Origin of the sequence: Clavibacter sp. B3I6 (genome assembly GCF_030816895.1) — a bacterium.
In the GTDB taxonomy this organism is placed as follows: Bacteria; Actinomycetota; Actinomycetes; order Actinomycetales; family Microbacteriaceae; genus Clavibacter.
Window position 1 is genome coordinate 1755809 of record NZ_JAUSYL010000001.1, and the last position, 54578, is coordinate 1810386.

The 54578-nt window shown below is 74.8% G+C and carries 56 protein-coding genes and 3 pseudogenes (1 of these 59 cut by a window edge); 26 read left to right on the forward strand and 33 right to left on the reverse strand.

The genetic code is table 11. From position 1 onward, the window contains the following. Nucleotides 1-838: the 5' portion of an amidase domain-containing protein gene (locus QFZ62_RS08310; RefSeq protein WP_307504139.1), read on the reverse strand. 59 nt of this gene lie to the left of the window's left edge; the window shows 838 of its 897 coding nt (coding positions 1-838); its start codon is at nt 836-838; its stop codon lies off the left edge, out of view. Between the two features lie 105 nt (nt 839-943). On the opposite strand from QFZ62_RS08310, the gene QFZ62_RS08315 reads away from it, so the two are divergent. Further along, on the forward strand, nt 944-1228 hold the full coding sequence (locus QFZ62_RS08315) for a GNAT family N-acetyltransferase (RefSeq protein WP_307504141.1): 285 nt from the start codon (nt 944-946) through the stop codon (nt 1226-1228). Between the two features lie 36 nt (nt 1229-1264). Here the strand turns inward: QFZ62_RS08315 and QFZ62_RS08320 are convergent, their stop codons facing one another. Further along, the gene (locus QFZ62_RS08320) at nt 1265-2314 is read right to left on the reverse strand and encodes a biotin/lipoate A/B protein ligase family protein (protein WP_307504144.1); all 1050 of its coding nucleotides are present in this window, start codon (nt 2312-2314) and stop codon (nt 1265-1267) included. A 78-nt stretch (nt 2315-2392) separates the two neighbouring features. Here QFZ62_RS08320 and QFZ62_RS08325 point away from each other — a divergent pair, with 78 nt between their 5' ends. The 3 genes from QFZ62_RS08325 to QFZ62_RS08335 all read left to right on the forward strand — a co-directional run bounded on the left by QFZ62_RS08325 (nt 2393) and on the right by QFZ62_RS08335 (nt 5214). Continuing rightward, nucleotides 2393-3088, forward strand: a complete 696-nt coding sequence (locus QFZ62_RS08325) for a Pr6Pr family membrane protein (protein WP_307504147.1) — start codon at nt 2393-2395, stop codon at nt 3086-3088. A gap of 175 nt (nt 3089-3263) precedes the next feature. Continuing rightward, the gene (locus tag QFZ62_RS08330) at nt 3264-4475 is read left to right on the forward strand and encodes an alcohol dehydrogenase catalytic domain-containing protein (protein WP_307504150.1); all 1212 of its coding nucleotides are present in this window, start codon (nt 3264-3266) and stop codon (nt 4473-4475) included. A gap of 106 nt (nt 4476-4581) precedes the next feature. Then, nucleotides 4582-5214 (forward strand): alpha-ketoglutarate-dependent dioxygenase AlkB, encoded by a 633-nt coding sequence (locus QFZ62_RS08335; protein ID WP_307504152.1) that lies wholly within the window; start codon nt 4582-4584, stop codon nt 5212-5214. Nucleotides 5215-5262: 48 nt separating this feature from the next. Here QFZ62_RS08335 and QFZ62_RS08340 read toward each other — a convergent pair whose 3' ends face one another. The 9 genes and pseudogenes from QFZ62_RS08340 to QFZ62_RS08380 form a co-directional block, all read right to left on the reverse strand. Next, nucleotides 5263-5985, reverse strand: a complete 723-nt coding sequence (locus QFZ62_RS08340; protein ID WP_307504155.1) for a helix-turn-helix domain-containing protein — start codon at nt 5983-5985, stop codon at nt 5263-5265. A 137-nt stretch (nt 5986-6122) separates the two neighbouring features. Next, nucleotides 6123-6620, reverse strand: coding sequence for a GNAT family N-acetyltransferase (locus QFZ62_RS08345; protein ID WP_307504158.1), 498 nt, complete (start codon nt 6618-6620; stop codon nt 6123-6125). Then, nucleotides 6617-7504, reverse strand: a complete 888-nt coding sequence (locus QFZ62_RS08350) for an alpha/beta fold hydrolase (RefSeq protein WP_307504160.1) — start codon at nt 7502-7504, stop codon at nt 6617-6619. The genes QFZ62_RS08345 and QFZ62_RS08350 overlap by 4 nt, the downstream gene beginning before the upstream one ends. A gap of 37 nt (nt 7505-7541) precedes the next feature. Beyond that, the gene (locus tag QFZ62_RS08355) at nt 7542-8387 is read right to left on the reverse strand and encodes a transglutaminase family protein (RefSeq protein WP_307504163.1); all 846 of its coding nucleotides are present in this window, start codon (nt 8385-8387) and stop codon (nt 7542-7544) included. Beyond that, the gene (locus QFZ62_RS08360; RefSeq protein WP_307507729.1) at nt 8384-9313 is read right to left on the reverse strand and encodes an alpha-E domain-containing protein; all 930 of its coding nucleotides are present in this window, start codon (nt 9311-9313) and stop codon (nt 8384-8386) included. Before QFZ62_RS08360 ends, QFZ62_RS08355 begins: the two co-directional genes overlap by 4 nt. Nucleotides 9314-9318: 5 nt before the next feature. After that, nucleotides 9319-11047, reverse strand: a pseudogene (locus tag QFZ62_RS08365) (circularly permuted type 2 ATP-grasp protein). A gap of 86 nt (nt 11048-11133) precedes the next feature. Then, nucleotides 11134-11307 carry a hypothetical protein gene (locus tag QFZ62_RS08370; RefSeq protein WP_307504164.1) on the reverse strand — a complete coding sequence of 58 codons (174 nt, stop codon included), beginning with the start codon at nt 11305-11307 and terminating at the stop codon, nt 11134-11136. A 115-nt stretch (nt 11308-11422) separates the two neighbouring features. Further along, the gene (locus QFZ62_RS08375; protein ID WP_307504167.1) at nt 11423-12748 is read right to left on the reverse strand and encodes a nucleotide disphospho-sugar-binding domain-containing protein; all 1326 of its coding nucleotides are present in this window, start codon (nt 12746-12748) and stop codon (nt 11423-11425) included. Continuing rightward, nucleotides 12745-15009 (reverse strand): glycosyltransferase, encoded by a 2265-nt coding sequence (locus tag QFZ62_RS08380; RefSeq protein WP_307504170.1) that lies wholly within the window; start codon nt 15007-15009, stop codon nt 12745-12747. The genes QFZ62_RS08375 and QFZ62_RS08380 overlap by 4 nt, the downstream gene beginning before the upstream one ends. A gap of 179 nt (nt 15010-15188) precedes the next feature. Between QFZ62_RS08380 and QFZ62_RS08385 the strand changes: the two genes are divergently transcribed. Both QFZ62_RS08385 and QFZ62_RS08390 read left to right on the forward strand, forming a co-directional pair. Next, nucleotides 15189-16283, forward strand: coding sequence for a Gfo/Idh/MocA family protein (locus tag QFZ62_RS08385; RefSeq protein ID WP_307504172.1), 1095 nt, complete (start codon nt 15189-15191; stop codon nt 16281-16283). Nucleotides 16284-16321: 38 nt separating this feature from the next. Continuing rightward, on the forward strand, nt 16322-17116 hold the full coding sequence (locus QFZ62_RS08390) for an SDR family NAD(P)-dependent oxidoreductase (protein ID WP_307504175.1): 795 nt from the start codon (nt 16322-16324) through the stop codon (nt 17114-17116). Between the two features lie 83 nt (nt 17117-17199). Here the strand turns inward: QFZ62_RS08390 and QFZ62_RS08395 are convergent, their stop codons facing one another. From QFZ62_RS08395 to QFZ62_RS08405, 3 genes are all read right to left on the reverse strand, one after another. After that, on the reverse strand, nt 17200-18456 hold the full coding sequence (locus QFZ62_RS08395) for a kynureninase (protein WP_373425948.1): 1257 nt from the start codon (nt 18454-18456) through the stop codon (nt 17200-17202). 72 nt (nt 18457-18528) lie between these two features. Next, nucleotides 18529-19434: a DUF4190 domain-containing protein gene (locus QFZ62_RS08400; RefSeq protein ID WP_307504179.1), complete on the reverse strand. Its 906-nt coding sequence runs from the start codon at nt 19432-19434 to the stop codon at nt 18529-18531. Nucleotides 19435-19502: 68 nt separating this feature from the next. Next, nucleotides 19503-19940: a DUF1801 domain-containing protein gene (locus QFZ62_RS08405; RefSeq protein ID WP_307504182.1), complete on the reverse strand. Its 438-nt coding sequence runs from the start codon at nt 19938-19940 to the stop codon at nt 19503-19505. 62 nt (nt 19941-20002) lie between these two features. On the opposite strand from QFZ62_RS08405, the pseudogene QFZ62_RS08410 reads away from it, so the two are divergent. Then, nucleotides 20003-20980 (forward strand): annotated as a pseudogene (locus tag QFZ62_RS08410) (site-specific DNA-methyltransferase); the annotation flags it as partial. A gap of 483 nt (nt 20981-21463) precedes the next feature. Here QFZ62_RS08410 and QFZ62_RS08415 read toward each other — a convergent pair. Continuing rightward, the gene (locus QFZ62_RS08415) at nt 21464-23638 is read right to left on the reverse strand and encodes a RecQ family ATP-dependent DNA helicase (RefSeq protein ID WP_307504185.1); all 2175 of its coding nucleotides are present in this window, start codon (nt 23636-23638) and stop codon (nt 21464-21466) included. 122 nt (nt 23639-23760) lie between these two features. After that, nucleotides 23761-24198, reverse strand: coding sequence for a PLD nuclease N-terminal domain-containing protein (locus QFZ62_RS08420; RefSeq protein WP_307504186.1), 438 nt, complete (start codon nt 24196-24198; stop codon nt 23761-23763). A gap of 183 nt (nt 24199-24381) precedes the next feature. On the opposite strand from QFZ62_RS08420, the gene QFZ62_RS08425 reads away from it, so the two are divergent. Beyond that, nucleotides 24382-24552, forward strand: coding sequence for a CsbD family protein (locus tag QFZ62_RS08425; RefSeq protein ID WP_307504189.1), 171 nt, complete (start codon nt 24382-24384; stop codon nt 24550-24552). A gap of 68 nt (nt 24553-24620) precedes the next feature. On the opposite strand, the gene QFZ62_RS08430 is transcribed toward QFZ62_RS08425, so the two are convergent. Then, the gene (locus QFZ62_RS08430) at nt 24621-24893 is read right to left on the reverse strand and encodes a hypothetical protein (RefSeq protein WP_307504191.1); all 273 of its coding nucleotides are present in this window, start codon (nt 24891-24893) and stop codon (nt 24621-24623) included. A 115-nt stretch (nt 24894-25008) separates the two neighbouring features. Next, complete coding sequence (locus QFZ62_RS08435; protein WP_307504193.1) at nt 25009-25914, reverse strand: metallophosphoesterase; 906 nt, start codon at nt 25912-25914, stop codon at nt 25009-25011. Between the two features lie 131 nt (nt 25915-26045). Here QFZ62_RS08435 and QFZ62_RS08440 point away from each other — a divergent pair, with 131 nt between their 5' ends. Beyond that, the gene (locus tag QFZ62_RS08440) at nt 26046-26843 is read left to right on the forward strand and encodes an HAD-IIA family hydrolase (RefSeq protein ID WP_191148103.1); all 798 of its coding nucleotides are present in this window, start codon (nt 26046-26048) and stop codon (nt 26841-26843) included. A gap of 39 nt (nt 26844-26882) precedes the next feature. Here the strand turns inward: QFZ62_RS08440 and QFZ62_RS08445 are convergent, their stop codons facing one another. From QFZ62_RS08445 to QFZ62_RS08460, 4 genes are all read right to left on the reverse strand, one after another. Further along, nucleotides 26883-29225 carry a septum formation family protein gene (locus QFZ62_RS08445; protein ID WP_307504197.1) on the reverse strand — a complete coding sequence of 781 codons (2343 nt, stop codon included), beginning with the start codon at nt 29223-29225 and terminating at the stop codon, nt 26883-26885. Continuing rightward, nucleotides 29222-29779, reverse strand: a complete 558-nt coding sequence (gene pyrE, locus QFZ62_RS08450) for an orotate phosphoribosyltransferase (RefSeq protein WP_307504200.1) — start codon at nt 29777-29779, stop codon at nt 29222-29224. The genes QFZ62_RS08445 and pyrE overlap by 4 nt, the downstream gene beginning before the upstream one ends. A gap of 66 nt (nt 29780-29845) precedes the next feature. After that, nucleotides 29846-30781 carry an NAD(P)-dependent oxidoreductase gene (locus tag QFZ62_RS08455; protein ID WP_307504204.1) on the reverse strand — a complete coding sequence of 312 codons (936 nt, stop codon included), beginning with the start codon at nt 30779-30781 and terminating at the stop codon, nt 29846-29848. Between the two features lie 159 nt (nt 30782-30940). Then, entirely contained in the window at nt 30941-31402 is a 462-nt protein-coding gene (locus QFZ62_RS08460; RefSeq protein WP_307504207.1) for an Asp23/Gls24 family envelope stress response protein, read from the reverse strand. Between the two features lie 120 nt (nt 31403-31522). Here QFZ62_RS08460 and QFZ62_RS08465 point away from each other — a divergent pair, with 120 nt between their 5' ends. The 6 genes from QFZ62_RS08465 (at nt 31523) to QFZ62_RS08490 (ending at nt 35740) form a co-directional block, all read left to right on the forward strand. Continuing rightward, the gene (locus QFZ62_RS08465) at nt 31523-32077 is read left to right on the forward strand and encodes an RNA polymerase sigma factor (RefSeq protein WP_307504209.1); all 555 of its coding nucleotides are present in this window, start codon (nt 31523-31525) and stop codon (nt 32075-32077) included. Continuing rightward, nucleotides 32074-32721: an Asp23/Gls24 family envelope stress response protein gene (locus QFZ62_RS08470; protein ID WP_307504212.1), complete on the forward strand. Its 648-nt coding sequence runs from the start codon at nt 32074-32076 to the stop codon at nt 32719-32721. Before QFZ62_RS08465 ends, QFZ62_RS08470 begins: the two co-directional genes overlap by 4 nt. Then, entirely contained in the window at nt 32705-33160 is a 456-nt protein-coding gene (locus QFZ62_RS08475) for a hypothetical protein (protein WP_307504215.1), read from the forward strand. Before QFZ62_RS08470 ends, QFZ62_RS08475 begins: the two co-directional genes overlap by 17 nt. 31 nt (nt 33161-33191) lie before the next feature. Then, nucleotides 33192-34028 carry an exodeoxyribonuclease III gene (locus QFZ62_RS08480; protein WP_307504218.1) on the forward strand — a complete coding sequence of 279 codons (837 nt, stop codon included), beginning with the start codon at nt 33192-33194 and terminating at the stop codon, nt 34026-34028. A gap of 83 nt (nt 34029-34111) precedes the next feature. Continuing rightward, nucleotides 34112-34726 carry a hypothetical protein gene (locus QFZ62_RS08485; RefSeq protein ID WP_307504220.1) on the forward strand — a complete coding sequence of 205 codons (615 nt, stop codon included), beginning with the start codon at nt 34112-34114 and terminating at the stop codon, nt 34724-34726. A 126-nt stretch (nt 34727-34852) separates the two neighbouring features. Next, entirely contained in the window at nt 34853-35740 is an 888-nt protein-coding gene (locus QFZ62_RS08490) for a response regulator transcription factor (RefSeq protein ID WP_307504228.1), read from the forward strand. 213 nt (nt 35741-35953) lie between these two features. Here QFZ62_RS08490 and QFZ62_RS08495 read toward each other — a convergent pair whose 3' ends face one another. After that, the gene (locus tag QFZ62_RS08495; protein WP_307504232.1) at nt 35954-36298 is read right to left on the reverse strand and encodes an Hpt domain-containing protein; all 345 of its coding nucleotides are present in this window, start codon (nt 36296-36298) and stop codon (nt 35954-35956) included. 626 nt (nt 36299-36924) lie between these two features. Then, complete coding sequence (locus QFZ62_RS08500; protein ID WP_307504236.1) at nt 36925-38631, reverse strand: cell wall metabolism sensor histidine kinase WalK; 1707 nt, start codon at nt 38629-38631, stop codon at nt 36925-36927. Nucleotides 38632-38743: 112 nt separating this feature from the next. Here QFZ62_RS08500 and QFZ62_RS15600 point away from each other — a divergent pair. Next, nucleotides 38744-39311: pseudogene (locus QFZ62_RS15600) on the forward strand (MOSC domain-containing protein). 461 nt (nt 39312-39772) lie between these two features. Next, nucleotides 39773-40294, forward strand: coding sequence for an RDD family protein (locus tag QFZ62_RS08510; protein WP_307504242.1), 522 nt, complete (start codon nt 39773-39775; stop codon nt 40292-40294). 92 nt (nt 40295-40386) lie between these two features. Here the strand turns inward: QFZ62_RS08510 and QFZ62_RS08515 are convergent, their stop codons facing one another. Beyond that, nucleotides 40387-41295, reverse strand: coding sequence for an SDR family oxidoreductase (locus QFZ62_RS08515; protein ID WP_307504244.1), 909 nt, complete (start codon nt 41293-41295; stop codon nt 40387-40389). Nucleotides 41296-41418: 123 nt separating this feature from the next. On the opposite strand from QFZ62_RS08515, the gene QFZ62_RS08520 reads away from it, so the two are divergent. The 3 genes from QFZ62_RS08520 to QFZ62_RS08530 are packed head-to-tail and all read left to right on the forward strand — an operon-like array spanning nt 41419 to nt 43510. Continuing rightward, nucleotides 41419-41838: an ASCH domain-containing protein gene (locus tag QFZ62_RS08520; protein WP_307504246.1), complete on the forward strand. Its 420-nt coding sequence runs from the start codon at nt 41419-41421 to the stop codon at nt 41836-41838. A gap of 28 nt (nt 41839-41866) precedes the next feature. Beyond that, on the forward strand, nt 41867-42724 hold the full coding sequence (locus QFZ62_RS08525; protein WP_307504249.1) for an endo alpha-1,4 polygalactosaminidase: 858 nt from the start codon (nt 41867-41869) through the stop codon (nt 42722-42724). 33 nt (nt 42725-42757) lie between these two features. Then, nucleotides 42758-43510, forward strand: a complete 753-nt coding sequence (locus QFZ62_RS08530; RefSeq protein ID WP_307504251.1) for a hypothetical protein — start codon at nt 42758-42760, stop codon at nt 43508-43510. Nucleotides 43511-43700: 190 nt separating this feature from the next. On the opposite strand, the gene QFZ62_RS08535 is transcribed toward QFZ62_RS08530, so the two are convergent. Then, nucleotides 43701-44228 carry a GrpB family protein gene (locus tag QFZ62_RS08535; protein WP_307504254.1) on the reverse strand — a complete coding sequence of 176 codons (528 nt, stop codon included), beginning with the start codon at nt 44226-44228 and terminating at the stop codon, nt 43701-43703. Between the two features lie 37 nt (nt 44229-44265). Here QFZ62_RS08535 and QFZ62_RS08540 point away from each other — a divergent pair, with 37 nt between their 5' ends. After that, the gene (locus QFZ62_RS08540; RefSeq protein WP_307504257.1) at nt 44266-45222 is read left to right on the forward strand and encodes an NAD(P)-dependent oxidoreductase; all 957 of its coding nucleotides are present in this window, start codon (nt 44266-44268) and stop codon (nt 45220-45222) included. A gap of 150 nt (nt 45223-45372) precedes the next feature. Beyond that, nucleotides 45373-45531: a hypothetical protein gene (locus tag QFZ62_RS08545; protein ID WP_307504260.1), complete on the forward strand. Its 159-nt coding sequence runs from the start codon at nt 45373-45375 to the stop codon at nt 45529-45531. Nucleotides 45532-45640: 109 nt separating this feature from the next. Here the strand turns inward: QFZ62_RS08545 and QFZ62_RS08550 are convergent, their stop codons facing one another. After that, nucleotides 45641-46564 carry an AEC family transporter gene (locus QFZ62_RS08550; RefSeq protein WP_307504263.1) on the reverse strand — a complete coding sequence of 308 codons (924 nt, stop codon included), beginning with the start codon at nt 46562-46564 and terminating at the stop codon, nt 45641-45643. Nucleotides 46565-46761: 197 nt separating this feature from the next. Here QFZ62_RS08550 and QFZ62_RS08555 point away from each other — a divergent pair, with 197 nt between their 5' ends. After that, nucleotides 46762-47088, forward strand: a complete 327-nt coding sequence (locus QFZ62_RS08555) for a hypothetical protein (protein ID WP_307504266.1) — start codon at nt 46762-46764, stop codon at nt 47086-47088. Nucleotides 47089-47101: 13 nt separating this feature from the next. On the opposite strand, the gene QFZ62_RS08560 is transcribed toward QFZ62_RS08555, so the two are convergent. After that, nucleotides 47102-48028: an SDR family NAD(P)-dependent oxidoreductase gene (locus QFZ62_RS08560; protein WP_307504268.1), complete on the reverse strand. Its 927-nt coding sequence runs from the start codon at nt 48026-48028 to the stop codon at nt 47102-47104. A 112-nt stretch (nt 48029-48140) separates the two neighbouring features. On the opposite strand from QFZ62_RS08560, the gene QFZ62_RS08565 reads away from it, so the two are divergent. Then, a complete protein-coding gene (locus tag QFZ62_RS08565) occupies nt 48141-48806 on the forward strand; it encodes a TetR family transcriptional regulator (protein ID WP_307504272.1) in 666 nt (221 codons plus the stop codon). 25 nt (nt 48807-48831) lie between these two features. On the opposite strand, the gene QFZ62_RS08570 is transcribed toward QFZ62_RS08565, so the two are convergent. The 3 genes from QFZ62_RS08570 to QFZ62_RS08580 form a co-directional block, all read right to left on the reverse strand. Next, a complete protein-coding gene (locus tag QFZ62_RS08570; RefSeq protein WP_307504274.1) occupies nt 48832-49269 on the reverse strand; it encodes an SRPBCC domain-containing protein in 438 nt (145 codons plus the stop codon). Nucleotides 49270-49399: 130 nt separating this feature from the next. Then, nucleotides 49400-51100: an MDR family MFS transporter gene (locus QFZ62_RS08575; RefSeq protein WP_307504277.1), complete on the reverse strand. Its 1701-nt coding sequence runs from the start codon at nt 51098-51100 to the stop codon at nt 49400-49402. Further along, complete coding sequence (locus QFZ62_RS08580) at nt 51097-51753, reverse strand: TetR/AcrR family transcriptional regulator (protein ID WP_307504279.1); 657 nt, start codon at nt 51751-51753, stop codon at nt 51097-51099. Before QFZ62_RS08580 ends, QFZ62_RS08575 begins: the two co-directional genes overlap by 4 nt. 299 nt (nt 51754-52052) lie before the next feature. On the opposite strand from QFZ62_RS08580, the gene QFZ62_RS08585 reads away from it, so the two are divergent. Both QFZ62_RS08585 and QFZ62_RS08590 read left to right on the forward strand, forming a co-directional pair. Then, nucleotides 52053-52844, forward strand: a complete 792-nt coding sequence (locus tag QFZ62_RS08585) for a hypothetical protein (protein ID WP_307504281.1) — start codon at nt 52053-52055, stop codon at nt 52842-52844. Nucleotides 52845-52856: 12 nt separating this feature from the next. Beyond that, complete coding sequence (locus QFZ62_RS08590) at nt 52857-53060, forward strand: hypothetical protein (protein ID WP_307504285.1); 204 nt, start codon at nt 52857-52859, stop codon at nt 53058-53060. 39 nt (nt 53061-53099) lie between these two features. Here QFZ62_RS08590 and QFZ62_RS08595 read toward each other — a convergent pair whose 3' ends face one another. Together QFZ62_RS08595 and QFZ62_RS08600 are read right to left on the reverse strand one after the other, a co-directional pair. Next, entirely contained in the window at nt 53100-53672 is a 573-nt protein-coding gene (locus tag QFZ62_RS08595) for a TetR/AcrR family transcriptional regulator (protein WP_307504288.1), read from the reverse strand. Then, nucleotides 53665-54498, reverse strand: coding sequence for an alpha/beta fold hydrolase (locus QFZ62_RS08600; protein ID WP_307504291.1), 834 nt, complete (start codon nt 54496-54498; stop codon nt 53665-53667). The genes QFZ62_RS08595 and QFZ62_RS08600 overlap by 8 nt, the downstream gene beginning before the upstream one ends. Nucleotides 54499-54578 lie beyond the last annotated feature (80 nt).

Below are 54578 nucleotides of genomic sequence, written 5' to 3' on the forward strand. Positions count from 1 at the left end.
CGAGGTCGCGGTAGTCGTTGTCGAGGTTGTGGCCGACCATCTTCACGACGTTGCCGCCGTCCTTCGGCTCGATGGCGGAGATGATCTGCGTGTGGTCGCCCGACGCGTTGCGGTTCCAGTCGAAGATGACGATGTCGCCGACCTTCAGGCGGTCCCGGTCGGCGAGCTCGAGGCGCGTGATGCCGAGCGCCGTCGCGTTGGCGGCGAGCCACCGGTCGAAGGTGGGCACGTGGATCCACGCGTAGGTCCAGTCGGATCCGCCGCCGCGGTTGTGCCACTCGGTCGTCATCTCCCAGCCGCGCTGGATGAGGGTCTGGCTGACGAAGTTGACGCAGTCGCCGCCGGAGGGGTTGAAGTCGCCGTACTCCGCGAGGTTGTAGGCGTCCCAGTGCGCGAGCGCGTACTGGAGCTGCCGGTCGACGGGCGTCTGGGCCGCGTACGCCGCCGTGGCGGTCGTGAGCGCGGCGTCGCCGGCCATGACCTGGACGTCGGCGGCCCGGTCCTCGTAGTCGGAGGACCGCGGTGCGACCACCGTGAGCGAGCCGTCGCCGGCCACCTGCAGGTCGGTGCCCGGGGTGCCCGCGAACATGACGGCCGTCGCGGCCGCGAGGCCGGTGCCGGCGAGGGTGACGGTCTGGCCACCCGAGACGGAGAGCGCCGCGGGCTCGACCGAGGCGACGGCGGGCGAGGGGGCGGTCGCGGCCGGCTCGTCCGCGGCACCCGCGCCGGCGGTCGCGCGCGGGGCCGGCTCCTGGCGGGTGCAGGCGGCGAGGGCGGCGGTCACGGGGACCGCGAGCGCGGCGGCGAGGATGCTGCGGCGGCGGATGTCGGCGGTCACGTGCTGCTCCGGAGGTCGAGGGGTGCTCCGGGATGCCGGGCCCGTCCAGGGTAACCCGGACCCCTGCGGATCGACTCCGGGCGGCGCCCCGCCTAGGGTGGCGGGATGAGCGTCGACGTGACCCACGACCCCGACGGCTCGCGCTACACGCTGTGGCTCGACGGCGAGCGCGCGGGCTTCGCGGACTACCTGATCCAGGGCGACCGCATCGTCTTCACCCACACGGAGGTCGATCCCGCCAAGCGGCGCGGCGGCCTCGGCGGGGAGCTGGTGCGGGCCGCCCTCGACGACGTGCGCGCAGGATCCCGCACGGTCGTCGCCACGTGCCCGTTCGTGGCGGAGTGGATCGACGAGCACCCGGACTACCGCGAGCTGCTCGAGCGGGGCTGACCCGCCGGCTCGCGCCCGCGCCCGCCGCGGCGCGCCTCAGGGGACGCGCGTCAGCCACTCCGGCGTGGAGAACTTCTCCTCGACGAGCTGGCGCGTCTTCGCCCACTCCTCCGCCGTGACCTCGCCCGGCTTCCCGCCGTAGAGGCCGGTGAACGTGGCCTTCATCCGGTCGATGATGTCCGCGCGGCTCATGCCCGTCTGGCTGCGGAGGGGGTCGACGCGCTTGGCGGCGCTCGTGATGCCCTTGTCGCTGATCTTCTCGCGGCCGATGCGGAGCACCTGAACCATCTTCTCGCCGTCCATGTCGTAGCTCATGGTGACGTGGTGCAGCACGGCGCCGGCGCCCAGGCGCTTCTGCGCGGCGCCGCCGATCTTGCCGGTGGGGCTCGTGATGTCGTTGAGCGGCTGGTACGACGCGTCGATGCCGAGCGAGCGCAGCGCGGTGATGACCCACTCGTCGAGGTACGCGTAGGAGTCCGCGAAGGTCATGCCCTGCACGAGGTCGACGGGCGCGTAGATCGAGTACGTGATGACGGCGCCCGCCTCCATGTACATGGCGCCGCCGCCGGAGACGCGGCGGACGACGTCGAAGCCGTGGGCCGCGGCCTGCTCGGCGTCGACCTCGTTGCGGAGGGACTGGAAGCTCCCGATGACGACGGCGGGCTGGTCCCACTCCCAGATGCGCAGCGTGGGGTTGCGGCGGCCGGCGCCGACCTCCTCCGCGAGCACCTGGTCGAGCGCCATCTGCTCCACCGGCCGGTAGGCGCGGTCGTGGATGACCTCCCACTCGTAGTCGCCCCAGTCCGTGGCGCGGGCGAGCGAGCGGCGGATGGCCACGGCGACGGCCTCGGGCGAGAAGCCGAGGAGCACGGCCTGCGCCGGGAGCGCGCGGCGGATGGCGGCGGCGATCGCGGCGGCGTCGCTGTCCTCGGGGAGGCCGTTGACGGCACCGTCGATGGCCTCGAGCGCGTCGTCCGGCTCGAGGAAGAAGTCGCCCGCGAGGCGGAACCCGGAGATGCGGCCGTCGGTCACGTCGAGGTCGACCACGACGAGCTTGCCGCCGGGGACCTTGTACTCACCATGCATCCGCCCAGCCTAGGGCGCGCGGGTGCCGGCGCACGGTCCGGGGATCGCCGCGGGCACGGCGATGTGCGACGGTGAGGGGTGCGCATCACCTGGGCGGTCGTCCGCCTCCTCACCGTCCTGGCCGTCCTGGTCGCCGTCGTCAGCCAGTACGTCGTCAGCTCGTCGTTCTGGCGGAGCGTCGGCGTGGAGGGGATCGCGGGAAAGACCGTCGACTTCCTCATGTTCTTCACGATCCAGTCGAACCTCGTCGCCGCCGTGGTCATGGGGGTCGGCGCGGTACGGCTGCTCCGCCGGGGACCCGCGCCCGGGCGCGGCTGGACGACCCTGCGCCTGGCCGCCGCGACCTACATGGTCACGACGGGCGTCGTCTACAACCTGCTGCTGCGGGGGCTGCCGACCATCCCCGGCGGGAACCTGCCCTGGTCGAACGAGGTGCTGCACGTCGTCGTGCCCGCGCTCGTGCTGCTCGACTGGCTGCTCGCGCCGGACCGGCGGGCGCTCGGCTACGGGGCGGTCGGCCGGGTCGTCGTCTACCCGCTCGTGTGGGTCGCGGTCACGCTCGCGCGCGGGCCGTTCACGGGCAACGAGGTCACGGGAGCGGCCACCTACTACCCGTACCCGTTCCTGGATCCCGCCACCGAGGACGGGTACGCCGCGGTCGCGGTCTGGATCGTGGTGATCGCGGCGTTCATCTGCGGGATGGCGCTCCTCCTGATCGCGATCGGCCGGCGGGCGTCGCGGGCGATCACGGCGGCCGGCGCCGGGACCCTGTGACGCCCGTCCGGCGGCAGCAGCAGCCGCCGCCGCCGCCGGGCGTCCGGTAGCGGCCGCGCCCGCCCCGCGTCAAGGGGTCTCCGCGCCCCGGACGCCGTCCCGGTGCCGGCCTAGCGTCGGAGGCACGGACGGCGGCGCATCGGCCCGCACGCCCGGTGACGAGAGGCGAGGCAGCATGAAGGCAGTCGTGTGGCACGGCGAGGGCGACATCCGCCTGGACGAGGTGCCGGACCCGAGGATCCAGGAGCCGACCGACGCGGTCATCCGCATCACCCGCAGCGCCATCTGCGGCACCGACCTGCACTTCGTGCGTGGGACCATGGCCGGCATGCGGGAGGGCACGATCCTCGGCCACGAGGCGATCGGCACCGTCACCGAGGTCGGCGACGCCGTGCGCGGCTTCTCCCCCGGCGACCGCGTGCTGGTGTGCTCCACCATGTCGTGCGGCGTGTGCGCGCAGTGCCGCGCGGGCAGCACGGCGCAGTGCGACGTCGCCAACCCGAACGGCCCGCAGGCCGGGACCTCCTTCTTCGGCGGGCCCGAGACGACGGGCCCCGTCGACGGCCTGCAGGCCGAGTACGCGCGGATCCCCTGGGCGGCGCACACGCTCATCCCGCTCCCCGACACGGTCAGCGACGACCAGGCGATCCTCCTCAGCGACATCTTCCCCACCGCCTGGTTCGGCGCCGAGCTCGCGGGCATCCGGCCGGGCGACACCGTGGCGGTCCTCGGCGCGGGCGTCGTCGGGCAGTTCGCCGTCGCGTCCGCCTTCCGCATGGGCGCCGGGCGCGTGTTCGCGATCGACCACGTGGAGACGCGGCTCGCGATGGCGCTCGAGCAGCACGCCGAGGTGATCCACTTCGAGCGCGAGGACCCGGTGGCCGCGGTGATGGAGGCGACCCTCGGGATCGGCGTGGACGCGGTGATCGACGCGGTCGGCGTCGATGCGCAGCGCCCGCACGCGGGTCCCGCCGCCGAGGAGGCCGAGCAGCAGGCGGACTCGTTCGCCGCCGAGGTCGCGCAGGTCGCGCCCGGCGCCTCCCCGCACGACGGCTTCTGGGTCCCCGGCGACGCGCCGAGCCAGGCCGCGCAGTGGGCCGTGCAGATGGTGCGGAAGTCGGGGCGCATCGGGATCATCGGCGTCTACCCGCCCCAGCTCACGTCGTACCCGATCGGTGCCGCGATGAACAAGAACCTCACGATCCGCATGGGCAACTGCGACCACCGCCGCGTCACGCCGCCGCTCATCGACCTCGTCGCGTCCGGCGTGTTCGACCCCACGCGCTTCATCACGCAGGACGAGGGGATGACGACCGCGATCGACGCCTACGAGCACTTCGACGTGCGCGAGGAGGGCTGGCTGAAGACGGTGCTCGAGGTCGGCTGACCCGCGCGCCGCCGCCCGGCGCACGACGCGCCCGGGCGGCGGCGCGGCCCTCCCGGCCCCTCCCTCGTTCGAACATGCGTTCGAGCATCCGGGCTATGCTCGCGCCATGAGCATCGCGTTCCAGGCCTCCCTCTTCGACGACCTCCAGGCGGAGCCGACGCTCGGCGCCCTCGGCGGGGAGGTCGAGCGGCTCGACCTGGGGCAGGGCGCGTGGCTCGACATCCGGCCCGGCTGGGTCGCCGACTCGGACGCGCTGTTCGAGCGCCTCGTGGAGGACGTCGAGTGGACGGCCGACACGCGCCTCATGCACGGCCGCGTGGTCGAGGTCCCGCGGCTGCTCTCCTGGTTCGGGCCGCGCGCGACGCTGCCGGCGCCCGTGCTCGTGGAGGCGCGCGAGGCGCTGAACGACCACTACGGCCGCCCGCCCGGGCAGGTGCTCGAGACGGCGGGACTCTGCTTCTACCGCACGGGCGACGACAGCGTCGCGTGGCACGGCGACCGCGTCGGGCGCGCCATCGACCGCGACACCATGGTCGCCATCGTCTCGGTCGGTGCCGCCCGCACCCTCTCGCTGCGGCCGAAGGGCGGCGGCCAGGTGCGGCGCTTCCCGCTCGGGCACGGCGACCTCGTCATCATGGGCGGCAGCGCCCAGCGCACCCACGAGCACGCCATCCTCAAGACGGCCTCGGCTGTGGGGCCGCGCATCAGCATCCAGTTCCGGCCGGTCTGGCCCGCGTAGGCGAGCGCCGGTCCGAGGCGGCGGGGATCGCGGCGGCGGACGCGCGGATCAGGCGCGGGCGCGTCCTCCCTCGGACGCGTCGGGGCCGCCCGCCGCGTCGGCGGCCGCGTGCCGATCCCCGTCCGACCCGGATGCGGACTCCACGCGCGCCAGGTCGAGCGGGCGGGCGTCGCGCACGACCTCCGCGACGCCCTCGAGCCCCAGGTGCGCGAGCAGCGGGATCCAGAGACGGCGCAGGCGCTCCGCCAGGCCGCCGTCCGGCGCCTGCGGGAAGCGGTGGGCGAGCAGGCCGAAGGTCGCGCTGAGGAGCACGTCCACGGTGGCGTCGACCTCCACGCCGCGCACGTCCTGGAGCGCCAGCTCGGCCTCGAGGTGCCGGCGCGTGAAGGTCCAGATGTCGAAGCGGCGCTCGATCGCGAGGCCCAGCCGCGGCATGTCCTGCTGCAGGCGGACGGCACCTGCCGCGATCGGGCACACCTCCACCGTGCGCGCGGCGGTGAGGAGGAAGACGACGAGCTCCGGCAGGGCTCCCGGCCCGCCCAGCTCGGCCTCGATGCGCAGCCACCTGTCCTCCTGGTCAGCGACCACGGCGCCCGCGAGGCGCTCCTTCGAGGCGAACAGGTGGTAGCCGATGGCCGACTTGGGCTTCCCCATCGCCTCGGCCACGCGGGAGAACGACGTGCCCTCGTAGCCGCGCGCCGCGAACTGGGCGCCCGCCGCCTCGACGATCTCGCGCCGTGCGCGGGCCACCGCCTGCTGCCGCTGGTCCACGTGGTGCTCCCGTCCCGCTCCTGGCACAGGAGCGCCTCGGACGGTACCGGCGCGGACCGACGGGAGGGCGACCGCCAGGTGAACGGCTCGTGCCGCCCGCCCGCCCGCTCGCGTCGCGGGCCCGAGGGCGGCGTGCCTCACCAGCGGAGCAGCAGCACGTCGGATCCGCCCTCGCGCCCCACGGGCACGAAGCCGAGCGACGCGTAGAGGGCGCGGGCGCGGTCGTTGCCGTCCTCCACGCTGAGGCTCACGGCCGGGGCGCCGGATGCGCGCACCGCCGCGACGAGCGCCACGAGCATCCGCCGCCCGACGCCGCGACCGCGCGCGGCGGGAACGAGCGCCGTGCCGAGCTCGGGGACGTCCGGTGCGACGAAGCCGTAGCCGCGGTCGTCCTCCGCGAAGAGGCGCGCCCACGCGGCGCCGACGGGAGCGCCGTCGACCTCCGCGACCACGCCGACGTCGCCCGCGCGCGGCCATCCGGCCAGGTAGTGCGCGAGCTCGGGCGTCGCGCGGATCCGCTCGCGCGTCATCGCCCCGTCGCCGCGCCAGTCCATCGACGCGAGCAGCATGTCCTCGAGGAACGGCAGGTCGTCGGCGCGCGCCGGGCGGAGCGCGACTCCGTCGCCGGCGGTCACTCGTCCGGCGCCGGCACCGGCACGGGCGCGATGCGCGACTCGAGCCAGCTCCGGAGGTCCGCCACCACCTCGTCGCGGTTCGTCTCGTTGTAGATCTCGTGCCGCGCGCCCGGGTAGACGATGAGCAGGACGTCGCTGAGGCGCGACCGCCGGCTGTAGTCGCGCGCGAGCAGCTGCATCCCGCGCCGGCCGCCGAGCGAGTCCTCCTCGCCGCCCTGGATCAGGACGGGGAGGTCCACCGCGAGCTTCCGCGGCGGGCGGCCCATGATCTGCACGGAGTCGCGCATCCGGTACGGCTTCAGCGCGTTGACGTCGAAGTTCCGGTCGTCGGCACCGAACGCGCGCTGCGCCTCCGGGTCCCGCGAGAGCCACTCGAAGCCGGACGCCGCCGGGTGCCGCCAGCGCTTGTTGAGGTCGCCCGTGTTGATGACGCCGGGCATCGCGAGCGACGCCCCGCTCAGCACGAGCCCCGCGTACAGGTGCGCGGCGCGGGCGACGATGCGCTGGGCGAGGAGCGCGCCCCAGCTGTGGCCGAGGAGCACGAGCGGGAGGTCGGGGTGGTCCCGGCGGAGCTGCTCGCTGACGAGCTGGATCCCGTCGAGCGCCGCGAGGTGCCGCCGGGGTCCCAGCACGCCGATCCCGAGGTGGCCGAGGCCCGTGGCGCCGTGCCCGCGGTGGTCGTCGGCCGCGACCGTGAACCCCACGGCGTTGAGGTCCCGGGCCAGGCGGACGTACCGCAGCGCGTGCTCGCCGACTCCGTGCGCGATGTGCACGACGGCGCGCGGCTGCTCCGCCTCCCACACGTAGTAGTGGAGGGTCACGCCCTCGGCGTCCACGATGGTGCGGTGGTCGGCTCCTCCGGTGGAGCGCTCCTCGTCGGGCATGGGTCCAGACTAGGCGCGCGCGCCCGGCCGCCAGGGGTCAGGACTCGCGCGTGATCTCCACCCGCACGAACAGCTTCGACCGGAACGGCCCCGCGTAGATTCCCCGCAGCGGCGCCACGTCGCGGTAGTCGCGCCCGCGGCCGACGAGCACGTGGCGGTCGCCGATGTCGATGAGGTTCGTGGGATCCCAGCCGCGCCACTCGCCGCAGAACCACTCGACCCAGGCGTGCGACTCGCCCGTGACGGTCTCGCCCACGGCGGCGTTCGGCTTCGGGTGCAGGTAGCCGCTGACGTAGCGCGCGGGGATCCCCACGTGCCGGAGCGCGCCGATGACGATGTGGGTGATGTCCTGGCAGACGCCCCGGCCCTGCTCCCACGCCTCGCGCGCGGTCGACTGGACGCTCGTGACGCCGGCCATGTACTCCACCTCCTCGCCGATCGCCCGCGCGATCGCGGCGGCGGCCTCGCACGGGGTGCCGGCGCCGCCCGCGATCTCCTCCGCGAGCGCCATGACCTCCTCGTGCGGGGCGGTGCGCCCGGTCTGCGCGACCTGCTCCACGTGCTCCGTCGCCCGCTCCACCTCGACCGCGAGGTCGTCCCAGCCGAGCTGGTGCGGCTCGTGCGTGCGCGGGCGCACCTCGACGAGGCTCGTCGCCGTCAGCTCGAGCGAGCGGTGGGGGCTCAGGATCTCGAACGAGGAGACGCGCGTGCCGAAGTGGTCGACGTAGGTGTGATGGCCCGGCTTCGGCTGGATGTCGAGGTTCGAGTCCAGGACGAACTGGTTCTCGCTCGACACGGGCAGCATCCGCGCCTCGTTGTACGACGCCGTCACCTCGCCCTCGTAGTGGAAGCCGGTCCGGTGGGTGATGCGCAGGCGGTTCACGAGTTCTCTCCTACCCAGCTCGGTGCCGCGTTGGTGGGGAAGTAGCGCTGGCGGACGGCCTCGGAGGTGGCGCTGGTGGCCTCCTGCACGGCGTCCATGAAGCGCGGGAGGTCGTCGAGGATCTCCTGGATCGGCCGGTACTCCAGCTCGCTCCGGATCTGCCCGAGCAGGCGCTGCGCCTGGTCGGACACCCCGAGGCGGTCCGTGCGCGGCTCGATGTCGTGCAGGCACTGCTCGGCGCGGCGGATGGAGTGCGTGATCGACCGCGGGAACAGCCGGTCGAGCAGCAGGAACTCCGCCGCGTTGCGCGCGCTCGGCACCCCGCGGTAGGTGCGGAGGTAGGCCTCGTACGCGCCGCAGGAGCGGAGGATCGTGGTCCACGACGGGCCGCTCGCCTCGGTGAGGGCGCGCGTGGCGAGGAGGCGCGCGGTCATGTCGGCGCGCTCGATGGAGCGGCCGAGCGTGAAGAACTGCCACGCCTCGTCGCGGCTCGTGCCCGACTCGACGAGCCCGACCGCGAGGGCCGAGCGCTCGCGGACCCAGCCGAAGAACTCGTGCACGCGGTCGTTCGCGATCTTCCGGGGCATGCGGGCGCGCGTCGTGTTGAGGCACTCCCAGAGCTCGCTCGAGACGATCTCGCGGGCGCGGCGCGCGTTCTCCCGCGCGGCGCCGAGCGAGTACGCGATGGACGCCGGTTGCGTGCGGTCCACGGCGAGGAGCGCGAGCACGTCGTCCCGGCCGAGCGCCGCGTCCGAGGGGACGTCGCTGCCCATCACGCTGAGGAGCGACCGGCAGGCGGTGTCCTCGTCGATCCACGGGTCCTCGAGGAGGAGCTGGAGGTGCACGTCGAGGATGCGGGCGGTCCCGTCGGAGCGCTCGATGTAGCGGCCGATCCAGAACAGCGACTCGGCGATGCGCGACAGCATGGGCATCAGCGGTCCCCCTCGGTGGTGGCGGTCGTGCGGGCGGCGGCGGGCGCGGCGGGTGCGGCGGCGGCGGCGGACGACGCGGGACCCGCCTGCTGCTGCTGCTCGTGCTGGTCGCGGTTGCGCGGGGCGTCCTGCGGCGACTGGTCGGGCGCCTTCTCGCCGGGCGCGATGATCGGGATCGACGTGGTCACCGCGGCCTGGTCGGCCACGAGCGCCTGCACGCTGCGCTCGCGCGTGGCCGCCGGGAAGGCGCGGTCGCCGACGACCCAGGTGTCCTTGGATCCGCCGCCCTGGCTGCTGTTGACCACGAGCTGGCCCTCGGGGAGCGCGACGCGCGTGAGGCCGCCGGGCAGCACCCAGATGTCCCGGCCGTCGTTGACCGCGAAGGGGCGGAGGTCGGCGTGGCGCGGGCGCATGCCGTCCTCCACGAGCGTGGGGATGGTGGAGAGCTGCACCACGGGCTGCGCGATCCAGCCGCGCGGGTCCTTCAGCAGCCGCGCGCGCAGCTCGGCGAGCTCGCCCGCGGACGCCGCCGGGCCGACCACGAGGCCCTTGCCGCCGGATCCGTCGACGGGCTTCACGACGAGCTCCGGCAGCCGGTCGAGCACCTCCTCGAGCGAGTCGGGCTCCTCGAGGCGCCACGTGTCGACGTTCGGGATGATCGCGTCCTCGGCCAGGTAGTAGCGGATGAGGTCCGGCAGGTACGTGTAGACGAGCTTGTCATCGGCCACGCCGTTGCCGACCGCGTTCGCGATGGTGACGTTGCCGAGGCGCGCGGCGAGCATGAGGCCGGGCGAGCCGAGCATGGAGTCGGCGCGGAACTGCAGCGGATCCAGGAACTCGTCGTCGACGCGGCGGTAGATGACGTCGACGCGCATGGGGGCCGCCCGTGGTGCGCATCCAGACGCGGCCGCCGGAGCAGAAGAGGTCGCGGCCCTCGACCAGCTCGACGCCCATGAGGCGCGCGAGGAGCGTGTGCTCGAAGTAGGCGCTGTTGTAGACGCCGGGCGTGAGGACGACCACGTTCGGGTCGTCGACGCCGTCGGGCGCGCTCGCGCGGAGTGCCTGGAGGAGCTTGTTCGGGTAGTCGCCGACCGGGCGGACCCGCATCGAGACGAACAGCTCGGGCAGCGTCTGCGCCATGACGCGGCGGTTGGAGATGACGTAGCTGACGCCGGAGGGGACGCGCACGTTGTCCTCGAGGACGCGCATCTCGCCGGCCTCGTCGCGCACGAGGTCGATGCCCGAGACCTGGATGCGCACGCCGTTCGCCGGGTCGATGCCCGCGGCCTGGCGATGGAAGTGGCTCGACGAGCTGATGAGGCGGGCGGGGATCACGCCGTCGCGGATCGCGCGCTGCGGCCCGTACACGTCGGCGAGGAACGCCTCGAGCGCCCGGACCCGCTGGGCGACGCCCTTCTCGAGCCGGCTCCACTCGGCCTGCTCGATGACGCGCGGCACGGCGTCGAGCGGGAAGGGCCGCTCCTCGCCCGCGAAGTCGAAGGTGACGCCCTGCGCGAGGTAGCTGGTGGCGAGCGCGTCGGTGCGGTCCTTCAGCTCCTCCTTGGTCATGCGGGAGAGCGCCGCGTGGATCTCGCGGTAGGCCGCCCGCGTGACGGCCGGCCCGCCGTCGGCGGGCGGATCCCGGAACATCTCGTCGAACGGCATCGCGCCGCCGGAGGCTCGCCGTGCGGCTGCGAGCGTGCCGTATCCCTCGAACAGATCACCCATGGCCGGAGCCTAACCGCGGCGTGTGTCGCGGGTGTTTCGGGCCGCGGGCGGCGGATGCGCCGCGCGCGGACGGGCCCGGGAGCCGGTCAGGCGTCGGTGCGCTTGAGGACGTGCGCGGGGATCGCGATGGACGCGGAGACGAGCAGGACGCCGGCGAAGAAGCTGAGCAGCTCGAAGCCCTCGATGTAGAACGCGAACGCGAACAGGGCCATGCCGCCGAGGAAGAGGGCGAACGCGATGATGAAAGCGACGATGTTCACGAGGGCACCTGATCCATTCCGAGACTGTGGGCGACCGCCGCGCGCCGGGCGCGGGTGCGGTCACGTCCGAGTCTACGAGATCGCGGCGCGGGCGTCGCCCGGCGGGGCGACGGGATCAGCGCGCGGCCTGCTCCGGGCGGATCCCGCCGGCCAGCGCCTGGTACGCGCGCTGCGGACCGGGCGAGCGGGTGAGCGACGCCGCGATGGCGTCGAGCCCCGCGCGCTGCATGCCGGACGGGTTGAGCAGGGCCTTGGCTGCCTGCCGCAGCTCGGTGACCGTCGCCACGTTCGGCGCGAGCGCGATCCCGAGCCCGGCCTCCTCGAGGGCGGCGGCGCCCGCGAACTGGTCGGTCGACAGCGGCAGCACGAGCATGGGCACGCCCGCGGTCGCCGCCTCGGTGACGGAGTTGTTGCCGCCGTGCGTGACCGCGAGGTCGGCGTGGCCGAGGAGCGTCACCTGCGGGAGGAAGGGGCGGACGAGCCAGTCGGCGGGGAGGTCGCCGAGCTCGGCGGGGTCGGTGGATCCGGTCGCGAGGGCCACGCGCACGTCGAGGTCGCGGAGGGCCGCCGCGATGCGGGCGAGCACGTCGCCGCGCACGGAGAGGAAGCTGCCGAGCGAGACGTAGACGATGGGGTCGCCGCCGGCGTCGATCCAGTCCTGCACCTCCGCCTCGGGCGCCTCGCGGCGGACGGCCGAGCCGATGAAGGCGTGCGGCGGCAGCAGCTCCGAGCGGTCGGGGTCGTGCAGCTCCTCGGGGTAGTTGAGGAGGAGCACGTCGCCGGCCTCCGCGAAGGCGTCGCGGCTCGGGCGCATGGACGGCGCGAGGACCGCGAGGGCGTCGTTCCACTGCGAGGTGAAGCGGTCGCGCACGCGGACGCAGAGCGCGTGCAGCTCGTCGAGGTCCTCCTCCTCGGGCTCGAAGGCGGCGGGCCAGGCGGGCGGGAAGCCGTAGACCTCGTCGCCGACGGGCAGCGCGCTCGGGTGCCCGAGCACGACGTCCGCGTGCCGGGTGCCGGAGGCGAGGAGCGCGAGGCGCGCGCTGAAGGCGAGGTGGTCGACGATCACCTGGTCGGGACGCACCTCGTCGAGGATCCGCTGCACGGCGCGCGCGGTCTCCACCGGCTCCCAGAGCAGGTCGTCGCTCCGGGCCTCGGCCTGGAAGCGCAGGGTCTCGACCATGCCGCGGCGGGTGGCGGCGAAGAAGCCGCGGAGGGCGTCGTCCTCGCCGGTGGGCTGGTCCTCCGCCTTGATGGTGCCGGGGTTGGAGCCGCGCCCGAGCCGGAGGTCGATGCGCTCGAAGCCGGACGCCTCGACGATGCCCGCGGTGGCGGATCCGGTGGCCACGACCACGCGCTCGCCCGCCTGCCTCCAGGCCGAGGCCAGCGTGATGAGCGGGAAGAGGTGGGACGCGTAGTCCGGGCTGATGACGAGCAGGGTCATGAGGCGCTGAGCTCCCAGAGGGTTCGGTCGTCGGCGGCGGCGACGTCGCGGTAGACGCGGGACAGGGTGCCCGCCATGGCCTGGATGGTGAAGGTGCGGGCGACCATGTCGCGCGCGCGGTCGGCGGCGGCGTCCGCGCGGGGGCCGGCCGCGATGTCGAGCGCGCGGGCGATCCCCGTGCCGAGGGCTGCCGGATCCGTCGTGTCGACGAGGAGGCCCGTCACGCCGTCCTCCACGTAGGTCGCGGGGCCGCCGGACGCGGGCGCGACGACGGGCAGGCCCATCGACATCGCCTCGAGGAGCGCGACGCCGAACTCCTCCTTGATGCTCGCGCAGGCGTACGCGCCGCCGGGCGCGGAGAGGCCGGGCCGGCCGTACCGGACGGCGGCCAGCCAGCGCGTGACGGTGTCGTTGCCGCGGTGGCCGGCGAGGAGGAGGCCCGCGGAGGCGGCGGACGCGTCGGCGGCGCGGGGGTCGGCGGCGACGGCGGCGACGGGATCCGCGCCGGGCGCCGCCTCGAGGACGCGCGTCAGCTGCTCGCGCTCCTCGGGACTGGGCGCGTCGAGGTCGCCGCCCACGATGAGGAGGTTCGCGCGGGCCCGGAGCGCGGGATCCGCCGCCCAGACGTGCGCGAGCGCGGCCATGCCCTTGACGCGCGCGAGGCGCCCCACGGAGATCACGAGCGGCAGGCCGCGGCGCTCCTCGGGGAGGCCCGCGAGCAGCCGGTCGAGCTCGACGAACGCGCGGGCGGGCGCGCCGTCCGCGTCGGCGCCGAGCAGGGCGTCGTCGCGGGCGCGCTCGATGGCGGCGACGTCGATGCCCTCGGCGACCACGCTGTGGCGCTCGGGGTGCGCGTCGACGTCGATGCCGACCAGGCGGCGCATGTCGCGCCGCAGCTCGGGCCGGGGGAAGAGGACGGTGTGCGCGGCGTCGGCCGCGAGGCGCTGCACGAGGCGCACGCGGAACCAGTAGTGCTCGCGCGCGTCGACGGCGCCGAAGCGGTCGCGCGTGAGGGCGCCGGAGCGGTCGAGCGCGTCGACCACGCCGTGCGGGTCCGGCGCGACCGTGAAGACGACGGGGATGCCGAGCTGGCGAGCGACCGTGGAGGCGGCGAGCGTGCCCACGTCGGCCATGCGGAGGTGCACGGCGTCGACGCGGCCGGCGGCGCGGAGCACCCGACGGATCCCCCGCTCGGCGGCGACGCGGTGCGGCCACGCCTCGGGGAGGGAGCGCGGACCGCCGAGCATGGGGATGTGCGCGAAGACGTGGCCGTCATCGCCCGCGGACACCCGGGCGAGGGAGGCGAGCGCCTGGTCGGGGGTGCCGCGGGACAGCGTGATGACGCGGTCGACCGGGCGGTCGGCGACGGTGGCGGCCACGTCGTGGGCCGCGGGGGCGTCGACGGCCGGGCCCGCGGGATCCACGAGCGCGTCGCCGAGCCGCACGAGCAGCGTCGCGATGCCGCCGTTGTCGCCCGCGCCCACGTGCGTGAGGCCCGCGTCGATGTCGGCGTGCAGGAAGAGCTGCACCACCGTGAGGCCCGGGCGCTCGGGCGCGACGGGATGGTCGCCGTGCTGGCGGGCGATGTCGAGCACGGCCAGGCGCGCGACCGCGGCCACCTCGTCGTCGCCGCGCGCGATGTCGGAGACGATGCCGAGGGTCGCCTCGTCCGCGGGCCGGTCGCCCAGCGCGGCCACGGCGGCCGAGCGGGTGAGCGCGCCCTCGGCGGCGTCCTGCGCGACGCGGAGGAGCACGCGCTCCGGGATCCGGCCCCGCACGAGGCCCACGGTCTCGACGAGGCGGGAGCGGGCGCCGTCGCCGCGGATGCCGAGGAGGGCGTTCTCGAGCGCGAGGGCGAGGTGGTCGGGCGCGGATCCGGCCCACTGCTGCAGCGTGCGCTGCGCGAGCATGCCGGGGAAGCCGCCCTCGACCACCATCGCGACGAGGCCGGACACCGCGTCGAAGCGCGGCAGGCGGGTGCCGAACGCCCAGGCGGCGTGCTCGCGGATCCACCGGGTGTCGTGGTCGAGGAGCGCGACGAGCGCGAGGTCGGCGGCCTCGTCGAAGACCTGCGCGAGCGCGTGGATGGCGGCGACCGCGGTGAGCTGGTCGGCGGGGTCGGCGGCGGCGCGGGCGAGGAGGCGCACCGCGCGTCCTCCGCCGTCGCGGCTGGCGGCGACCGTGAGCTCGTCGGCCTCCTGCATCACGTCGAGGATGCGCGCGGCGTGCGCGACCTGGTCGAGGCTCGTCTGGATCCCCATGCTCGTGTCCCCTCTCCGGGTCCGCATACTCCTGCGACGGAGCCGTGAGGCGCCTCACGCGGGAGCGTTCGCTCCCCGGACAGCCTCGCAGCCCTCGCGAGTATTCCTCAGCCGGCTGCGATTCCCCCAGGGAAGCGTCACCAGCGGACATCGCGGAGCCCGCGCGTACGCTGGCGACCATGCCCCGCCCCGCACCGCCCGCCCCGCAGATCCGCTTCGGCATCGTGGGGAGCGGCTGGCGCAGCGCCTTCTTCCTGCGCATCGCGCGGGCCCTCCCGGACCGCTTCGCCGTCACCGGCCTCGTGACGCGGAGCGCCGAGACCGGCCGCGCGCTGGAGGAGGAGTGGGGGATCCGCACCTTCCGCACCACGGCCGAGCTCCTGGCGGATGAGGCGCCGTCCTTCGTCGTCGTCTCCGTGCCGCGGAGCGCCGCGCCCGACGTGATCGCCGACCTCGTCGACCGCGGCGTCGCCGTCCTCACCGAGACGCCGCCCGGCGAGACCGTCGAGGACCTCGAGCGGCTCGACGCGCTCGTGCGCCAGGGGGCGCGGATCGAGGTGGCCGAGCAGTACCCGCTCTCGCCGCTGCTCGCCGCGCAGCTCGCGATCGCAGCGGGAGGCCGGCTCGGGCGGATCAGCCAGGCCGCGGTCGCGCAGTGCCACGACTACCACGGCGTCCGCGTGATGCGCCGGGCCCTCGGCATCGGCTTCGAGGACGCGACCATCACGGCGTCCCGCTTCTCGTCGCCGCTCGTCGCGGGGCCCGACCGGGACGGCGATCCCGTGCGCGAGGAGGTCATGACCGCCGAGCAGACCACCGCGCGCTTCGACTTCGGCGACCGCCTCGGCGTCTACGACTTCGCCGACCGGCAGTACTTCTCCTGGATCCGCCGCAACCGCCTGCTCGTCCGCGGCGAGCGCGGCGAGATCGTCGACGAGCACGTGAGCTGGCTGCTCGACGCGACCACGCCGACGTGGGCCGACATCACGCGCGTCGAGACCGGGCAGGGCGGCAACCTCGAGGGCCTCCACCTCCGCGGCCTGCTGCTCGGCTCCGAGTGGGTCTACGAGAACCCCTTCGCGCCCGGGCGGCTGGCGGACGACGAGATCGCCATCGCGCAGTGCCTCGTCGACATGCACGCGCACGCGGAGGGCGGCCCCTCCACGAACTCGCTCGCCGAGGCGTCGCAGGACCACCACCTCGCGCTCCTCATGCACGAGGCCGCCACCACCGGGAAGGCCGTCCGCAGCACCCGGCGGGCCTGGGCCGACTGACCGGCCCCTCCTCCTCACCTCTCACGGAAGGCACTCGCATGCGCATCGACCTCACCGGATCCACCGCCCTCGTCACGGGCTCCACCCAGGGCATCGGCTACGCCATCGCGGAGGGCCTCCTCGACGCGGGCGCCCGTGTGATCGTCAACGGCCGCGGCGAGGAGGGCACCGCGGCGGCGCGCGACCGGCTGCTCGCGGACCGGCCCGACGCGTCCGTCGAGGTGCTCGCGGCCGACGTCGCGACGGAGGAGGGCGCCGCGCGTGCGGTGGCGGCGTTCCCCGAGGTCGACGTGCTCGTCAACAACCTCGGGATCTTCGGCTCGGCCGACCCGCTCGAGATCACGGACGACGAGTGGCGCCGCTACTTCGAGGTCAACGTGCTCGCGGCCGTGCGCCTCACCCGCGCCTACCTGCCCGGGATGATGTCCCGCGGCTGGGGCCGGGTGCAGTACATCGCGAGCGACTCGGCCGTCGTCACGCCCGTCGAGATGATCCACTACGGCGTCTCGAAGACCGCGCTCCTCGGGGTCTCGCGCGGCTTCGCGAAGGCGGCGGCCGGATCCGGCGTCACCGTCAACTGCGTCATGGCCGGCCCCACGCACACCGGCGGCGTCGAGGCGTTCGCGCGCGAGCTCGTCGGCGACGACCTGCCGTGGGACGAGGCGCAGCGCGAGTTCATGCGGCAGCACCGGCCGCAGTCGCTCATCCAGCGCCTGATCGAGCCCGAGGAGATCGCGCACATGTGCGTGTACCTGGCGTCGAGGCAGGCGTCGGCGACGACCGGCGGGGCGCTGCGGGTGGACGGCGGGTACGTGGACGCGATCCTGCCGTAGCGGGGGCGGCGACGGGGACCGGGCGCGGCCCGCGGACGCGGCGGGCCCAGTCCGGCCCGGCCCCACTCGTCGCGAGCCGGCGCTCAGCCCGCCAGGTGCCGCCGGATCGCCTCGATGCCGAGCTCCACCTCGCGGAACGACGTCGTCAGCGGGCTGAGGCCGAGGCGGAGGCCGGACGGCGCGCGGAAGTCGGGGATCACGCCCTCCTCCCACAGCGCCCCCACGATCTCGCGGAACCGCGGGTGGTCGACGCTCACGTGGCTGCCGCGCCGGTCCTCCTCCCGCGGGCTCGCGACGCGCGCGCCGAGCCGCACGAGGTCGCGGTCGACGAGGTCGAGCGCGAAGCGGGTGAGGGCGAGCGACTTCGCGCGGATCGCGGGCATCCCCGCCTCCTCGATGAGCGCGATCATGTCCTGCATCGCGAGCATCCCGACGATGGGCGGCGTGCCGCTGAGGAAGCGGCGGATCCCGTCGGCCGGCACGTACTCCGGCCCCATCGCGAACACGTCCTGCGCGCCCATCCAGCCCTGGATCGGCTGGCGCAGCTCCCGCTGCAGCTCGCTCCGCACGTAGCCGTGGGCGGGCGCGCCGGGGCCGCCGTCGAGGTACTTGTAGCTGCAGCCGACCGCGAGGTCGACGCCCCACGCGTCGAGCTCCGTGGGGATCACGCCGACGGAGTGGCAGGTGTCCCACAGCACGAGCGCGCCGGCGTCGTGGACGATGCGCGTGATCCCCGGCACGTCCGCGAGGAAGCCGGAGCGGTAGGCGACCTGGCTGAGCACGACGAGCGCGGTCCGCTCCCCCACGGCCTCCGCGACGAGCGCCGGGGTGACGCCGGCGTCGGGCGCGACCTCGATCCAGCGGATCGTCATGCCGCACTCCTCCGCGACGCCCTCGAGCACGAAGCGGTCGGTGGGGAAGTTGTCGGTGTCGATCACGAGCTCGTCGCGGCCGGGGCGCGCCCGGACGGCCGCGCGGACGAGCTTGTAGAGGATCACGGTGGTCGAGTCGCCGACGAAGGTCTGGCCGGCCGCGGCGCCGTACGCGACGCGGCCGAGGTCGTCGCCGATGCGCGTCGGCATGTCGAGCCAGTCCTCGTCCCAGCCGCGGATGAGGCGGCCGCCCCACTGGTCGCGCACGAAGTCGGCGACGCGGTCGACGCTCGCCAGGGTCGGGCGCCCCAGCGAGTTCCCGTCGAGGTACGCGACCACGTCGTCGGACCGCACGAACAGGTCCCGGAAGCGCGCGAGCGGGTCGCGGGCGTCGAGCTCGGCGGCGGTCGGGATCGCGGTGGGGGCGGAGGCGGAGGAGGCGGGAGCGTCGTGCGCGTCGGGTGTCACGCTCGCAGCCTACGAGGGGTCGGACGGATGGAGCCGTGGCACCTGGTGGATGCCACGGCTCCGGGGGGGCGCCTACTGTGCGACGAAGTAATAAGGATCCGCGAGGAAGCCCGGCGTCACCGCCCAGGTCCCGGCCGCGGCATCCGCGCTCGGGATGGCGATCACGACGTTGCCCGTCCCCGACGCTCCGGGAAACAGTTCGTTGATGGAATTGAACTGCGGTTCGGGGGCGACGGCGAGAGTGTCGGACTCGGTGTGCGTCGTGCCCGCGGCGGACACGAACTCGACCTGGATCTCGAACATCGGGCTGGCGGACTCCGTGCCGACGTACGTCGCGGTCACGGGCACCATGGCGTACTGCATGCCCTCCGGCGCGGGGTCGTTGAACATGTTCTCCGCGGTCACCGCCGCGTTCGCCTCCAGGACGGGCGTCCCGAGCGTGACCTCCCACTCGGGCGTGCCACCTGCGAGACCCGTCACGACCGTGCCGATCGGGGCCGGGTTGTCGCGCGTCCCGACGGCCGGGCCCGCCTCCTCCTCCGTCTGGCCCTCGTCAAGCGGAGCGGCGGACGCCTCGGAGCCGCCCTCGCTGCGGGGCAGGCTCTCGGAGACCGCCGCCGCGAATCCGACGGTGTACACCACGGCGAGCACGATGCTGAGGATGAGCGCGAGGGCACCCACGATGAGGCCGGTGAGGGCCAACGGCCTGCCCGCCTTGCGCTTCGCGAGCGCCACGATGGCGAGCACGATGGCGACGACTGCGGGGATGAACACCACGTAGTTGAGGAAGGGGATGAACGCGCCGAGGAACGCGACGATCGCGACGATGAGGGACGCGATGGCGAGCCCCTTGCCACCGGCGGGCGCTGCGGGGGCGGAAGGGGCGTAGGGAGGGATGTAGCCGCTGTCGGGGGCGGGAGGGGGTGCGGGGTAGGAGTGCTGTTCGGGAATCGAGTTCGGGTCTCGCGCATCGGTCATAGGCATTTCCTACTGGACGAGACGGTCCGTCCCGTACCAAAGGGGGCCAGTGCGCCGTGAACTGGGGGTCACAGCGCGCGCGGTTCTCCTCCAACGGTGCCGGGTGGGTCGAGCTGCGCCACCCATGCGCGGACGACGGCCTCGAGCGCGGGACGGGCGCCGCGCGCCTCGGCTTCGCTGCGGAACGTCGCGATGGCGCGATGCGGACCGGCCACGCGCAGGAGGCCGGTCGGGTCCGCCACCTGGACGGCGGGGCGGTCGGGCGCCGTCCGCGCTCCCGCGTGCAGCACGAGCAGCACCTCGCCGGGCTTCCGCAGGGCGAGGGTCGCGAAGTGGTCGCCGAGGGACCAGCTGGGGGCGTTCCACTTCCACGACTCGACCGCGTCGGGGCAGGCGGAGCGCACCGCGGCGCGGATCACCTCGACGGCCGACCCGAGCGGATGCGCGAGCGCGGCGAGGCGGGCGTCGACATCGTGGCGGGAGGCGTCGGGATCGGCGGCGGGCACGGGCCCATCATGACCGGCGCCGCCCGCGGAGGACAGGGGCCGGGTCCGTTAACCTCGGGGTCGTGCCTCCGCCCGCCTGGACCCCCGACGGCCCCGACCTCGTGATCCACGGCGAGAACCTCGAGGCCGTCCGCGCGCTCCCCGACGGCGCCTTCCAGCTGATCTACCTGGATCCGCCGTTCAACACCGGCCGCACGCAGGAGCGGCAAAACATGACGGTGGCGCGCAGCGCGGATCCGGATCCCGCACCGGACGTCGATGCGGCGGTCGCCGACACCGCCGGCGCCGCCGCTCCCGCTTCCTCCTCCGCTTCCGCCGCGCTCGCCCCCGCGAGCACCGCGACCCCCGAGCCCGTGCGGCCGCCCGGCGCGCGCCTCGGGTTCCAGGGCCGCAGCTACGACTCCGTGAAGGGACTCCTGTACGGATTCGACGACTCGTTCGCGGACTACTGGGACTTCCTCGAGCCGCGCCTCATCGAGGCGTGGCGGCTGCTGGATCCCACCGGCACCCTCTACCTGCACCTCGACTACCGCGAGGTGCACTACGCGAAGGTCGTGCTGGACGCGCTCTTCGGCCGCCGCTCGTTCCTCAACGAGATCGTGTGGGCCTACGACTACGGCGCGAAGTCCCGCCGCCGCTGGCCGGCGAAGCACGACACGATCCTCGTCTACGTGAAGGACCCGATCCGGTACCGCTTCGACTCCGAGGGGGTCGACCGCGAGCCCTACATGGCACCCGGCCTCGTGACGCCCGAGAAGCGCGAGCGCGGCAAGCTCCCGACGGACGTGTGGTGGCACACGATCGTCTCCCCCACCGGCCGCGAGAAGACCGGCTACGCGACCCAGAAGCCCCTCGGCGTGCTGCGCCGGATCGTGCAGGCGTCGAGCCGGCCGGGCGACTGGGTGCTCGACTTCTTCGCCGGATCCGGCACGACGGGCGCCGCGGCCCGTGAGCTCGGCCGCCGCTTCGTGCTCGTCGATGAGAACCCGCAGGCCCTCGAGGTGATGCGCACCCGGCTGGCGGGAGGCGGGACGGTCTTCGTCGCACCTGGCATCGACGGCGACATGAGGCCCGTTGCGCCGCCCGAGGGCACGCCCGAGGCCGAGGTGACGGCGGCGGCGGCGAGGACGAAGCCGACCGCGAAGACGGCGACGAAGGCGAAGGCGACCTCGACGACGACGAAGAAGGCGGGAGCGAAGGCGACCTCGAGGACGAAGGCCGCCTCGACATCGAAGACGGGCTCGCCGACGAAGGCGAGCCCGGGATCGACGGCGAAGGCGACTGCGGAGACCGAGCCCGAGGCACCGACGGCTGACGTCGGAGCGCAGGCCGCCCCCGGTCCCGTGTCCGCCCCCGCACCGCGACCGAAGCCGAAGCCGAGACCCCGACCCCGACCGACGCCAGCACCCGCACCCGCACCGGAAGCGGAACCGGCGTCGACGCACGCGATGACGACCACGGCGCAGCCGACGCCCCTCGACGCGGACACCCCGCCCGGGCGCTGACCCCCGGTGCCCGCCCGGCTACCCCTGCTGCGCGAGCGCGAACGGGAGCACGCGCGTGGCGCCCGCCTTCCGCAGCAGGCGGCCCGCGACCGTGAGCGTCCACCGCGTGTCGACGAGGTCGTCGACGAGGAGCACGGGGCGCGGATCCGCCGCGAGGTCGTCGGCGAGGTGCGCGGGCACCTGGAAGCGCGGGTGGACCCGCCCGAGCCGGTACACGCTGTTGCCGCGTGCGGCTCCGGGCGCTCCCGGATCCACGAGGTCGAGCGCCCCCAGGAACGGCAGCCGACCGACCTCGGCGATGCGCTGCGCGAGGCTGCCGACGAGCTGCGGTCGGCCGGCGGAGGGCACGTGCACCACCGCCCGCGGCCGCTCGGCCCAGCCCCACTCGGCGAGCACGCGGACGCAGGCGGCGACGAGGGCGTCGTCGACGGGCGCGTCCTCGGCGCCGGCCGCGAAGACCGTGCGGAGCCGCCCGCCCCAGCCGAGGTCGGTGAGGCGCGCGAGGGCGCGGCCCTCGTCGACCTGCTCGCCCGCGGCGATGGCGCCGCTGAGCGGCACGCCGACGCTCGACGCGCCCGTGGGCCAGCGGAGGCGCGGCTCGATGGGCAGGCCGACCCGGTCGAGCGCCTGCGACGCGGTGGCCGACGCCTGCTGGTCGAGGGACGCGGGGTACCACGCGCCCGCGCACCGGTCGCAGCGCCCGCACGGCGCCGCGGTGTCGTCGTCGAGCTGGCGCTGGAGGAACTCCATCCGGCACCCGAGCGTGGTCTCGTAGTCGAGCATCGCCTGCTGCTCGCGCACGCGCGCCGCGGCGACCTGCTCGTAGCGGGCGCGGTCGTAGGTCCACGGGACGCCGGTGGCCGACCAGCCTGCGGTGTCGCGCCGGACGGCGCCGTCGACGTCGAGCACCTTGAGCAGGAGGTCGAGCCGGCTGCGCGACAGGCTGACCCGGGACTCGAGCGCCGGCACCGACAGCGGCCGGTCGCTCTCGCCGAGCGCGTGGATGACGGCGGCGGCCTGCTGCTCGTCGGGCATGGACGCCGTGGCGAAGTACTGCCAGATGTCCGGATCCTCCCGGCCGGGCAGCAGCAGGACGTCCGCGTCGGCGGATCCGCGCCCCGCGCGACCGACCTGCTGGTAGTAGGAGACGGGCGACGACGGGGCGCCGAGGTGCACCACGAACCCGAGGTCGGGCTTGTCGAAGCCCATGCCGAGCGCGCTGGTGGCGACGAGCGCCTTGACCTCGTTGCGCTGCAGCTCGCCCTCGGCCTGCTCGCGGTCCGCCGGGTCGTCGCGGCCCGTGTAGGCCTTCACGGCGTGCCCGGCGTCGCGCAGCAGGCGCGCGGTGTCCTGCGCGGCCGAGACCGTGAGCGCGTAGATGATGCCGCTGCCGGGCAGCTCGTCGAGGTGGCTGAGGAGCCAGCCCAGCCGGTCGCGGCTGCTCTCGAGGCGCAGGACGCCGAGCCGCAGCGAGCGTCGGGCGAGCGGGCCCCGGATGGTGACCACGGGCACGCGGTCGGCCTCGGTGCCGCCGGCCCCGGTGGATCCGACGCTCAGCTGCTCCTCGACGTCGGCGACGACGCGCGAGTTGGCCGTGGCCGTGGTGGCCAGGACGGGCACGCGCTCGTCGACCGAGGAGATGAGGTCGCGGAGGCGCCGGTAGTCGGGCCGGAAGTCGTGGCCCCAGTCGGAGATGCAGTGCGCCTCGTCGACCACGAGGAGGCCGAGCCGGGCGCGGAGCGCGGGCAGCTGCTCGTCGCGGAAGCGCGGGTTGTTGAGGCGCTCCGGCGAGACGAGGAGGAGGTCGACCTCGTCGGCGTCGAGCGCGCGCAGCAGGTCGTCCCACTCGTGGGCGTTGCTCGAGTTCATGGCGACCGCGCGGACCCCGGCCCGCCGGGCGGCGGCGACCTGGTCGCGCATGAGGGCGAGCAGCGGCGAGACGAGGAGCGTGGGGCCGAGACCCTGCTGGCGGAGGAGCAGGGTGGCGACGAAGTAGACGGCGGACTTGCCCCATCCGGTGCGCTGCACGACGAGCGCCCGCGACCGGTCCTGCACGAGCGCCTCGATGGCCTCGAACTGCCCGTCGTGGAAGTCGGCGCCCGCGACGCCGACCAGCCGGGAGAGGTGCTCGCGGGCGGCGGACCGCAGGTCGGCGAGCGCGGCGGAGGAGGGCGGCGTGACGGTGTCGGGCATGGGGCCATGCTCCCATCCGCCTCCGACCGCGGCCTCCCCGGCGACCCCTCCGGGGAGTCGGCGACGGCCTCCCGCCTGGGGAGGGGATGGCCTCGGCGAGGGGCTGGGGCCTCGGGGCGGCGCTAGGCGTCGGGGAGCGGCCGCTCCTCGGGCGTCGAGCCCCGCTCGACGGCGCGCTGCGGGCGCGCGGGCCCCGCGGCGCGCGCGGCCTGCACCGCCTGCTCCGCCTGGAGCTGCCGCATCCGCGCGATCCGGGCGTAGTGCCGCTCCTCCTCCTCGAGGTCGGCGAGCTGCTGCTCGGTGCTCCGGACGCGCTGGTCCACCGCGACGGCGGCGCGGGCATAGGCGGCGCTGCGGTCAGGCGGACCCACGGGCTCGCGCCGCGCATCCCAGTCGTGGCCGACGCAGAACCAGACGATGCTCCCGATGAGCGGCAGGAAGACGATGAGCAGGATCCAGACGAGCTTCGGGAGGTGCTTCACCTGGTCGTCCGGCCGCGTGATGAGGTCGGCGAGCGCGCACACGGTCACGAGGAGGGGGAGCAGCCCGAAGAGGATCACGGTGAGGGAGCCTAGGGGCGCGTCGGCCCCCGCGAAAGGGGCCTCGCGCCGACGCGCGATGTCCGATGCGCGACGGCGCTTCGCTCAGGGGACACCGATCTCGCACCTGCCAGGCGCTCAGGAGCCACCGGTCCTACAGTCGCGTCGAGGGCCGCACCCGGCGGCCTCAGCGAGGAGGAGATCATGGGTCTCGACGACAAGATCAAGAACGCCGCCCAGGACATCGCGGGCAAGGCCAAGGAGGCGCTCGGCGAGCACAAGGGCGACGACCGCCTGAAGGCCGAGGGTCATAACGACCAGACCGCCGCGTCCGCCAAGAAGGCCGGCGAGGACGTCAAGGACGTCTTCAAGTAGACCTGACCGGTCTCGGATCGAGGCGGCCGCCCCACTGGGACGGCCGCCTCCGTCATGTCCGGGGTCGGTCAGTCGGACTCGCCGGCCAGCTCCTCGGGCGCGAGGCGCTCGCCGGTCGGACGGCGCAGCACCGAGTCCCGTCCGACGGGGCCGTCGGCCGGGTCGACGTCCCCCTCGGTCGTCCCGTCGGCCGCGTCCTCCGAGCCCTCGTCCTCCGAGCCCACGTCCTCGCGGGTCGGCTGGACCGGGGTCGCGACGGGCGCGCCGTCGCCGGCGTCCGCGGCCGCGATCTCCACATCGTCCGGGTGGTCATGGGGCACGAGGGGCTCGCTCATCGACATGGATCCACCCTCGCACCGGGCGGCGTCGACGACCGCGGGCGGCGGATCCGTTCACCCGCGGTTCACGCACGCCGTGGCGGCCGGCCTGCCGACCGGCCGCGGGCAGCCGTCCGCGTCACGGCGCGACGGGAGCGCCGGACTCCGCGGCGATCCGCCGCACGAGCTCCGCGTCGAGCACGGCGACCTCCTCGCCGTCGTCCGCCGCGTGCGCGCGCACGACGACCGAGACGACGCCGCCGGCCGGGTCGACGTCGACCACGAGGAAGCCGGATCCGCGCACGATGCGCTCCGTCCCCGGCGTCGCCGCCACGTCGGTCTCGTTCGCGACGCCCGGCGCGACGAGGACGGGGACGCCGGCCAGCGATCCGACGATGTGGTGGTGGTAGTGGCCCGACAGGATCACGCGCACGTCGCTCCCCCGCACGATCTCCGCCAGCCGCCCCGGGCCCTGCAGCGCGAGCGACTCGTGCAGCACGGTCGGCGCGGGCACCGGCGGGTGGTGCAGCACGAGCACCGTGCCGCGCGCCGACGGGGTCGCGAGCAGCTCGCGGAGCGCGTCGAGCTGCTGCTCCCGGAGGGCGCCGTAGCCCTTGCCGGGTACCGAGGTGTCGAGCGTGACGATGCGCCAGCCGTCCACGAGGGTGACGCCGTCGATGGGCGGCACGGCCGCGGGATCGCGCCCGTCGTCCGTGCCGGGTCCGCCGTGGCCGTCCCCGAGGACCAGCCGGAAGCCGGAGCGCACGTCGTGGTTGCCGGGCGTGAGCACGACGGCGGCGCCGCGCGCCGCGGCCCAGGGGTCCAGCCGCGCGCGGAGGAGCGCGTACGACTCCGGGGTGCCGTCCTCGGAGAGGTCGCCGGATCCGACGAGCAGCCGCACGTCCGGGATGCGGTCGGCCTCGGCGAGGACGCGGTCGAGGGCGGCGCCCGTGTCGACGACGCCCTGATGGAGGCCGCCGTCGCGGAGGAGGTGGGTGTCGCTGAGGTGGACGAGGCGCAGGGATCCGGCGGGCAGTGCGTGCATGCGCCGACCCTACGGGGGCGCGCCGACACCGCGGCGGACGGCAGGCGGACATCGGGTGACGCCGCCCGTGCGCGCCCGGCGATCGCGCACGGCCCGGCGGTAGCCTCGTCACCACGACGAGAGGGAACCCCATGGCGACGCGCGACGAGATGGACTGCTGGCTCACCGACATGGACGGCGTGCTGGTGCACGAGAACCAGGCCCTGCCGGGTGCGGCGGCCCTCATCCAGCAGTGGCAGGACCAGGGGAAGCCCTTCCTCGTGCTCACCAACAACAGCATCTTCACGCCGCGCGACCTCGCGGCCCGGCTCCGCGCCTCGGGGCTGAACGTCCCCGAGTCGGCGATCTGGACCAGCGCCCTCGCGACGGCGGCCTTCCTCGAGCAGCAGATGCCCGGCGGATCCGCGTTCGTCATCGGCGAGGCCGGACTCACCACGGCGCTCCACGAGGCGGGCTTCATCATGACCGACACGAAGCCCGACTTCGTGGTCATCGGCGAGACCCGCAACTACTCGTTCGAGGCCATCACCCGGGCCATCCGCCTCATCAACGGCGGCGCCCGCTACATCGCGACGAACCCGGACGCGACCGGCCCCAGCGCCGAGGGCGTGCTGCCCGCGACGGGCGCGGTGCTCGCGCTCATCAGCAAGGCCACGGGCAAGGAGCCGTACATCGTCGGCAAGCCGAACCCGATGATGTTCCGCTCGGCGCTCAACAAGATCGGCGCCCACTCGGAGAGCACCGGGATGATCGGCGACCGCATGGACACCGACATCATCGCGGGCATCGAGGCGGGCCTCCACACCGTGCTCGTGCTCACGGGCATCAGCGACCGCGCGGAGATCGAGCGCTACCCGTTCCGGCCCGACGAGGTGCTGTCGGGCGTCACCGAGCTGCTGGACCCGGAGCCGGTCGAGTCCGAGCTCTGACCGGCGGTCGCGGATCCCGGTGGGCGCGGATCCCGGCGGCTAGGGGACGACGGGCGGCTGCGGGACGCCGATCGTGCCCGTGAAGGTCCCGCCGCCGGCGCGCGACACGAAGCAGTAGGCGTCGCGGTCGCCCGCCGCCCACTCCTCCTGCGTGATCGGGTACGCGGACTGGTACTGCACGTCGTCGTAGGCGCGGGCCGCCGCGTAGTCGATCACCGTGTCGGCGATGCAGAGCTCGTCGGCGGAGTCGCGCACGGCGTCCTCGCCCGGGAACTCGTCCTCCGTCTGCGGCAGCGCGACGCGCGCGACCATCTGCGCGTGGTGCTCGGAGCCGCAGTCGACGACCGTGAACTCCTCCTCCCACGGCGTCGCGTACGGGTCGATGCACTCGCCGCCGAGCAGAGCGTCCCACGCCTGCACGCCGGCCGCGGCCGGGCCCTGCACGGGATCGGTCGGGGTGGGCGACGGGGTCGGCGACGCCTCGGCCGTGGGGGGCGCGACCGGGTCGGCTCCCGGCGCGGCGGCGGATCCCAGGCGCTGCCCGAGGTAGAAGAGGCCGACGAGGAGCAGCACCAGGAGGATCGCGCCGCCCACCCAGAGGCCGGTGCGCCGCGAGCCGCGGGGTCCGCGCGGCGGCGAGGCTGTTTGCGCGGGCGGCGCGGGAGGCGCGGCGTTGCGGGAATCGTCGAGGACGGGGGCGCGCGGCGCCGGCGGACGGGGCGCGGGCGGGGCCGCGTACGGCGGCGGGACGGGCGCGGGGCGGGCGGACGGCTCCGGGCGCGCGGCCGCGGCGGGGACGGCGGCCGCGGGGGCGCCGCGGTCGGCGGCCGGGGCGGCGACGGCAGCCGCGCTCGCCGCGGACGCGCTCGCCGCAGGGAAGGCGCGGGTGCGGTCCTCGTCGTCGGGCCCTGCGGGGCGGTCGGCGTCGTCCGCGTGGTCGGCGTCGTCCGCGTGGTCGGCGTCGTCCGCGTGGCGCTCGGCGGCGACGTCGCCGAAGAGGAGGGTGAGGGCGTCCACCGGCTTGTCGCGGTCGGCATCGGCGTCGTCGTCGGTCTCGGCGTGGGAGGCGGACCCGGTGGGATCGGCGTCGGGCGCACCGGGGTGCCGGTCGGCGGCCGGGGCCTCGTGCGCGTGGTCGGTCGCCGTCCGGTCCGCGTCGGGCGCTGTGCGTCGCGCGGGCTCGGGATCCGGCGTCGGCAGGACCGCGGTCTCCGGCTCGGGCGCGGATGCGGCGGGTGCGGCGTCGGGGTCGGCGGCGACCGCGGCGACGTGGGCGTCGTCGCTCGGTGCAGGTGCGGGCGCGGCGAGCGGGGGCGCCGCGGGGCCGGGGGTGGGGGCGGCGGATGCCGACGCGGCGGGCGCGGATCCGGCCGCCCAGGCCATGGCCGCGGCACGTGCAGCGGCAGCCGCGGGCGTGAGCGGGGCGGGCGCGTCGTCCTCGTCGTCGTCGAGCCCGGCGTCGTCGTCGTCGTCGTCGTCGAGCTCAGCGTGGTCGTCGTCGAGCTCAGCGTCGTCCTCGACGTCGGCACCGGCCGTCGCGACCTCAACCTCGGCCGCGTCCTCGTCCTCGTCCTCCGGGCGCAGCGCGGCCACGGGCTCCACGGCGGGCGGGGGCGCGTCCGTCAGGTCCACGTGGTCGTCGACGACCTCCGCGTCCTCGTCGTACGCGTCGTCGACCCGGGGCGTAAGCTGCACCTCGTCGATCGCGGGATCCTCGGGCGCGATCTCGTCGGCCGGGTCCTCGACCAGCTCGGCGTCGACGACGGCGCCGTCCCCGGTGACGTGCGCGAGGCGCGCGTCGTCCTCCGCGTCGTCGACGGGCTCCAGCACCATTCCGGCGGATGCGTCGTCGGCCGTCTCGGGCTCGCCCGTCAGCACCTCGCCGGTGAGCACCTCACCCGTCAGCACCTCGCCCGGCTCGTCGGCCCAGGGCGCGGGCGCGTAGCCGGGGTCGGGCTCGCCCGTGAACTCCACGTCGCCGGCGTCGACCGGCGCCGCCGCGATCTCGGGCTCGGGCGCGGGGGCGTCCGCGGCGTCCGGGTCGCCGGGCTCGGCGGCGGGATCCGCCTGGTCGAGCGGCGCGACGCGGTCGGCGTCCGCGGTGGGGTCGAGCGGGACGATGCCCGCCAGGATGTCGTCCTCGGGGGCGGGCGCCGGCTCGGCGGGCGCGGGATCCACGCCCTCGTCCGCGCGCGTCGCGTCCGGGGCGGGCTCGCGGTCGGCGGGGACGACCTGGCGGTCGTCGGAGCGGCCCCAGCCGACGGGGGCGAGCGGCCGCGCGGGCCGCTCGCGGTCGGCGTCGGTCGCGGGTCGGACCGCGAACGGGTCGTCGTCGCGACCGGATCCGGAGCCGGATCCGCCGCCGGGTGCCTCGCCGCTCACTCCGCGAGCCCCAGGTCCTCGAGGCCGATCGCGTAGAGGTAGCGGTGGCCCGCGGCCTCGATCACCGCGCGGGCGTCGGTCGAGCGGTCGACGACCACGGCGACCGCGGCGATCTCCGCGCCGACCTTCTCCAGCGCCTCGATGGCCTTCAGCGGGGATCCGCCGGTGGTGGAGGTGTCCTCGACGACGATGACGCGCTTGCCCTGGAGGTCCGGGCCCTCGACCTGGCGGCCGCGGCCGTGGTCCTTGGGCTCCTTGCGGACGACGAACGCGTCGTAGCCGCGACCGACCGCGGCGCCCTGGTGCAGGATCGCGGCGGCGATGGGATCCGCGCCCATCGTGAGGCCGCCGACAGCGGCGACGTCCGGCACGTCCGCGATGAGGTCGAGCATGACCTGGCCGATGAGCGGCGCGACGCGGTGGTCGAGGCTCACGCGGCGGAGGTCCACGTAGTAGCTGGCCTTCTTGCCGCTCGTCAGCGTGAAGTCGCCGTGGAAGACGGCGTCCCGCTTGATGTGGTCGATGAGCTGCTGGCGCGCGTCGGAGGTCGTCACGCTGCCGATCCTACGGGCGGGGGCCCGCGCCGCCCGGCGCGACGGGCGGGCGCGACGCCCACCGGATCAGGAGCCGGACGGGGCCGGGAGGCCGAAGACCGTGCCGACCGCGGCCACGTCGTCGCCGCCGTGCCCGGCCGCGGACGCCTCGGCGTAGGTCTCGCGGAGCGCCTCGAGCATCACGGTGTCGAAGTCGTGCGCGTCGGCGCCGTCGAGCGCCGCGAGCATCAGCGTCACGTCCTTGAGGAGGCCGTCGAGCGCGAACGACGGCGCGAGCTCGCCGGCGAGCATCGCGCCGCCCTTCAGGTGCGCGTACGGGGTGTCGGACGCACCGCCCGCGATCGCGTCGAGGAAGAGGCGCGGCTCGACGCCGAGGAGCTGCGCGAGGCCGAGCGACTGGCCGATGCCCGCGGTGATGGAGGCGATCCACGCGTTGCAGGCGAGCTTGAGGGCGGATCCGGCGCCCGCGGCGGACCCGGCGACCACCGTGCGCGAGCCGGTCGCCTCCAGGACGGGGCGGGCGACGGCGAGGTCGGCCTCGGATCCGGAGACGAGGTGCACGAGGAGGCCCTGCTCGGCGGGGCCGCGCGTGCCGAGGACGGGCGCGTCCACGAGGCGGAGGCCGTGCTCGGCGGCGAGCGCGGCGATCCGGCGGGTGCCCTCGACGCCGACGGTGGACGACTGCAGCACGACGGCGTCGGGACGCAGGGCGGGCGCCACGTCGGCGAGGACCGCGAGCACGGCGTCCGCGTCGAACAGCATGACCACGACGACGTCGGCGTCGCGCACGGCGTCCGCGGCGCTGCCGGCCACGGTCGCGCCGTCGTCGGCGAGGGGCGCCGCCTTCTCCGCGCTGCGGTTCCAGACGGTGAGCGGCAGGCCCGCGCGGAGGATCGAGCGGCTCATGCCGGACCCCATGACGCCGGTGCCGAGGAGCGCCACGCGGGGAGCTCCGTCGGAGGCGGGGGCGGATGCGGGCGCGGCAGCGGTGTCGTCGGTCATCCCCCGACGATATTCCCCGGATGTGGACGCACGCCGGGAACGCGGCCGCGGCACCGGGCCGGGAGCCGTCCCGCGGCGCGCGTCCGGGGCGCGGGTCCCGCACGCGACGACGGGCCGCCGGTCACGGGGACTGGCGGCCCGTCGGGCAGGTGAGGCGCGTCAGACGGCGGGCGCCTCGGCGGCGTCGTCGTCGGAGCCCTCACCGGGCATGACGATGTCGGCGATCGTGACGTCGACGCGGGTCACCGCGCGGCCGACGAGCCCGGTCACGGCGTCGGAGATGGCGGCGCGCACGTCGGCGGCCACGTCCTGGAGCGGGACGCCGTACTCGGCGACGAGGGTCACCTGGAAGGCGACGCCCGCCTCCTGGGCCTCCACGGCGATGCCCTGCGTGAGGTCGGTCTGGCCGATCCGGTCGCGGAGCTGGCCGATCACGCGGGCCGCGCCGCCGCCGAGCGCGTGCACGCCGGGGATGTCGCGGACGGCGAGGCCGGCGACCTTCGCGATGACGCCGTCGGTGACCGTGGTGTCGCCGTCGGCGAGGACGCCGCCGGTGAGGCCGGTGGTGACGGGGGCGACGCGGGTGACGTCGGCGGGGGTGGGGGTGCTGGTGTCGCTCATGGGGATCCTCCTCGTGGTGCCCGTTCGCGGGGCGCTGCTGTGGTACTCATGGATGCGACGGGCGGATGCCGCGGTTCGTCACGGATCCCCCACTTCTCCCAGCGCGCACGGAGGTACGGCATGGCGCTCTCCTCCTCCCTGCAGGACGCGGGCGACGGCATCCTCGCCGAGCGCGCGGCCGACGGCGACGCCCGGGCCTTCGAGGTGCTGGTCCGCCGGCACGCCCCCTACATGCGCGCGTTCGCGATCCGGCTCACCGGATCCCGCGCCGACGCCGACGACGCCGTGCAGGAGGCCCTCATCACCGCCTGGGACCGCCTGCCGACGCTCGAGAAGCCCGACCGGGTCAAGAGCTGGCTGCTGCAGATCGTGAGCCGCAAGTCCATCGACCGGATCCGCGCCCGCCGGCCCGCCGACGACATCGACGACCACGAGATCGCCGACCGGCTCACCTCCCCCGAGCGCGACGCGGAGACGTCGTCGCAGATGCGCGCGCTGTCGGCCGTGCTCGACGCGCTCCCGGCGGAGCAGCGCGAGGTGTGGATGCTGCGCGAGGTGGGAGGCTTCTCGTACGAGGAGATCGCCGAGAGGCTGGGCACGACGCCCTCCACGGTGCGGGGCCGGCTGTCCCGGGCGCGCGCGACGGTGATGACGAGCATGGAGGCGTGGCGATGAGCGGCACCGGACTCCCGGCCGACGGCGAGCGCCTCCCCGGCGCCCCCGCGGTCGACGCGGACGGCGAGCCCCTCGACATGGCCGCCCTCGCCGACTACCTCGACCGCGGGCGCACCCCGCGCATCGCCGCCTACGAGGACGACCCCGAGGTGCGGAACGCCCTCCGCGCCCTCGAGCGCGTGCGCGACCTCGGCCGCGAGCTCGTGCAGGTCGAGGCGGAGGAGGCGGACGCCCCGGGCGACGACTTCTTCCGCGGCGTGCTCGCCCACATCAGCCGCGAGTCGCGCGCCGGCCGCGACATCCCGCTCTCCCACCCGGATCCCGCCGTCCGCCTCGCGCTCACCGAGGGCGCCGTGCGCACCCTCGTGCGGCAGGCCGGCGACGAGGTGCCGGGCGTCCTCGTCGGCCGCTGCACCCTCGACGGCGACGTCACGCGGGCCGGCGAGCCCGTGCGGGTCGCGCTCACCGTGAGCGTCGTCTGGGGCGAGCCGCTGCCGGAGCTCGCGCAGCGCGTGCGGGAGCGGGTCCACGCGGCCCTGCTCCGGCACACCGAGCTGCGCGTCGCGGGGATCGACGTGACCGTGGTGGACGTGCAGCCGCGTCCCGTCCCGCAGGAGGAGGCCGGCGATGACCCTCGACGATGACGCGACGTCCGCCCGGCCGACCGCAGCCGTGCCCGCAGCCGTGCCCGCGCCCGTGCCCGTGACGGTGCCCGCGGATCCGGTCGTGCCCGTCCCGCTGCCGGCGCCCGCCGACCTCTCCCGCGACCTGACCGCGGCCCTCCGCGGCGTCGCGGGCGTGGCCGACGTGTACGCGTCGCGGTCGTCGGTGCTGCTCGTCGCCCAGCAGGTGGTCGAGGGCGTCGTGGCCGGCGGATCCGAGCGGGCCGACCAGCTCGTCGCCGTGGAGACGGGCGAGGGCACGGTCCTCGTGCGGGCGTCCATCGCGGTGGACGCGGCGGGCCGCGCGAGCGACACGGCCCGCGCCGCCGTGGACGCGATCCGCGCACGGCTCGCCGAGGCGGTCGGCGCCGAGGCCGCGGCGCTCGCGTCCGTCACGGTCCGCGTCGGCAGCATCGGCTGAGGCGCCCCTCCCCTCCCGGTACCGTGGGGGCATGCGCGTCGCCACCTGGAACGTCAACTCCATCCGCACCCGCGTGGGCCGCGTCGTCGACTGGCTCGTGCGCGAGGACGTCGACGTGCTGGCCATGCAGGAGATCAAGTGCAAGCCCGAGCAGTTCCCGATGGAGGCGTTCGAGGAGGCGGGCTACGAGGTCGCCGTGCACGGGCTCAGCCAGTGGAACGGGGTCGCGATCGCGAGCCGCCTGCCGCTCGACGACGTCGCGACGACCTTCGAGGGGATGCCGCGCTTCGGCAAGCCCGACGCGTCCGGGCAGCCGCCGCTCGAGGCCCGCGCGCTCGGCGCGACCGTCGCGGGCGTCCGCCTCTGGAGCCTCTACGTGCCCAACGGCCGCTCCCTCGACGACCCGCACTACACGTACAAGCTCGAGTGGCTCGCGGCCCTCGCGGCGGACACGCGCGCATGGCTCGCGGCCGACCCCGAGACGCCGCTCGCGCTCATGGGCGACTGGAACGTGGCGCCGCTCGACACCGACGTGTGGGATCCGCGCCTGTTCGAGGGCAGGACCCACACCTCCGCGCCCGAGCGCGCCGCCTTCGCCGCGTTCGCGGACGCGGGGCTCACCGACGTCGTCCGGCCGTCGATCCCCGAGGGGTACACGTACTGGGACTACCAGCAGCTGCGGTTCCCGCGGAACGAGGGCATGCGGATCGACTTCATCCTCGGGAGCGACCGGTTTGCCGAGCTCGTGAGCGCCCCGCGGATCCACCGCGACGAGCGCAAGGGCGACGGCCCGAGCGACCACGTGCCCGTGGCGGTGGACCTCGACGTCGAGACCGAGCTCGACGACGACCGGCCGATGATCTTCTGATCCGTCGCCGCCCGTCCGCGTCGCGTCCGCCCGCCCTCCCGCCCGATACCGGCCCCGCGGGACGTGCCCCGTAGTCTCGTCCCGTGACCCCCGACGACGACGCGACCCCGGAGCGCGGCCGCCGCGCCGCCCGCGGACGCCGCTCCGCCGCCCCCGCCTCCCGCTCGAGGCGCCTGCCGGAGGTCCCCCGGATGGCGCTGCCGACGCTCCCTCGCCGCCGCGGCCGCGACGGGTCCGCCGATGACGCGCCCCGCCGCGCGGGCACCGGTCGGGACCGGTCCGCCGAGCGCGCCGCCGCCCGCGAGCAGGATCCCGCCGGCCCCGCCTGGGTGCCCCGGTGGGTGCGCCGCATCGACCGCCGGATCCTCGTCACGACGCTCGTGTCGATGCTCGTCGCCGCCGTGGTCGGCGGCACCGTGGCGGCCGTCGGGCTCGGCCTCATCTTCGTGACGGACGGGTGCGACGTGGACACCTACACCTGCGACGACACCCTGTTCACGCTCGGCTACGGGCTCTCGGTCGCGGGCCCGCTCCTCCTCACGGGGATCGCCCTCCTGGTCGCGCTCGTCGGCATGATCCGCGGGCGCACCCGGCCCTGGCTGGTGCTGCTGATCGGGGTCGGCGCGTCGCTCGCGGCCTACGTCCTCGGCGCCGTGCTCGTGCTGGTCGCCGTGCCCGGCTCCTCCCCCCTCACCTGATCCCGCCCGTCGGCACGAGACGACCGGCGCGCGTCGGCGCCGCCCGCCGTTCCGCTAGCGTGGGAGGCTGGGCGCGCGATGCGCACCCGGGGATCGGCCGCATCTGCGGCGTGCGAGGGGGCGGTAGTGGACAGCGGACGTGTGGCTCTGGTCATCGAGGACGACGGCGACATCCGCCAGCTGCTCGAGGTGGTCCTGCGCCAGGGCGGCTTCGAGGTGCACTCCGCCGGGACCGCCACCGAGGGCGTCCGCCTCGCCGGCGAGGTCGCGCCCGACGTCATCACGCTCGACGTGGGCCTGCCGGACTTCGACGGGTTCGAGGCCGCGCGCCGGATCCGCCTGGTCAGCGACGCCTACATCGTCATGCTCACCGCACAGGGCGAGGAGGTCGACACCCTGCTCGGCCTCGAGGCCGGCGCCGACGACTACGTCGTGAAGCCCTTCCGCCCGCGCGAGCTCCGCGCGCGCATCTCCGCGATGATGCGCCGGCCCCGCGGCGGCGGCGAGGCCGCGCCCGCGACCCCGGCCGGCGGGACGCCCGCAGCGGTCGCCGCCGTCCCGGCCGCAGCCGCGCCGACGCCCGAGGCCGCCCCCTCCGAGGAGGAGCCCGCGCAGCCGGCCGCGTACGCGACCACCACCATGGTGTCGCCGGCGCTGCCGACCGAGACCGAGCCGTCCGACGACGCCGACGTCCTCCGCCACAACGGCCTCGTGCTCGACGAGGGCACCCGCCAGGTCGCGGTCGACGACGAGCCCGTCGACCTCACGCGCACCGAGTTCGACCTGCTCGCCTCGATCCTCGCGAGCGGCGGCCGCGTGCGCACGAAGGGCGACCTCGTGCGCGACATCCGCAGCGGCTCGTACGCCGTCGCGTCCTCCACGGAGCCGGAGGAGCGCGCCGTCGAGGTGCACCTCGGGAACCTGCGCCGGAAGCTGCACGACGACCCGCGCCAGCCGCGGTGGATCCAGACGGTGCGCGGCGTCGGCTACCGGCTCGCGCCGCCGCGCGGCTAGCGGCCCGGGCACCGCGGGCGGTCCGTCCCACGCGTCGAGGGCCGAGGCAGTCAGCTCGACCTGGGGCTGCCGCGGAGCCGATGAGCTCCGCGGCAGCTGCGCCGTGGATCGGGTTCCCCTCGGGTGGGATCCCGGTCCCTTCCTCCGTCCGGCCTGTCGCGGGGGCCGGTCGGGCATGCGCGTCGACCGTCGGGTCGGTCGTCGCGCACGGGTCTAGTCGGGCGGGTGTCCGGCCTCCGCGCGGATCCACGACCGCATCGCGTCCATGCTGCGCTCGCCCACCTCGCCGAGTCCCGGCAGGAGGGCGCGGGCGGCGTCGAGCTCACAGGAGCGGATCGCGCGCTCGAGCTGGCCGGCGATGCCGCTGAGGCGGAGCGCGCCCACCATCGCGGCCGAGCTCTTCACGCTCAGGCACGCGTCGAGCGCGGCGGCCCGGTCGTCGGCGCGCACGGCGGCGCCCAGGCGCTCCCAGCGGGTCGGCCACAGGTCGACGAAGAAGCGCAGGAAGTCGATGCACGCGTGCTGCGCGGGGGCGAGTGCGCCGGTCTGCGCCGACACGACGGACGCGGACGGGGATGGGGCGCCGACCGGGCGGGGGGACCCGGCCGGCGCCTGCCGACGACCCGGTGCGGGGGCACCACGGGTCGCGAGGCTGTCGTCCGGACGGGGGGATCCGGACGACGGGGTCCCGCGGCGCGGCTCGGGGTGGCCGCGCTGCGGGGTCACGCCTCCCGGTGCGGGAACACCGAGAGGCGGAGCGGGGGTGTCCGTCGCGGGGACGACGGACGGTCGGGCGGGGCCGGGCTCGTCCGACAGCTCGGCCAGCAGCTGCTCCAGGACGCGGACGTCGAGGAGCGGGGGGAGCTGCGGGTCACCGGCGGCACGGGCGGTCACGCCTGGCCGCCGACGAGGCGGATCGAAGGACCGGGGAGGCTGCCGTCGGGTACCGGCAGCGCATCCGTGGACCCGGTACGGCACCCGGTGCGGGCGGCTCGGGTGCCGCTCGCGGGGTGGTCGTGGGGGGTCATCCGGTCCTTCGTTCGCTCGTGTCGGACGGGTGGGCCCCGTCGTGCGTCGAGCCTGCCAGCGCCGCATGCGGGATCCGATCAAGGTGCCGACAAGATCGCCTCAAGAACTCCTGGAGGCGCCTCGGAGCCGCGGGAGCGGGCGCCGGGCGGGCGGGATCAGTCGCGGGCGGTGCCCGGACCGCCCGGCGTCACGCGCAGCGGCAGCCGCACGCGCATGGTGGTGCCGGCGCCGAGGGTGCTGTCCACCTCGATGGTGCCGTCGTGCGCGTCGACGATGGAGCGGGTGATGCTGAGGCCGAGGCCCACGCCCGCGACCGTGCTCGCGCGGGCGGTGCTGGTGCGGAAGAAGCGCGTGAACAGCTGCGCCGTGTCGTCGGCGGACATGCCCACGCCGTCGTCGGCGACGCAGAGGTGGAGGTGGTCGCCGTCCACCCCGATCTCGGTGGTGACCGTGCCGCCCTGCGGCGTGTACTTGACGGCGTTGCTGAGCAGGTTGTCGAGCACCTGGCCGATGCGGACGGCGTCGACCTCGGCCACCAGCTCCTCGTAGTCGGGCTCGACGAGCGCGACGCCGCTCGCCTGCGCGTGCGGGCGGATCACGTCGAGGGCGTTCTCGACGATCTCGCCCACGTCCACGAGGTTGCGGTTGACGGCGAGCCGGTGCTGGGCGGCCGTGAGGAGGTCGCCGATGAGGCCGAGGAGGCGCTGCGCGTTCCGCTCCACGATGGCGAGGCGGGCCGCGGTGATCCGGTCGTCGAGGTCGTCCTCCACGAGGTCGTCGGCGATGAGCTCCACGTAGCCGAGGATCGAGGTGAGCGGCGTCTTCAGCTCGTGCGAGACGCTCGCCACGAACTCCTCGCGCTCGGTGACGGCGAGCGCCAGCGCCGTCACGTCGGTGCTCACGACGACCGAGCCGAACGTCCGCCCGGCGGCGTCGACGAGCGGGGAGACCGACACGAGCACGGCCTTCTGCGCGCCGCCGTCGCCGACCCAGTAGACCTCGCGGCCGACGACCTCGCCGGTGCGGGCGCGGGCCACCGGCTGCCGCTCGGGCGGCACGACGGTGGTGCGGTCCTCCTCGTACATGAGGCGGCCGAGGATCGGGTCGTCCGGGTCGATGGGGTCGGCGAGCGCCATGAGGTCGGCGGCCGCGCGGTTCCGTCGGGTGATGCGGCCGCGGGCGTCGAGGACGATGACGGTGTCGTCGATGGCGTCGAGCACGCCGTCGATGATCGAGTTGCGCTCCTGCAGGTCGACGAGCGTGCCCGTCAGCTCCTGCTGCATCTCCTCCAGCCGGGCGTGCTGGCCGAAGAGCTGCTGCGCGAGGAGGTTCACGGCGACGGCGACGAGCAGCATCACGACGGGCAGCACGACGAGGTGCGACCAGTCGGTCGTGCCGTCCGGCGTCCTCCCCGTGCCGAGGTAGGGCATCGCGAGCACGGCCGCCGTGCCGAGGCCGCCGAGCCACAGCACGTGCAGCGCGAACGCGTAGGCGAGCCAGATGACGGGGAAGACGAGGAGGAACGGGGTCGACGGCACCTCCTCCGAGATCGCGGCGTTGGCCAGCGCGAGGGCGAGGAAGTCGAGCATGGGGAGCACGGCCACCCAGTCCGAGTCGATCCGCTTCCAGGGGACGACGGCGGCCGCGATCGTGACGAGCACGGCGATCACGGCACCCCAGGCGAACCCGGGAGAGGCGACGGCGTCGAGGTCGCCGGCGCCCGCGACGACGCCGACCACGGCGAGGCTGAGGATGAAGGGCAGCTGCGCGTGCAGCGGCTTCGAGAGCGTCATGCTGCGGAGCGCCGCCTGCAGGCGCCCGTCCGGGTGGCGACGCGCGCGGGGACGAGGATGCGCGCTCACATGACCCCCTGGTTGCGGCCGTCCCCGTGCCGCTCGTCGATCCTAGCCGCGGGTGGAGGGATCGCCTCCGGCTCGCGTACCCCGTGCTGCGCCGTCGGCGTACGCTTCCCGCGTGACCGACCTCCCGCACGAGCGCCCCGTGGAGATCGCGCACCTCGTCGCTTCGCCCGTGCACCGGCTCGAGGGGCGGCCGGCGGACGGCCCGCGGGACGAGCCGGGCGAGCTGCCGTCGCGCCGGAGCGTGCGGATCCGGGCGCACCTCGGCATCGTCGGTGACCGCTTCTTCGGGCAGCGGGCGCACCGCACGGCCGCCGTCACCGTCATGGCCGTCGAGTCGGTGGAGCGCGTGGCGCGCGAGCTCGGGATCGAGGCGGGGCTGGATCCCGTCGACACGCGCCGGAACGTGCTGCTGCGGGGCGTGGACGCGGACCGGCTGCGCGGCATGCGCTTCAGCCTCGACTCGGGCGACGGGCCGGTCGAGTTCCAGGGCCACCGCCCGGCGAACCCCTGCGCCTGGATGGACGTGATGCTCGCGCCGGGCGCCTTCCGTGCGCTCCGCGGGCCGCGGGGGCGTGCGCTGCGAGCCGCTCGGCGACGGGATCCTCACGGTCGGCCCGGCCGTGCTCCGCACCGACCACCCGCTCGACGACGGGGACGACGACGGGGCGCGCCTGTTCTGACGCGCCCCGCGCGGAGCCCGGGCTACCGGCAGCCCCGTGTTCGTGCGCCGGCGAGACCCTTCCGTCTTCTCCCCTCATGGGCTCGCCGTCGCGTCGGCGCTCCCCGAAGTGGGGGGCGGGATGCCGCCCGCCGCTCCGGCCGCCGTGTCACTCTGATCCCCGTATCACGATGCTCCGGTGCCGCTCTGCGCCCGACTCGATCGACGACGCTCAGAGGGAAGACAGCCATGTCCATCACCGAATCGCCCGCGAACGCCCGTTACTGCTCATCCTGCGGAAAGCAGGCGGGCGGCGCATACTGCGGGAACTGCGGAAGCGCCGTCACTGGAGATGAGAGCGGACGCACGGCGTCGCCTGCTCTCCCGCTCCAGCCGCCCGCCCAGGCGCACGGGTACGGCAGCCCGTCCGCCGGCTACGTCCCGGTAGCGTCCGTTGCCTCGCAGACGTCGGAGTTCGTGCACGTGGCCGGCGTCGGAGTCCTCCGCCTCGGCTCCATCGGGCAGCGCGCCCTCGCCCGGATCCTCGACTACGCCGTGATCACCGTGGGGTATTGGATCCTGTTCGGGATCTTCGCCATCATCGGAACGGCCATCGCCGGACTCGGCACAGCGACGTACGACTCCGGGGACGACCTGGCGGGTGCTGCCGCCGGCCTGGGCGCCTTCGTGGGGGGAGTGTTCCTGATCGCCGTCGCCTCGTACATCTACGAGGTCGCGATGGTGTCGCTGTGGGGCCGGACCGTGGGCAAGATGATCGTCGGTCTGCGCATCATCCGCGCGGCGGATGGCACGAAGCCGAACGTCGGCAACGCCTTCCTCCGCTGGATCGCTCCCGGGCTCGCGGCGCTGCTCCCGTTCATCGGCCCGATCGGGGCGCTCATCGTCCTCCTCTCGCCGACGTTCGACGGTTCGGGCCGGAGGCAGGGCTGGCACGACAAGATGGCGTCCACGCTCGTGGTGTCCGCGCGACAGTCCAACAGCTGAACGAGGCACCCACCGAGCACCCGCTCGACGACGGGGACGGCGACGGGGCGCGCCTGTTCTGACGCGCCCCGCCGCGATGGCCGTGCCGCGGATCAGTGGACGGGCGTGCCGCCCGTGACCGCGATCGTCTCGCCGCTCGTGAAGCTCGACTCCTGGCTCGCGAGGAACACGTAGGTCGCCGCGATCTCCGCCGGCTGGCCGGGGCGGCCGTAGACCGACTGGGAGCCGAACTGCTCGACGTCCTCCGCCGACTGGCCGACGGGCTGCAGCACGGTCCAGAACGGGCCGGGCGCGACCGAGTTGACGCGGATGCCCTTCGGCGCGAGCTGCTGCGCGAGGCCCTGCGTGAAGTTCCGGATCGCGCCCTTCGAGGTCGCGTAGTCGAGCTTGTTCGCGCTCGGCTGGTACGCCTGCGAGGAGCTCGTCGTGATGATGCTGCCGCCCTTGGGCAGGTGCGGGAGGACGGCCTTGCTCAGCCAGAACAGCGAGTACACGTTGGTCTTCAGCGTGCGGTCGAGCTGCTCGGTGGCGAGGTCGAGGATGTCCTCCTCGTTGCGCTGGTAGCCGGCCACCATCACGAGGCAGTCGAGGCCGCCGAGCTCGTCCACGGCCGCCTGGACGATGTCCTGGCAGTTCGTCTCGTCGGAGATGTCGCCGGGGACGAGGGCGGCCTTCCGGCCGTCGGCCTCGATGGTGGACGCGGTGTCGCGCGCGTCCTCGAGCTCCTCGTCGAGGAAGTTGAGCGCGATGTCGGCGCCCTCGCGCGCGAACGCGATGGCGACGGCCTTGCCGATGCCGGAGTCGGCGCCCGTGATGAGGACCTTGCGGCCCTTCAGCCGACCGAAGCCGACGTAGCTCTCCTCGCCGTGGTCGGGGGTCGGCTCGAACTTCTGCTCGTCGCCGGCGCCGCCCTGCTCCTGCTGCGGGAACGGCGGGGACGGGTACTGCGCGATCGGGTCCTGGATCTCGTACTGGTTGCCGCCGTTGCGGATCTCGGTCATGCGATGCGCCTTCCTGTGGGGTCCTGCGGGGTCCCCTCCACCCTGGCCCGGGCGGGCGGCGGGCGTCCGGTGGTCGGAGGGGGTTGACGGATGCGCGGCTGCGCGCGCTCCTACGATCGGTCCGTGACGACGACGCCCGAGCCCGACCTCCCGCCCGTCGAGTTCGCGTCCCCGGGGCCGCTGCGCGATCGGCCCGTCGCGGCGATCGCGGCGGGCGCGAAGACCTCCACCAGCTCGCTGCTGATCCAGTACGCGGCCGAGGGCGAGGAGCTGCCCGTCGTCGGATCCCGCGGCACGGTCGTCGACACGGCCGGGCAGCCGGTCCTGGTGATCGAGACGACCGCCGTGGAGATCCGCCGGCTGGCCGACGTGCCGCTCGCGCACGCGGTGGACGAGGGCGAGGGCTTCACGACGGTCGCCGAGTGGCGCGCCGGCCACGAGGAGTTCTGGACGTCGCCCGAGGTGGTCGCGGAGCTCCCGGCTCGCTTCCGGCTCGACGACGACGCGGAGGTCGTGCTGGAGCGCTTCCGCGTCGTGGGGTGATCGCGCGGCCGACGCCTAGGGTCGGAGCATGCGCCCGCTCCTCCCCCTCGCCCTCCTGACGGCCGCCCTCCTCGCCCTGTCCGGGTGCGGGACGGCGGACGCGGCGCCCGCGCCCGTCGCCGTGCCGGCCGCGGCCGCCGCCCGGGCCGCCGCCGCGACGATCACCCTCCCGCCCACCGGCACGCGCTTCGACTACCAGCTCGGCGGCGCCTCGAAGGTGCCGACCGGGGTCGGGATCGTCGTGCGCGACAGCACCGACGCTCCCGCCCCCGGCGTCTACGGCGTCTGCTACGTCAACGGGTTCCAGACCCAGCCGGGCGCGGCCTGGCCCGCCGCGCTCCTCGTGCGCGGGGCCGACGGGAAGCCGATCGCGGATCCGGGCTGGCCCGACGAGCGCATCCTCGACGTCTCCACGCCCGCGGTCCGCACCGCGAACGCCGCCCGGATCGCCCCCGTGATCGACGGGTGCGCGGCCGCCGGGTACCGCGCCGTCGAGTTCGACAACCTCGACTCGTGGACCCGCTCGGCCGGCGCCCTCGACGAGGACGACGCGCTCGCCTTCGCGGCCCTGCTCGTCGCCCGCGCGCACGACCGCGGCCTCGCCGCCGCGCAGAAGAACGCGACCGACCTCGGATCGCGCGGCCGTGACGAGGCCGGCTTCGACTTCGCGATCGCCGAGGAGTGCGACCGCTGGAGGGAGTGCGCGGCCTACACGGACGTCTACGGCGCCCGGGTCCTCGACGTCGAGTACACCGACGACCTCCGCGACTCCGGGACCGGCGCGTGCCGGCGCATCCGCGCGCTGGATCCGGCGCCGGCCGCGATCGTGCGCGACCGCGACCTGGTGCCCGCCGGGACCCGGGGGTACGCGTACCGCGCCTGCTGAGCGCAGCCGCCCGTCCCGTGACACGATGCGGGGATGGACGACGACGACCGGCGTGCGGAGATCGCGGAGCTGCGCCGTCGCGTCTTCGGGCCGGATCGCGAGCCGCACGACACCGCGTCGCTCGCGCGGCTGCGGGAGCTGGAGGGCCGGGACGCGGAGGGCCTCCCCGGTGTCGCCGACCGGGGCGATGACGCGCGCGCGGCGCCGACGGACGACGCAGCCGCCGACGATGCACTCGCCGACGCCGGACCCGTCGACGACGGTCCCGCGCAGGACGCACCGGCCGCCGCCAGCCGCACCGACTCCCCCCGCCGCATCCGCCCGCGCCTCGCCGCCGCGTGGGTCGGATCCGTCGTCCTCGCCGCCGTCGCCTCCGCCGGCGTGACCGCCTGGTGGCTCGGGGACGACCGCGGAACGGTCGCGGTGCTCGCGCTGGAGCCGCCGCCGGAGCCCGACAACGCCACCTACCTCTCCGTGGACACCGGCTCCATCGCGCCGGGCTCCCTGTTCGCGCCCTTCCACGGCATCTCGGTCGCCCGGATCCCGCTGGTCGACGCGACCACGGGCGACGAGGGGACCTGCCTGGTCGCCGGCCCCGCGGAGCAGGACGGCTCGGTCGCGGGCATCCCCGGGTGCGCGACGGGCGTCGTTCCCGCACGCACGGCCCTCGTCGTCACGCGCGACCAGCCGCAGGAGCTCCGCGACGCGTTCCCCGTGGGCACGACGCTGACCTTCGAGCTGGAGGACGACGACGAGACCGTCCGGGTGCGGGCCGTCCGCGGCTGACCCGGCCGCGGGACCGCCGATCTCCCCTCGACCCGGCCGTCCCGCCGCCGCAGGAGCCGCCGCGACCGATGGGGTACGTTGTCCTGCGTTCGGGGAGCGCGCCTATCGGGGCGCCTCGTCCGGTTCGATTTCCGGAGCTCTCCACCACTCGCCGCACGCGGCTCCACCGCGTCCGCTCACCCGGACGTCGTCACTTGTCGCCGACCCGCACCGGGGGGAGGCCGCGGTCCGCTCGCTCCGCGTTCACCAGCTCCTCCACGAGCTCCTGCTTCCCCGCCGTGTAGGCGCGGCCGTCCGCCGAGGTCCCCGCGAGCCCGGCCTTGAGCACGTCGTAGCGACGCCGCGCATCCGGATCGCGCAGCAGGCGGTCGCGGAACAGCCGCTGCGGGCAGGTCGCCCAGGCCTCCGCCGCGAAGATGTGGAGGATGCGGGTCCGCGCGCCGCCCGCCACGCGCACGTGCACGCCGTGGTTCCGCGGACCCGTGCGGTGCTGCACGTAGCCCAGCGGCCGCAGCGTCGCGTCGAGGCCGAACGGGTCCACGCCGGGGGCCGCCTCGGCCGCGAGGTCGAGGATCGGCTTCGCGCGGAGGCCCGGAACGGCGGTGCTGCCGATGTGCTCGACGGCCGTGAGCGCGTCGCCCGCCGCACGCCGGATCCGCTCGGCCTCGGCCCGGAACGCCTCCGCCCACGCCGGGCGGTGCTCCTCGAGGCGGATCATCGGGCCCACCCTACAGAGCCCCCTAGGCTCGACGACCGTGCCCTCCTCCCCGCGACGCGCCCTGATCCTCGGCGGCACGGGCGCCATCGGCGGCGCGACCGCAGAGCGCCTGGCGCGCGACGGGTGGTCGGTCGACGTGACCGGCCGGGATCCGCTCGCCATGCCCGCGGCGCTCGCGGACCTCGGCGTGCGCTTCCACGCGGTCGACCGCGCCGACGCCCCGGGGATCGAGCGGCTGATCGGCGACGGCGTCGACCTGCTCGTGGACCTCGTCGCCTTCACGGCGGCCGACGTCCGGGCGCTCCTCCCGGCCATGCGCGCCAGCGGATCCGTGGTCGTCGCCTCCTCCCGCGCCGTCTACGTCGATGCCGCGGGGCGCCACGTCAACGGCGACGAGCCGCCGCGCCTCCCCGTCCCCGTCCCGGAGACGAATCCGACGCTCCCGCCCGCCCCGCCCGGCACCGACCCGATGACCCGCGAGGGCTATGCGCCGTCCAAGGTGGCGGTGGAACGCGCGGCCCTCGACAGCGGCCTGCCGGTCACGGTGATGCGCCCCTCGAAGGTCCACGGCCGCTGGGCGCGGAACGCCCGCACCCGCGTCATCGTCGAGCGGATGCTCGCGGGCGCCCCGACGATCGAGCTCGCCGACCGCGGCGCGTCGGTCGACCACCTCACGGCGGCGGCCAACGCGGCCGCGCTCATCACCCGGGTCGCGGACGTGCCGGGCGCGCGGATCCTCAACGCCGCCGACCCGGATCCCCTCACCGCCCGCGAGATCGTCGCCGCCCTCGCCGACGAGCTCGGCTGGGGCGGCCGCATCGTGCCGCTCGAGCCGGGTGCCGAAGGCGGCGCGCACCCGTGGGCCGCCGCGCATCCGATCGTGCTGGACACGCGCGCGGCCCTCGCGCTCGGCTACGCGCCGGTGGGGCCGGGCGCGGAGCTGCTGCGCACCGAGGCGGCGTGGATCCGCGACGGGGAGCGCCCGCGCGACTGACCACATGGACCCGCCGCCGGCGACGCGCCTCGACGCCCCGCGCCTGGCCGGTCCGCGCCCGCCTCCGCCCCGACCCGGTCGCCCGCGCCCATTCCTGGCAAGGTCGAAGGGCGGGGGTCCACCGGTCCCCGCAGATCCCCGAGGAGCACCATGCCGCTGATCCGCTTCCTGTTCATCGCCGTCCCGATCGTCCGCAGGTTCCTGCGGAGCCGCCAGGGCAAGGCCGCCATGGCCAAGGGCAAGGCGCAGTACGCCAAGCGCGCGCAGAAGCGCGCCGCCGGACGCACCGTCCCCACGCGCCGCCGCTAGGACCGCTCGGTCCCGCCGTGCGGATCCGCCCACCCGGCGGATCCGCAGGCCGTCGTGCGCGTACCGGCCGGCCGATGGGCCGACCCGGCCGTCGTGGTCCCCGTGCGCCCTACGGCGCCAGCAGCGCCGCGATCACCAGCAGCACCGGGATCGACGCGACCGTCGTGATGAGCACGGTGTCGCGCGCCAGCACCACCCCGCGGTCGTAGCGCGACGCGAAGTTGAAGATGTTCTGCGCCGTCGGCAGGCCCGCGATCACGGTCGCCGCGAAGGTCTGCTCGGCGTCGAGGTGGAACGCGTACCGCGCCAGCAGGAAGGCCGCGAGCGGCATCACGACCGTCTTGATGACCGACGCCACCACGATCTCCCCGCGCCCGGATCCCGGCGCGAGCGGCTTCCGCCCCACGAGCGACATTCCGAACGCCATCAGGACGATGGGGATCGCCGCGCCGCCGATCAGCCGGAAGGGCTCGTAGACGGCGTCCGGGATCTCGAGCCCGGTGATCGCGATGAGGATGCCGAGCATCGACGCGATGATCATCGGGTTCCGCAGCGGCTGCGTGAGGATGCCCACCACCGACGCGGTCCCGCGGCTCGAGATGTCGAGGATCGTGAGCGTGGTCGGCGCGAGCACGAGCAGCTGCAGGAGCAGCACGGGCGCCACGAGCTGCGCGTCGCCCAGCACGTAGATGGCGACCGGCAAGCCGATGTTGTTGGCGTTCACGTAGCTGGCCGAGGCCGCGCCGATGGTGGTCTCCGCGACCGGCCGACGGAAGAGCACGCGCGCCACGATGAGGTACAGGATCGCCGCGACGGCCACCGCGCACGCCGACGCGAGCAGGAACGCGGAGAACACGACGTGCAGGTCGGCCTTCGCGAGCACCGTGAACAGCAGCGCGGGCGTCGCGACGAAGAACGCGACCCGGTTGAGGGAGTTCTGGGCGCCCGGCCCGGCGATCCCGGAGCGGCCGACGGCGTAGCCCACGGCGATGATGAAGCCGATGATGGCGAACCCGGTCAGCACCCCGATCATCCGACTCCCCTCGCGCGCGTCCTCCCCACCCTACGGGCGGTCCGGACCGCCGCCGTCCCGTGCCCGCCGTTCAGGGCGGGGACAGCGCGCGGACACCGCGCCGTCATCGGGCGCGCTTAGCGTCGAGCACGTCGCGTCCGCGATCGCATCACCGCGCCCCTGCTCCGGCCGTGGCGCTCATCCCGCTCAGGATCCCCATGCCGCATCGCCGCACCGCCCGCCCCGCGACCCGCCGGACGCCGGGTGCGCGCGCCCGGCTCGGCCTCCGCATGCCGCTGGTGGTCGCCGCGGCGCTGGGCATCGCGCTCACCGGATCCACCGCGCCGGCCCTCGCCCTCGACTCCGCCCCGAGCGCGGTGCGCATCGTCGACGTGGAGCCGGAGTCGGCAGCCGGTCCGCCGACGGCCCCGTCGTCCGCGGGTCCCGACGCAGCCGACCTGCCCGCCCACGTGACGCTCGCGCTCGCGCTCCTCGCGGCGGGGATCACCGCCGTGGGCATGGTGCGGCGGCCCGAGCGCCCCTGACCGGCCCCGACCGTCAGACCCCCGCGACCGCGGATGCCGCGGCGACGGGGAACGTCACCCCGGTGAGCTCCTCGGATACCGACCACAGGCGCCGCTGGACCGCAAGGTCGTGGGAGTCGGGGCTGGAGGACACGCGCTGCGGGAAGCCCCGCACCTCGCCCCGCCCGCCGGGTCCGAAGTACTGACCGCCGAGGACGCCGGGGTCGGTGGCAGCGCGCGCGGTGGGCAGCGCGCCCATCCGCGGCTCCTGGGTCAGCAGCGGGGCGAGCCAGGTGACGGGCAGCCGGAGCGCGGCGGGCACGTTGCGGGTGAGCTCCGTGTCGGAGACGCCGGGGTGGGCGGCGACGGCGACCGTGGTGCCGTGCACCGCGAGCCGCCGCTGCAGCTCGTACGTGAACATCAGGTTGGCGAGCTTGGCCTGGCCGTAGGCGCCGGCCCGGCTGTACGAGCGCTCCCACTGCAGGTCGTCGAAGCGGATAGCGGCCTGGATGCGGTGCCCGGTGCTGCTGACCGTCACGACGCGGGAGCCGGGGACGGGCAGGAGCCGGTCGAGTAGCAGGCCGGTGAGCGCGAAGTGGCCGAGGTGGTTGGTGCCGAACTGCAGCTCGAAGCCGTCGGCGGTGGTCGCCTTCGGCGTGTACATCACCCCCGCGTTGTTGATGAGGAGGTCGATGCGCGGGTGGGCGGCGCGGAGGTCGGCCGCCGCCGAGCGGACCGACGCGAGGGAGGTCAGGTCGAGGGCCTGCACGCGCACGTCGCCGGCGATGCGGGCGGCGGCCCGCTCCCCCTTCTCGACGTCCCGCACGGCCAGGACCACCTGGGCCCCGTGCTCGGCGAGCATCCGCGCGGTCTCGAATCCCAGTCCGGTGTTGGCGCCGGTGACGATCGCCACCCGTCCGCTCTGATCGGGGATGTGCTGCTCGGTCCAGTCGTCGCTCATGATGCTCCTCGTCGTGCTTCTCAGTGAAGTACTGCTGGTCTGGTAATGCCCTCACGCTAAGAGACCACCGGTCTCATGTCAAGGGACCGGCGGTCTCTCCTAGGATGGGCGGGTGACATTCCAGCGGGCACGGAGCGAGGAGCAACGGGAGATCCGTCGTCGCGCGATCCTCGACACGGCCGTCGCCATGCTCCGCGAGATGCCCGTCGCCGACCTGTCGCTGAACGAGCTCAGCCGCCGGGTGGGCCTCGCTAAGTCGAACGTGCTGCGGTACTTCGAGTCGCGCGAGGCGGTGCTGCTCGAGCTGCTGGACGACTTCCTCGGGAGCTGGCTCGCCGAGCTCGCGAAGGACCTCGATGCGGGCGTCGACGCGGGCGCGGCATCGGACGTCCGGGCCCGGCAGCTGGCGGACATCCTCAGCCGCTCGCTCGCGGACCGGCCCGTGCTGTGCGACCTGTTCGGCGCGCAGGGCGGCGTGCTGGAGCACAACGTGTCGGTCGAGGTCGTCACGCGGCACAAGCGGTCGTCGCTCGCGCGGCTCGCGACCATGACCGACCTCGTGTCCCGCCACCTGCCCGAGCTCGGCGACGGTGCGCAGCTGTTCTGCCTGATGAGCCTCGTGACCGCGGGCGCACTGGCGGCCTACGCGCCGCCGCCGGCCAGCCTCGTCGCCGCCTACGCCGCGGAGCCCGCGCTCGCCGCCCTGCACCTGGAGCCGCGGGACGCCCTGCGGATCGCGATCACGTCGGCGCTCCTGGGGGCGCTGCCGCGCACGTGAGCAGAGCGGGTCGCTCGTCGCGCGACTAGGGCGCGACCAGCCCCTCCATCACGTCGAAGAACGAGCTCCAGCCCTCGATCGTCATCTCGCGCTGCTCGGCCGTGAACTCGCCCGCCGTCTGGGTCAGGGTCATGCGCGTCGCCCCGCCCGCGACCTGCTCGAAGTCGACCTCGATCGGGTCCCCCGCCGGCTCGTCGGGCACGTCCGTCATGGTCATGGCGATGCGCGACGGGCGGTCGAGCTCGACGTAGTGCCCGGCCCAGAGGATGGAGGAGCCGTCGGGCAGCAGCATCACGGCGTTCCAGGCGCCGCCCTCGCGCACGTCCATGTGCAGGGCGTCGAGCGGGACCTCGACGGCGGCGGTGCCGAACCAGGCCGAGAAGTCGGCCGGCGTGATCCACGCGTCGAAGACGCGCTCCCGCGGGGCCGCGAACGTGCGGGTGATGACGATGGGCGCGCTCACGGCGACCTCCGATGGTGCTCGACGGGACAGGGAAGGGCCGCCGCCTCCGCGAGGAGACGGCGGCCCTACGGGGAGTCGACCAGCCGCGCGCGGCGGTGTCAACGGGTGGACATCCCCGAGGATCCGTCGGTCAGCTGCCGGAGCCGTCCCGCGCGTCGCTCGACGGGACCGCGATCCGCGACGCGTCGTCCGCCGCGTCCGGTCCGGTCACCTGCGCCGGCTGCGCGCCGGGACGGGTGCCCGCCCGCTGCTCCGCCTCGAGCCGCTCGGCCTCCTCGCCGCCGACCGCCTCGCCGCGGGCAACGAGCCCTGCGACGTCCGACAGCGGGATCTGCTTGAGGAAGAGCGAGAGCACGAACGCGATGCCGATGAACGGCACGAGGTACCAGAACACGGGCGCCAGCGCGTCGGCGTACGCGTCGACGATCCCGTCGCGCACCGCGTCGGGCAGCGCGTTCAGCGTCTGCGGGTCGATGCTGCTGGCCGAGGCCGCCGCGTCGCCCGGGGCCGCGCCAGCGCCCGCGAAGACGCCCGTGAGGTTCTCGGTGAGCCGCGTCGTGAACAGCGTGCCGAAGACGGCCGTGCCGAGCGCGGCGCCGACCTCGCGGAAGTAGTTGTTCGTGCTGGTCGCGGTGCCGATCTGCGCGGCGGGCACCGCGTTCTGCACCACGAGCACGACCACCTGCATGATGAGGCCGAGCCCCAGCCCGAAGACGAAGAGGAACACGCAGATCAGCCAGACGGGCGTCTGCGCGGTGAGCGACGTCATGAGCACGAGCGCCAGCATGGTGAGGAGCGTGCCGACGATCGGGAAGATCCGGTAGCGGCCGGTGCGGCTGATGAGGATGCCCGACACGATCGACATGCCGATGAGGCCCACCATCATCGGCAGGAGCAGCAGCCCGGAGACCGCGGCGGAGGTGCCGGTCGACATCTGCAGGAACGTCGGCACGAAGCCGATGGCCGCGAACATGCCGATGCCGAGCGCGAGGCCGATGGCGGTGGCGTTGACGAACACGGGGTTCCGGAAGAGGCTGAGCGGGATGACCGGGTCGTCCGCGCGCGACTCCGTGAACACGAAGAGCGACGCCGCGACCACGAGCCCGAGGCCCCACGCCCAAGTGGCGAGGGATCCCCAGCCGTAGGCCTTGTCCCCGCCGAAGTCGGTGAAGAAGATGAGGCACGTGGTGGCGATCGACAGCAGCACCACGCCGGCCACGTCGATCCGCTTGGTGGCCTTCTTGCTCGGCAGCGTCAGCGTGACGAAGGCGACGACGAACGCCGCGATGCCGATGGGGATGTTGATGTAGAACGCCCACTGCCAGGTGAGGTGGTCGACGAAGAAGCCGCCGAGGAGCGGTCCGCCGACGGCCGAGAGGCCGAAGATGCCGCCGAGCGGACCGAGGTACCTGCCGCGCTGGTTGGCCGGCACGATGTCGGCGATGATCGACTGCGACAGGATCATGAGCCCGCCGCCGCCGAGGCCCTGCGCCGCGCGGAACACCACGAACGACCAGAAGTCGCCCGCGAACGCGCAGCCGACCGAGGCGAGCGTGAAGATCGCGATGGCCGCGAGGAAGAGGTTCCGCCGGCCGAGCACGTCGCCGAACTTGCCGTAGATGGGCATGACGATCGTGGTGGCGAGCAGGTAGGCCGTGGTGATCCAGACCTGGTGGTCGACGCCGCCGAGCTCGCCGACGATCGTCGGCATCGCGGTGGAGACGATGGTCTGGTCGAGGCTCGACAGGAGCATGCCGGCGATGAGCGCCGAGAAGATGATCCAGATGCGCCGCTGCGTGAGCAGGAGGGGCGCGGGGGCGGTGGCGGTCATGGGGTCCGTTCGGGCTGGGCTGCGGTGGTGGTGGGCATGACCTCGCGGGCGGCGTCGAGGCGCCGCCGGAGGATCAGGTCGATGGGGTCGGAGTTGCCGGGGGCGAGGTACTCGCGGCCGCTCGCGCGTGCGAGGGCGGCGACGATCTGCACGACGGCGGCCGCGCGGAGGTCCCCTCGCGTGAGGCCCTCCCGCCGCTCGACGAGGACCGCGTCGGTGTCCTCGTCCTCCACGGACGCCTCGATGGCGCGGATGAGGAGGCCGGGCTCCCGGCGCATGGCCGCGTGCATGTCCTGCAGCGCGGTGCCGTCGATCTCGAGCCGGGACCAGCGGGCGAGGCACAGCTCCGCGAGGTCCCCGAGGAGCGTGGGCGAGAGCGCCGGATCCCGCGGGTCGCCGGCGGCCACGAAGGCCTCCTCGAGGTCCGCGGTGTCGAGGCGCGAGGAGCGCCCGAGCAGCGCGTCCTCCTTGGAGGCGAAGTGGTTGAAGAAGGTGCGGCGGGAGACGCCCGCCTGCTCGCAGACCTCCTCGATCGTGAAGCCGGCGAGGCCGCGCTCGGCGGTGAGCCGCCGCGCCAGCGTCGCGAGCCGGGCGGAGGTCTCCTTGCGCCGTCGCTCGCGGAGTCCCGTTGCACCATCAGTCACGGAGTGCATCTTTGCACTGACAGGCCACGAGTGCAATGTGTCCCAGGAAGGGGCCCTGCCGGGGCGACCGTCCGGCCGGGGGCGCTGGCATTGACTTCCCCGACGATCAGGTGGAGCGTTCCCCTCACGTCGGCATCGACTCGTCGCATTCGACATGGGCGACGATGCAGGGGCGCACCACCGGTCCGACACCAGCGCCGTCCAGACGCATCTCGGCGCACATCCACGGACCGGCTTCGATGGACCCGCCACCCCGGAAGGCTCCACGCCTCCGGGAGGCAGGCCCTCCACGCAGGAAGGCGAGAACGATGACGTTCGATGCACATGCGAGAAGGAACCACACCGGCGGTCTGCTGACCGTCGCCGCCGCGTTCGTCGCGGTGATGATGAGCGCGGGCCCGGCTTCCGCGGCCACGGCACCGGCGCCCGCGGCGCCCGATGGCGGGCAGGCCTCCGCCGTGACGGAGTGCGCCGCCGGGACCGGCGACGCCGCCGCCCCGGCCGCCGGGCCCGAGATGGTCCGGCTCGAGGGAGCCGCAGCGGACGACACGGCCGCGCGGGCCGCCGCGCTGGCGCAGGCCGCGGGAGCGACGCAGCACACCCCGACCACCGCGGTGGATCGGGAGGGCGTGAAGGTCTACGCCATCGACGTCGAGGGCGCGACGGCCACGTCCGTGACCTTCCCCCTCGTCGGCGCCGGCCTCGTGCAGCCCAGCAACCTGACCTACATCGTGGATGAGGGCGGCGAACTGGCGCAGTACTCCGAGTCGACGGTGGTCGAACGCGAGGACGGGGGCCTGGACGTGACCACCTACCGCGACGGGGCGCTCGTGCATTCCGCGGCGCTGGATCCGGCCGCCCAGCCGACCGGGTCCCTCGCCGACGCGTCGGCCAGCGCCGCCTCAGCCGACCCCACGACATGCCTCGCGGCGGTCCTCGGCGTGAGCGCCATCGTCGCCGGCGTCATCCTGGTCCTCTGCGGGGGCTCGTGCTCCGTCCCGTTCACGCCGCCGACGGCAGTCGTCTGCGCCGCCTGCATCGGGGGGTTCGCCGTCGTGGGCGGCGCCTCGATCGCAGCGGTCATGGGCTGCTTCAACTGAGGCGGCGCCGCGATGAGACGCACCATGGGGCGATTCCTCGCCTCGTTCATCCTCATGGTCGCATCAGGTGCCGCCCTGATCCTGATCATCCCGTCCGCCCTCGGCACGGATCCCGCGATCGCCGCGTGGGTCCCGATCACCCTCGGCGCCCTGTTCGCCGCGAGCGCCTTCGTGGCCTTCCAGGTCCGCCCCGCGGCTGGCCGCCGACCCCGGTGACGCGCAGGCCGCATGCGGCGGGCGGGAGCGGGAGCGGCGCTACGCCCCCGGCTTCGCGCGCAGGCCGAGGTCGACCATGTCGATGAGCCAGTCGAAGCTCTCGTCCGTGGCGGTGCCCCACTGGAAGCCGCCGCCGGCCTCGATGGTGGCGAAGCCGTGGAAGATGCTGCGGAGCGCCCGCAGCGCGTGGGTGGCGTCGGCCTCCGGCAGGTCGTAGCCGCGGAGCACCGCGACGAAGGGCTCGAGTCCGCGCGCCGACGCGACGGCGATCGGATCCTCGGGGCCCGTGACCTCGACGCCGACGGTGGCGGCGTACCGGCCCGGGTGGGCGAGGACGAACGCGCGGAGCGCGCGAGCGGCGGCCCGCAGGGCGTCGCGGCCCGCGCGCCCCTGGATGGCGGCGCCGATCGCGTCCGCGGCCTCGTCGAGGGCGCGGGCGGCGATGCGCCGGGTCAGGTCGTCCTGGCCGGCGACGTGCTTGTAGAGGGAGGGGGTGCGGACGCCGACCCGCTCGGCCAGCCGGCCCATGGTCAGCTCGGCGAGGCCGATCTCGTCGGCGAGGTCGGCGCCGGCGGCGACGACCGAGGCCGTGTCGAGGCCGGCCCTAGGCACGCGCGCCCGCCAGGAAGGTCGTCATCGCGGTCGCCACCTCGGCAGGGTACTGCGTGTGCGGGTAGTGCCCGGCGCCCTCGACGACCTCCAGGCGACCGAGACCGGCGGGCAGGGCGGCCACGATCGCCTCGCCCTCGGCCCGCGGGTCGGCCCAGTCGCAGTCCGCGCCGCCCTGCACCACGAGGACCGGGCAGCGGACGTTGGCCAGCTGCGCACCGGCGTCCGCCGGGGTGCCCGAGCCCATGGCCCGGAGCGCCGCCATCCGTCCGGGCTCGGCCAGCATCGCGCGGATCCGCTCGAGGCGGGCGGCGTGGTCGGCGGGCCGGACGCCGGGATAGGCGACGTCGAGGTACCGCAGCCACTGCCGCGAGCTGCTCAGCAGGGTCGTGCCCAGGAGGTGGCGCATGCCCCGGCGGAAGGCCGGGCTCCGCAGGTCGCCGAGGGAGAGCGACTGCTTCCGGGTGAACGGCGCCAGCTCGACGACGGCGGTGACGAGGTGCGGGGCTGTCGCGGCGGCGATGGTCACGGCGCCGCCGGCGATGGAGTGGCCGACCAGGACCGCGGGGCCGCCCAGGTGCTCGACGAGCCGGATGAGGTCGCCGGCGAGGTCGGTGCGGCTGTGGCCGGCCCATCCGACGCTGGACTCCCCGTGGCCGCGCAGGTCCACCGCGGCGACCCGGTAGCCGGCCTCGACCAGGAGGGGCGTGAGGAACCGGTACGCCTCCCGGCTGTCGCCCATGCCGTGGGCGAGGACGAGGAGCGGGCCGGTGCTGCCGCTCAGCTCGTAGGCGAGGGTGCCGCCGTCGACGGTCAGGTACTCGGTCATGTGCGCCTCCCGGTGCGGATCGTCGCGGTGGCTTACCGCGTTAGCTACAAGCTAGCACCATTAGCTACGACGTCACGCGT

Bases quoted from the DNA above. Each gene is read 5' to 3' on its own strand.
- QFZ62_RS08465 (WP_307504209.1), top strand. From the start codon at position 31,523: ATGGCGCTCTCCTCCTCCCTGCAGGACGCGGGCGACGGCATCCTCGCC.
- QFZ62_RS08575 (WP_307504277.1), bottom strand. From the start codon at position 51,100: ATGACCGCCACCGCCCCCGCGCCCCTCCTGCTCACGCAGCGGCGCATC.
- QFZ62_RS08545 (WP_307504260.1), top strand. From the start codon at position 45,373: ATGCCGCTGATCCGCTTCCTGTTCATCGCCGTCCCGATCGTCCGCAGG.
- QFZ62_RS08515 (WP_307504244.1), bottom strand. From the start codon at position 41,295: ATGACCGAGATCCGCAACGGCGGCAACCAGTACGAGATCCAGGACCCG.
- QFZ62_RS08315 (WP_307504141.1), top strand. From the start codon at position 944: ATGAGCGTCGACGTGACCCACGACCCCGACGGCTCGCGCTACACGCTG.
- QFZ62_RS08590 (WP_307504285.1), top strand. From the start codon at position 52,857: ATGAGACGCACCATGGGGCGATTCCTCGCCTCGTTCATCCTCATGGTC.
- QFZ62_RS08320 (WP_307504144.1), bottom strand. From the start codon at position 2,314: ATGCATGGTGAGTACAAGGTCCCCGGCGGCAAGCTCGTCGTGGTCGAC.
- QFZ62_RS08580 (WP_307504279.1), bottom strand. From the start codon at position 51,753: ATGCACTCCGTGACTGATGGTGCAACGGGACTCCGCGAGCGACGGCGC.
- QFZ62_RS08470 (WP_307504212.1), top strand. From the start codon at position 32,074: ATGAGCGGCACCGGACTCCCGGCCGACGGCGAGCGCCTCCCCGGCGCC.
- QFZ62_RS08390 (WP_307504175.1), top strand. From the start codon at position 16,322: ATGCGCATCGACCTCACCGGATCCACCGCCCTCGTCACGGGCTCCACC.
- QFZ62_RS08430 (WP_307504191.1), bottom strand. From the start codon at position 24,893: ATGTCGATGAGCGAGCCCCTCGTGCCCCATGACCACCCGGACGATGTG.
- QFZ62_RS08555 (WP_307504266.1), top strand. From the start codon at position 46,762: ATGCCGCATCGCCGCACCGCCCGCCCCGCGACCCGCCGGACGCCGGGT.
- QFZ62_RS08425 (WP_307504189.1), top strand. From the start codon at position 24,382: ATGGGTCTCGACGACAAGATCAAGAACGCCGCCCAGGACATCGCGGGC.
- QFZ62_RS08330 (WP_307504150.1), top strand. From the start codon at position 3,264: ATGAAGGCAGTCGTGTGGCACGGCGAGGGCGACATCCGCCTGGACGAG.
- QFZ62_RS08585 (WP_307504281.1), top strand. From the start codon at position 52,053: ATGACGTTCGATGCACATGCGAGAAGGAACCACACCGGCGGTCTGCTG.
- QFZ62_RS08535 (WP_307504254.1), bottom strand. From the start codon at position 44,228: ATGATCCGCCTCGAGGAGCACCGCCCGGCGTGGGCGGAGGCGTTCCGG.
- QFZ62_RS08460 (WP_307504207.1), bottom strand. From the start codon at position 31,402: ATGAGCGACACCAGCACCCCCACCCCCGCCGACGTCACCCGCGTCGCC.
- QFZ62_RS08360 (WP_307507729.1), bottom strand. From the start codon at position 9,313: ATGCTGTCGCGCATCGCCGAGTCGCTGTTCTGGATCGGCCGCTACATC.
- QFZ62_RS08385 (WP_307504172.1), top strand. From the start codon at position 15,189: ATGCCCCGCCCCGCACCGCCCGCCCCGCAGATCCGCTTCGGCATCGTG.
- QFZ62_RS08475 (WP_307504215.1), top strand. From the start codon at position 32,705: ATGACCCTCGACGATGACGCGACGTCCGCCCGGCCGACCGCAGCCGTG.
- QFZ62_RS08440 (WP_191148103.1), top strand. From the start codon at position 26,046: ATGGCGACGCGCGACGAGATGGACTGCTGGCTCACCGACATGGACGGC.
- QFZ62_RS08375 (WP_307504167.1), bottom strand. From the start codon at position 12,748: ATGACCCTGCTCGTCATCAGCCCGGACTACGCGTCCCACCTCTTCCCG.
- QFZ62_RS08600 (WP_307504291.1), bottom strand. From the start codon at position 54,498: ATGACCGAGTACCTGACCGTCGACGGCGGCACCCTCGCCTACGAGCTG.
- QFZ62_RS08335 (WP_307504152.1), top strand. From the start codon at position 4,582: ATGAGCATCGCGTTCCAGGCCTCCCTCTTCGACGACCTCCAGGCGGAG.
- QFZ62_RS08560 (WP_307504268.1), bottom strand. From the start codon at position 48,028: ATGAGCGACGACTGGACCGAGCAGCACATCCCCGATCAGAGCGGACGG.
- QFZ62_RS08350 (WP_307504160.1), bottom strand. From the start codon at position 7,504: ATGCCCGACGAGGAGCGCTCCACCGGAGGAGCCGACCACCGCACCATC.
- QFZ62_RS08415 (WP_307504185.1), bottom strand. From the start codon at position 23,638: ATGCCCGACACCGTCACGCCGCCCTCCTCCGCCGCGCTCGCCGACCTG.
- QFZ62_RS08455 (WP_307504204.1), bottom strand. From the start codon at position 30,781: ATGACCGACGACACCGCTGCCGCGCCCGCATCCGCCCCCGCCTCCGAC.
- QFZ62_RS08550 (WP_307504263.1), bottom strand. From the start codon at position 46,564: ATGATCGGGGTGCTGACCGGGTTCGCCATCATCGGCTTCATCATCGCC.
- QFZ62_RS08380 (WP_307504170.1), bottom strand. From the start codon at position 15,009: ATGGGGATCCAGACGAGCCTCGACCAGGTCGCGCACGCCGCGCGCATC.
- QFZ62_RS08530 (WP_307504251.1), top strand. From the start codon at position 42,758: ATGGACGACGACGACCGGCGTGCGGAGATCGCGGAGCTGCGCCGTCGC.
- QFZ62_RS08400 (WP_307504179.1), bottom strand. From the start codon at position 19,434: ATGACCGATGCGCGAGACCCGAACTCGATTCCCGAACAGCACTCCTAC.
- QFZ62_RS08435 (WP_307504193.1), bottom strand. From the start codon at position 25,914: ATGCACGCACTGCCCGCCGGATCCCTGCGCCTCGTCCACCTCAGCGAC.
- QFZ62_RS08480 (WP_307504218.1), top strand. From the start codon at position 33,192: ATGCGCGTCGCCACCTGGAACGTCAACTCCATCCGCACCCGCGTGGGC.
- QFZ62_RS08525 (WP_307504249.1), top strand. From the start codon at position 41,867: ATGCGCCCGCTCCTCCCCCTCGCCCTCCTGACGGCCGCCCTCCTCGCC.